The sequence below is a fragment of the Microbacterium jepli genome, assembly GCF_047237905.1.
In the GTDB taxonomy this organism is placed as follows: Bacteria; Actinomycetota; Actinomycetes; order Actinomycetales; family Microbacteriaceae; genus Microbacterium.
Genome location: NZ_JBDFLW010000003.1, coordinates 337688 through 394490 on the forward strand (window position 1 = coordinate 337688; position 56803 = coordinate 394490).

The 56803-nt window shown below is 71.0% G+C and carries 53 protein-coding genes and 1 tRNA gene (2 of these 54 cut by a window edge); 35 read left to right on the forward strand and 19 right to left on the reverse strand.

Annotated elements, in window-relative coordinates; translation table 11 throughout:
* Positions 1-707 carry the 3' portion of an alpha/beta hydrolase gene (locus ABC304_RS02245; RefSeq protein ID WP_412928687.1) on the forward strand. The gene continues 232 nt to the left of window position 1, outside the view, so 707 of the gene's 939 nt are visible here — the last part of the coding sequence; its start codon lies off the left edge, out of view; the stop codon is at positions 705-707.
* Positions 708-725: 18 nt separating this feature from the next.
* Here ABC304_RS02245 and ABC304_RS02250 read toward each other — a convergent pair whose 3' ends face one another.
* From ABC304_RS02250 to ABC304_RS02260, 3 genes are read right to left on the reverse strand one after another with little or no spacing between them, the layout of a single operon-like run.
* Positions 726-1526 carry an amino acid ABC transporter ATP-binding protein gene (locus ABC304_RS02250; protein WP_412928688.1) on the reverse strand — a complete coding sequence of 267 codons (801 nt, stop codon included), beginning with the start codon at positions 1524-1526 and terminating at the stop codon, positions 726-728.
* Positions 1527-1534: 8 nt separating this feature from the next.
* On the reverse strand, positions 1535-2335 hold the full coding sequence (locus tag ABC304_RS02255) for an amino acid ABC transporter permease (protein WP_412928689.1): 801 nt from the start codon (positions 2333-2335) through the stop codon (positions 1535-1537).
* A 33-nt stretch (positions 2336-2368) separates the two neighbouring features.
* Complete coding sequence (locus tag ABC304_RS02260; RefSeq protein ID WP_412928690.1) at positions 2369-3223, reverse strand: ABC transporter substrate-binding protein; 855 nt, start codon at positions 3221-3223, stop codon at positions 2369-2371.
* A 147-nt stretch (positions 3224-3370) separates the two neighbouring features.
* Here ABC304_RS02260 and ABC304_RS02265 point away from each other — a divergent pair, with 147 nt between their 5' ends.
* From ABC304_RS02265 to ABC304_RS02320, 12 genes are all read left to right on the forward strand, one after another.
* On the forward strand, positions 3371-4105 hold the full coding sequence (locus ABC304_RS02265) for a FadR/GntR family transcriptional regulator (RefSeq protein ID WP_412928691.1): 735 nt from the start codon (positions 3371-3373) through the stop codon (positions 4103-4105).
* Complete coding sequence (locus tag ABC304_RS02270; protein WP_412928692.1) at positions 4102-5655, forward strand: gamma-glutamyltransferase family protein; 1554 nt, start codon at positions 4102-4104, stop codon at positions 5653-5655. Before ABC304_RS02265 ends, ABC304_RS02270 begins: the two co-directional genes overlap by 4 nt.
* Entirely contained in the window at positions 5652-6461 is an 810-nt protein-coding gene (locus ABC304_RS02275; RefSeq protein ID WP_412928693.1) for a sulfite exporter TauE/SafE family protein, read from the forward strand. Before ABC304_RS02270 ends, ABC304_RS02275 begins: the two co-directional genes overlap by 4 nt.
* Positions 6462-6602: 141 nt before the next feature.
* The gene (locus tag ABC304_RS02280; RefSeq protein WP_412928694.1) at positions 6603-7328 is read left to right on the forward strand and encodes a TetR/AcrR family transcriptional regulator; all 726 of its coding nucleotides are present in this window, start codon (positions 6603-6605) and stop codon (positions 7326-7328) included.
* Positions 7329-7613: 285 nt separating this feature from the next.
* Entirely contained in the window at positions 7614-8258 is a 645-nt protein-coding gene (locus ABC304_RS02285; protein WP_412928695.1) for a TetR/AcrR family transcriptional regulator, read from the forward strand.
* Complete coding sequence (locus ABC304_RS02290; RefSeq protein ID WP_412928696.1) at positions 8255-9319, forward strand: agmatine deiminase family protein; 1065 nt, start codon at positions 8255-8257, stop codon at positions 9317-9319. The genes ABC304_RS02285 and ABC304_RS02290 overlap by 4 nt, the downstream gene beginning before the upstream one ends.
* A 150-nt stretch (positions 9320-9469) precedes the next feature.
* On the forward strand, positions 9470-9904 hold the full coding sequence (locus ABC304_RS02295) for a DUF3237 family protein (protein WP_412928697.1): 435 nt from the start codon (positions 9470-9472) through the stop codon (positions 9902-9904).
* Positions 9905-9945: 41 nt separating this feature from the next.
* Positions 9946-11505, forward strand: a complete 1560-nt coding sequence (locus tag ABC304_RS02300; protein WP_412928698.1) for an ABC transporter substrate-binding protein — start codon at positions 9946-9948, stop codon at positions 11503-11505.
* A gap of 48 nt (positions 11506-11553) precedes the next feature.
* A complete protein-coding gene (locus tag ABC304_RS02305; protein WP_412928699.1) occupies positions 11554-12978 on the forward strand; it encodes an amidase in 1425 nt (474 codons plus the stop codon).
* Between the two features lies 1 nt (position 12979).
* Entirely contained in the window at positions 12980-14014 is a 1035-nt protein-coding gene (locus ABC304_RS02310; protein ID WP_412928700.1) for an ABC transporter permease, read from the forward strand.
* A complete protein-coding gene (locus tag ABC304_RS02315; RefSeq protein ID WP_412928701.1) occupies positions 14007-15689 on the forward strand; it encodes a dipeptide/oligopeptide/nickel ABC transporter permease/ATP-binding protein in 1683 nt (560 codons plus the stop codon). The genes ABC304_RS02310 and ABC304_RS02315 overlap by 8 nt, the downstream gene beginning before the upstream one ends.
* Positions 15682-16527, forward strand: a complete 846-nt coding sequence (locus tag ABC304_RS02320; RefSeq protein ID WP_412928702.1) for an ABC transporter ATP-binding protein — start codon at positions 15682-15684, stop codon at positions 16525-16527. The genes ABC304_RS02315 and ABC304_RS02320 overlap by 8 nt, the downstream gene beginning before the upstream one ends.
* A 78-nt stretch (positions 16528-16605) precedes the next feature.
* Here ABC304_RS02320 and ABC304_RS02325 read toward each other — a convergent pair whose 3' ends face one another.
* Positions 16606-17376, reverse strand: coding sequence for an SDR family NAD(P)-dependent oxidoreductase (locus ABC304_RS02325; RefSeq protein ID WP_412928703.1), 771 nt, complete (start codon positions 17374-17376; stop codon positions 16606-16608).
* 188 nt (positions 17377-17564) lie between these two features.
* On the opposite strand from ABC304_RS02325, the gene ABC304_RS02330 reads away from it, so the two are divergent.
* On the forward strand, positions 17565-18395 hold the full coding sequence (locus ABC304_RS02330) for an N-acyl homoserine lactonase family protein (RefSeq protein WP_412928704.1): 831 nt from the start codon (positions 17565-17567) through the stop codon (positions 18393-18395).
* Positions 18392-18754, forward strand: coding sequence for a hypothetical protein (locus ABC304_RS02335; protein WP_412928705.1), 363 nt, complete (start codon positions 18392-18394; stop codon positions 18752-18754). Before ABC304_RS02330 ends, ABC304_RS02335 begins: the two co-directional genes overlap by 4 nt.
* 133 nt (positions 18755-18887) lie before the next feature.
* Here ABC304_RS02335 and ABC304_RS02340 read toward each other — a convergent pair.
* Positions 18888-18977, reverse strand: a tRNA-Ser gene (locus ABC304_RS02340).
* A 189-nt stretch (positions 18978-19166) separates the two neighbouring features.
* Here ABC304_RS02340 and ABC304_RS02345 point away from each other — a divergent pair.
* Positions 19167-19493, forward strand: coding sequence for an ArsR/SmtB family transcription factor (locus ABC304_RS02345; protein WP_412928706.1), 327 nt, complete (start codon positions 19167-19169; stop codon positions 19491-19493).
* A 5-nt stretch (positions 19494-19498) separates the two neighbouring features.
* On the opposite strand, the gene ABC304_RS02350 is transcribed toward ABC304_RS02345, so the two are convergent.
* Positions 19499-21496 carry a bifunctional diguanylate cyclase/phosphodiesterase gene (locus ABC304_RS02350; RefSeq protein ID WP_412928707.1) on the reverse strand — a complete coding sequence of 666 codons (1998 nt, stop codon included), beginning with the start codon at positions 21494-21496 and terminating at the stop codon, positions 19499-19501.
* 115 nt (positions 21497-21611) lie between these two features.
* Here ABC304_RS02350 and ABC304_RS02355 point away from each other — a divergent pair, with 115 nt between their 5' ends.
* On the forward strand, positions 21612-22064 hold the full coding sequence (locus ABC304_RS02355) for a MarR family winged helix-turn-helix transcriptional regulator (RefSeq protein WP_412928708.1): 453 nt from the start codon (positions 21612-21614) through the stop codon (positions 22062-22064).
* A 7-nt stretch (positions 22065-22071) separates the two neighbouring features.
* Here the strand turns inward: ABC304_RS02355 and ABC304_RS02360 are convergent, their stop codons facing one another.
* Together ABC304_RS02360 and ABC304_RS02365 are read right to left on the reverse strand one after the other, a co-directional pair.
* The gene (locus ABC304_RS02360; protein ID WP_412928709.1) at positions 22072-22386 is read right to left on the reverse strand and encodes a DUF7882 family protein; all 315 of its coding nucleotides are present in this window, start codon (positions 22384-22386) and stop codon (positions 22072-22074) included.
* Between the two features lie 102 nt (positions 22387-22488).
* Positions 22489-23148 (reverse strand): FMN-dependent NADH-azoreductase, encoded by a 660-nt coding sequence (locus tag ABC304_RS02365; RefSeq protein WP_412928710.1) that lies wholly within the window; start codon positions 23146-23148, stop codon positions 22489-22491.
* A gap of 73 nt (positions 23149-23221) precedes the next feature.
* On the opposite strand from ABC304_RS02365, the gene ABC304_RS02370 reads away from it, so the two are divergent.
* Entirely contained in the window at positions 23222-23554 is a 333-nt protein-coding gene (locus tag ABC304_RS02370) for a winged helix-turn-helix transcriptional regulator (RefSeq protein WP_412928712.1), read from the forward strand.
* A 42-nt stretch (positions 23555-23596) separates the two neighbouring features.
* Here the strand turns inward: ABC304_RS02370 and ABC304_RS02375 are convergent, their stop codons facing one another.
* The 3 genes from ABC304_RS02375 to ABC304_RS02385 all read right to left on the reverse strand — a co-directional run bounded on the left by ABC304_RS02375 (position 23597) and on the right by ABC304_RS02385 (position 26680).
* Complete coding sequence (locus ABC304_RS02375) at positions 23597-24547, reverse strand: manganese catalase family protein (RefSeq protein ID WP_412928713.1); 951 nt, start codon at positions 24545-24547, stop codon at positions 23597-23599.
* Positions 24548-24677: 130 nt separating this feature from the next.
* Positions 24678-26321 carry an FAD-dependent oxidoreductase gene (locus tag ABC304_RS02380; RefSeq protein WP_412928714.1) on the reverse strand — a complete coding sequence of 548 codons (1644 nt, stop codon included), beginning with the start codon at positions 26319-26321 and terminating at the stop codon, positions 24678-24680.
* A gap of 65 nt (positions 26322-26386) precedes the next feature.
* Positions 26387-26680, reverse strand: a complete 294-nt coding sequence (locus ABC304_RS02385; protein WP_412928715.1) for a hypothetical protein — start codon at positions 26678-26680, stop codon at positions 26387-26389.
* Positions 26681-26876: 196 nt separating this feature from the next.
* Here ABC304_RS02385 and ABC304_RS02390 point away from each other — a divergent pair, with 196 nt between their 5' ends.
* The 3 genes from ABC304_RS02390 to ABC304_RS02400 are packed head-to-tail and all read left to right on the forward strand — an operon-like array spanning position 26877 to position 28789.
* Positions 26877-27842, forward strand: a complete 966-nt coding sequence (locus tag ABC304_RS02390; protein WP_412928716.1) for an LLM class F420-dependent oxidoreductase — start codon at positions 26877-26879, stop codon at positions 27840-27842.
* Between the two features lie 12 nt (positions 27843-27854).
* Positions 27855-28421, forward strand: a complete 567-nt coding sequence (locus ABC304_RS02395) for a GIY-YIG nuclease family protein (RefSeq protein WP_412928717.1) — start codon at positions 27855-27857, stop codon at positions 28419-28421.
* A 50-nt stretch (positions 28422-28471) separates the two neighbouring features.
* On the forward strand, positions 28472-28789 hold the full coding sequence (locus ABC304_RS02400; protein WP_412928718.1) for a DUF7882 family protein: 318 nt from the start codon (positions 28472-28474) through the stop codon (positions 28787-28789).
* Positions 28790-28806: 17 nt separating this feature from the next.
* Here ABC304_RS02400 and ABC304_RS02405 read toward each other — a convergent pair whose 3' ends face one another.
* The 3 genes from ABC304_RS02405 to ABC304_RS02415 form a co-directional block, all read right to left on the reverse strand.
* Positions 28807-29151, reverse strand: coding sequence for a DUF7882 family protein (locus ABC304_RS02405; RefSeq protein ID WP_412928719.1), 345 nt, complete (start codon positions 29149-29151; stop codon positions 28807-28809).
* Positions 29152-29489: 338 nt separating this feature from the next.
* Positions 29490-30173, reverse strand: coding sequence for an NADPH-dependent F420 reductase (locus ABC304_RS02410; protein WP_412929048.1), 684 nt, complete (start codon positions 30171-30173; stop codon positions 29490-29492).
* On the reverse strand, positions 30173-31375 hold the full coding sequence (locus tag ABC304_RS02415; protein ID WP_412928720.1) for an ROK family protein: 1203 nt from the start codon (positions 31373-31375) through the stop codon (positions 30173-30175). The genes ABC304_RS02410 and ABC304_RS02415 overlap by 1 nt, the downstream gene beginning before the upstream one ends.
* 81 nt (positions 31376-31456) lie before the next feature.
* Here ABC304_RS02415 and xylA point away from each other — a divergent pair, with 81 nt between their 5' ends.
* From xylA to ABC304_RS02460, 9 genes are all read left to right on the forward strand, one after another.
* Complete coding sequence (gene xylA / locus ABC304_RS02420; protein WP_412928721.1) at positions 31457-32659, forward strand: xylose isomerase; 1203 nt, start codon at positions 31457-31459, stop codon at positions 32657-32659.
* A 118-nt stretch (positions 32660-32777) separates the two neighbouring features.
* Positions 32778-34100, forward strand: coding sequence for a xylulokinase (locus ABC304_RS02425; protein ID WP_412928722.1), 1323 nt, complete (start codon positions 32778-32780; stop codon positions 34098-34100).
* 34 nt (positions 34101-34134) lie between these two features.
* Entirely contained in the window at positions 34135-35010 is an 876-nt protein-coding gene (locus tag ABC304_RS02430) for a transposase (RefSeq protein WP_412928723.1), read from the forward strand.
* Positions 35011-35088: 78 nt separating this feature from the next.
* Positions 35089-36285 carry a cation:proton antiporter gene (locus ABC304_RS02435; RefSeq protein ID WP_412928724.1) on the forward strand — a complete coding sequence of 399 codons (1197 nt, stop codon included), beginning with the start codon at positions 35089-35091 and terminating at the stop codon, positions 36283-36285.
* Between the two features lie 6 nt (positions 36286-36291).
* Complete coding sequence (locus ABC304_RS02440; RefSeq protein ID WP_412928725.1) at positions 36292-36819, forward strand: glutaminase; 528 nt, start codon at positions 36292-36294, stop codon at positions 36817-36819.
* A 116-nt stretch (positions 36820-36935) separates the two neighbouring features.
* Positions 36936-39137: a glycogen debranching protein GlgX gene (gene glgX / locus ABC304_RS02445; protein WP_412928726.1), complete on the forward strand. Its 2202-nt coding sequence runs from the start codon at positions 36936-36938 to the stop codon at positions 39135-39137.
* 4 nt (positions 39138-39141) lie between these two features.
* On the forward strand, positions 39142-41526 hold the full coding sequence (gene treY, locus ABC304_RS02450) for a malto-oligosyltrehalose synthase (RefSeq protein ID WP_412928727.1): 2385 nt from the start codon (positions 39142-39144) through the stop codon (positions 41524-41526).
* On the forward strand, positions 41526-43259 hold the full coding sequence (treZ, locus tag ABC304_RS02455) for a malto-oligosyltrehalose trehalohydrolase (RefSeq protein ID WP_412928728.1): 1734 nt from the start codon (positions 41526-41528) through the stop codon (positions 43257-43259). The genes treY and treZ overlap by 1 nt, the downstream gene beginning before the upstream one ends.
* Before the next feature lie 75 nt (positions 43260-43334).
* Entirely contained in the window at positions 43335-44180 is an 846-nt protein-coding gene (locus tag ABC304_RS02460; RefSeq protein ID WP_412928729.1) for a tryptophan-rich sensory protein, read from the forward strand.
* Positions 44181-44292: 112 nt separating this feature from the next.
* On the opposite strand, the gene ABC304_RS02465 is transcribed toward ABC304_RS02460, so the two are convergent.
* Positions 44293-45036 carry a glutamine amidotransferase-related protein gene (locus ABC304_RS02465; protein WP_412928730.1) on the reverse strand — a complete coding sequence of 248 codons (744 nt, stop codon included), beginning with the start codon at positions 45034-45036 and terminating at the stop codon, positions 44293-44295.
* Between the two features lie 228 nt (positions 45037-45264).
* On the opposite strand from ABC304_RS02465, the gene ABC304_RS02470 reads away from it, so the two are divergent.
* From ABC304_RS02470 to ABC304_RS02485, 4 genes are read left to right on the forward strand one after another with little or no spacing between them, the layout of a single operon-like run.
* Positions 45265-45897 (forward strand): RNA polymerase sigma factor, encoded by a 633-nt coding sequence (locus ABC304_RS02470; protein ID WP_412928731.1) that lies wholly within the window; start codon positions 45265-45267, stop codon positions 45895-45897.
* Entirely contained in the window at positions 45890-46357 is a 468-nt protein-coding gene (locus ABC304_RS02475) for a hypothetical protein (protein WP_412928732.1), read from the forward strand. The genes ABC304_RS02470 and ABC304_RS02475 overlap by 8 nt, the downstream gene beginning before the upstream one ends.
* Positions 46358-46386: 29 nt before the next feature.
* Positions 46387-48018 carry a S8 family peptidase gene (locus ABC304_RS02480; protein ID WP_412928733.1) on the forward strand — a complete coding sequence of 544 codons (1632 nt, stop codon included), beginning with the start codon at positions 46387-46389 and terminating at the stop codon, positions 48016-48018.
* Positions 48019-48067: 49 nt separating this feature from the next.
* Positions 48068-50524 (forward strand): CHAT domain-containing protein, encoded by a 2457-nt coding sequence (locus ABC304_RS02485; RefSeq protein WP_412928734.1) that lies wholly within the window; start codon positions 48068-48070, stop codon positions 50522-50524.
* Positions 50525-50536: 12 nt separating this feature from the next.
* Here ABC304_RS02485 and ABC304_RS02490 read toward each other — a convergent pair whose 3' ends face one another.
* Positions 50537-51103, reverse strand: coding sequence for a LysR substrate-binding domain-containing protein (locus ABC304_RS02490; RefSeq protein ID WP_412929049.1), 567 nt, complete (start codon positions 51101-51103; stop codon positions 50537-50539).
* A gap of 244 nt (positions 51104-51347) precedes the next feature.
* Here ABC304_RS02490 and ABC304_RS02495 point away from each other — a divergent pair, with 244 nt between their 5' ends.
* Positions 51348-51746: a DUF1304 domain-containing protein gene (locus tag ABC304_RS02495; RefSeq protein ID WP_412928735.1), complete on the forward strand. Its 399-nt coding sequence runs from the start codon at positions 51348-51350 to the stop codon at positions 51744-51746.
* Positions 51747-51838: 92 nt separating this feature from the next.
* Here the strand turns inward: ABC304_RS02495 and ABC304_RS02500 are convergent, their stop codons facing one another.
* The 3 genes from ABC304_RS02500 to ABC304_RS02510 all read right to left on the reverse strand — a co-directional run.
* Complete coding sequence (locus ABC304_RS02500; RefSeq protein ID WP_412928736.1) at positions 51839-52246, reverse strand: LbetaH domain-containing protein; 408 nt, start codon at positions 52244-52246, stop codon at positions 51839-51841.
* 125 nt (positions 52247-52371) lie between these two features.
* Complete coding sequence (locus tag ABC304_RS02505) at positions 52372-53145, reverse strand: DNA-formamidopyrimidine glycosylase family protein (protein ID WP_412928737.1); 774 nt, start codon at positions 53143-53145, stop codon at positions 52372-52374.
* A gap of 15 nt (positions 53146-53160) precedes the next feature.
* Positions 53161-56803, reverse strand: partial view of an Lhr family ATP-dependent helicase gene (locus ABC304_RS02510; RefSeq protein WP_412928738.1) — the 3' portion only. The gene runs 1253 nt beyond the window's last position; 3643 of the gene's 4896 nt are visible here — the last part of the coding sequence; its start codon lies off the right edge, out of view; the stop codon is at positions 53161-53163.

Consider the following 56803-nt stretch of genomic DNA (forward strand, 5'->3'; position numbering starts at 1 on the left):
GCTCCGGGTCCGCCGTGCTGTTCTTCCACGGCGGCGGCCTCATCGCGGGATCCGTGGAGATCTACGATCCCTATGTCGCTCAGCACGTGCAGTCGTCGGGCGTGCCGATGCTGTCGGTCGACTACCGCCTCTCGCCCGAGGCCACCGGCGACACACCTGCCCGCGATGCGCTCGCCGCCGTGCGCTGGGTGCGTGAGCACGCGGAGGAGCTCGGCGTCGACCCTCAGCGCCTGGCGCTGATGGGCGACTCCGCGGGCGGCGGCGTCGCCGCGGCGGCGGCCATCCTCGCGCGGGACGCGGGGATCGCGATCGCGCGGCAGATCCTCATCTTCCCGATGCTCGACGACCGCACGGTGGATGAGGATCCATCCCTCGGCCGCCTCGTCATGTGGACGCACGAGGACAACTTCACGGGCTGGCGTGCGCTGCTCGGCGACACCCGGGGAACCGCCGACGTGCCGGCATCCGCGGCGCCCGCCCGCCTCGAGGACTTCACGGGACTCGCCCCGGCCTACATCGAGGTCGGGGCGGTCGACCTCTTCCGCGACGAGGACGTCCAGTATGCCGCGCGGCTCCTCCAGGCCGGTGTACAGACCGAGCTGCACGTGCATCCAGGAGCGCCGCACGCCTATGACTCCATGGCCTTGGACTCGGAATTCGCGACCCGATGGCGCGCCGACCGCACCCGCGTCCTCCGGAGCATCTGAGCGGTTGTACAGGCCGGGTCAGAGGATCTTCGAGAGGAATTGACGCGTGCGGGCGTGCGCGGGGCGCTCGAAGACCTCGGCTGGCGAACCGCTCTCGATGATCTGCCCCGCGTCCATCACGACCACGCGGTCGGCGACCTCGCGGGTGAAGCCCATCTCGTGGCTGACGATGATCATGGTCATGCCGGCATCGGCGAGGTCGCGCATGACGGCGAGCACTTCGCCCACCATCTCCGGGTCGAGCGCACTCGTCGGCTCGTCGAAGAGCATGAGCTCCGGACGCATGGCGAGAGCGCGGGCGATGGCGACGCGCTGCTGCTGCCCGCCGGAGAGGGAGCGGGTGCGCACATCCGCCTTGTCGGCGAGACCGACGCGCGCCAGGAGCTCCTGGGCATAGGCGACCGCATCCGCCTTCTTCTCGCCCTTCACCTTGACGACCGAGTGCCAGATGTTCTCGAGCACCGTCATGTGCGGGAAGAGGTTGAAGTGCTGGAACACGAACCCGATGTTCGCCCGCTGGCGGGCCAGGTCACGGGCCGACCGCTCGACGAGGCGCCCGCGGCCGTTGGGCTTCCGGCCGATCATCTCGCCGTTGATGTAGATCTCGCCGGCGTCGATCTCCTCAAGGCGGTTGAGGGTGCGCAGCAGCGTGGTCTTGCCCGCGCCGGAGGGGCCGACCAGCACCACGACCTCGCCGCGCTCTACATCGAGGTTCACATCGGTGAGGATGCGCTTGGGGCCGAACGACTTCGTGATTCCCGATGCTCGGACGATGTAGCGCTGGTCGCCGGTGGGGATGGGTGCGGTGTACAGGGTCATCATCGTCCTCAGGTCGCGTCGACGGGCTGGGCGGCGGGGGTGAGGGTGAGCCGGCGGCCGCGCACCCCGAACAGTCGTCGCCAGGCCGACTCTGCCCGGGGTAGGCCCGCCCGTGTGTTCAGCACGTTCTCGATGTTGGTCTGGATGATCGTCCAGATCGTGGTGAGCGCCAAGTAGTAGAGCGCGACGACGATGTAGACCTCGAAGGTCTTGAACGTCGCGGAGCTCATCGTGGAGCCGATCTGGAACATCTCCGCCACGCCGATCACCGACAGCACCGACGTCGACTTCATCAGCCCGTTGAACGAGTTGCCCAGCGGCGGGATCATCACACGGATGGCCTGGGGGACGATGATCTCCCGCATCGACCTGCCAGGGGTCATGCCGAGCGAGAGTGCTGCCTCATTCTGGCCACGATCGACGGATTCGAGCCCCGACCGCACGATCTCGGCGATGTAGGCGCTCTCGTTCAGGGTGAGTCCGACGATCGCCGCTTGCACCGCCCCCTTGATGAGGACGCCCACGATGTCCTGGTCCTCGAACCGGAACACGTTCGCCGCCGCGAAGCCCGTGTAGATGATGACGAGCTGTACGAGCAGCGGAGTGCCGCGGATGATCCAGATGTAGAGGGCGGCGAAGGCGCGCAGCGGCGCAATTCGGCTCCGGCCCATCAGGGCGATGAGCAGGCCGACGACGAGCGCCAGCGCCATGGCGACGACCGAGATGATCACCGTGAGCGCCAGCCCGCTCAGGAAGCGCGGCGATGGAGTCAGCAGACTCGCCCAGAAGTACGACCAGTCGAAGTTCATGAGTCTCCCGGAGATGGCGGAGCGGATGCCACGTCAGGACGACGCGTTGGCGATGTTCAGGGCGTCGAAGCCGAACTTGTCGAGGATGCTCTGGTACGTGCCGTCGTCGACGATGGCCTGGAAGGCGGTCTGCAGGGCGTCGTGGAGGGCCGTGTTGTCCTTGAGCGAGGCGGCGCCGATCTTGATCTCACCGACCGGCTTGCCGACCACCTTGATCTGCCCGTCCGACTGACTCTGGAAGAAGCCGACCGACTCAGCAGTGTCCATGTAGAGGTCGGCCTGCCCGGCGATGACCTGCTGAAGGCTCTCGGTGGCCTTATCGGTGAGGGTGATGTTGATGGGCTTCTTCCCCTCGGAGACACAGGTCGCCGATTGCTCATCGAGCAGCGTCGCGCCGGTGGCGCCGGTGATGCCGATGGCGCTCGCACCGCAGAGGGAGTCGTCGTAACCGGTGATGCCGGCCGGGTTGTCCTTCGAAACGGCGATGCCCGAGCCGGAGAGGAGGTAGGGGACGAAGCTGGCGATCTCCTCGCGCTCCGGCTTGATGTAGAGCGAGGAGATGATCGTGTCGCACTGCTTGGCCTGGAGGGCCGGGATGAGTCCGGAGAAGGCGTACTCGTTGTACTTCGGAGTCAGATTCATCTGCTTCGCCATCGCGGCGGCGATGTCGGCCTCCACGCCGATGGGCGTGCCGTCGGCATCGGCGTAGATGTTCGGCGGCGAGTCGAGGTTGGCGCAGATGGTCAGGGTGCCGTCGGCGACGAGGTCGAGTCCGCTGTCGGCGGCTCCCGACGACGACCCGGATCCTGCGCCGCCGGCGCATCCGGCGAGACAGAGGACGGCGGCGACGGCTCCGGCGGCGATGGCGTGACGGTGCGGGAAGGACATGAGCGACTCCTCGGGCGGGGATGGGTAATCGGTTGCACTTTGACAGATTGTTCGACCAACAGTCAATATGATGATTGTGTCGGTTCTGTTACAGCCGACAGTGGGCGATATCGTCCGCTCTCGACGATCGAAAGGGCAGACTGCGTAATGGAGTGGTCCTCGCTGCAACCGACCCCGATCCTCTCGCTCCCCGATCGCGTTTCCCTGAAGCTGGAACGGCTCATCCTGGAAGGCGACGTCAAGCCCGGCGACCGCCTGCCCACGGAGGTGGAGCTGGCGAGCCAGCTCGGAGTGTCCCGAGGATCCGTGCGCCAGGCCTTGCAGGAGCTGGTCATGCGTGGACTGATCGACCGCAAGCCCGGACGCGGCACGATCGTGCTCGATCCGTCGGTGCCGCGCGGTCACGCCGGCACCGGCATGGCGGAGTTGCTCGGCTCAGTCGCACATGGCGCGGCTGAGCTCTCGCGGATCATGGAGCTGCGCGCCGTGCTCGAGCCCCCCATCGCCGCGCTGGCGGCGGTGCGCGTCACCGACCGCGACGTCGAGCAGCTCAGAGACCTCGTCGAGAAGATGGATGCCGAGCTCGACCTGGGACGGTACGCCGAGCTGGATCGCGCCTTCCATCATGCGATCTCCGTCTATTCGCACAACCCGCTCCTCGCCCAGCTCGATGACTTCATCGCCGCCGAGATCGCGCCCAGCCGCAATCGCGGCCTGCAGAGCGAAACGCGCCGGCAGGCTTCGAGCGCGTCGCACCGCCGCATCATGGAGGCGATCGCCGCCCACGACGCGCCGCGGGCATCCGACGAGGCCCGGCAGCACGTCGAGCGGGTGCTCGAACTCCTGCTGGAGACCGGCTCGCTCGGAGAGGACGCGTCGTGAGCGTCCCCGTGCTCGGAGGAGCGGTGTCCACGTCCCATTTCCTCGCGACGGCGGCGGGAGCCGAAGCGCTCCGGCGCGGAGGCAACGCGCTCGACGCGGCGATCGCCGCTGCCGCGACCCTCTGCGTCGTGTATCCCAACAACGTGGCGCTCGGCGGAGACCTCGTCGCGCTCGTGAAGGCGCCCTCAGGTGAGGTCTCCTTCGTGAACGCGACGGGGCGCGCGCCCGCCGACGTCGACGTCGACCGGATGCGCGAGCGGTACGGGGATCGCCTGCCCGACCGCGGCATCGACACGATCACCGTGCCCGGCGGCGTGCGCGGCTGGGAGATGCTGGCCGGCCTCGGGGCGCGCCAGAGCTGGCCCGAGCTGCTCGAGTCCGCGCACCGGCACGCCGAGGACGGGCACCTCCTCGCGCCGTCGGTGGCGGCGGCGCTGGTCGGCGAGCAGGACATTCTGCGGAGCGATCCCGGGTTCCGCGAGGTCTTCTACCCCGACGGCGAGCCGCTGGCGGAGGGCGCCACCCTGCGGCAGCCCGCACTGGCCGGCACGCTCGCCGCCCTCCGCGCCGGCGGCCCTGAAGCCTTCTACGCTGGGCCGGTGGCCGACGCCTGGGTGGCGGGGCTCCGCCGCCTGGGCTCCGCGATCACGACCGCAGACGCCCGCTCCTTCCGCCCGCACCTCGATGAGCCGCTCGAGCGCCGCGTGTTCGGCCGACGCATCATCACCGGGCCGCCGAACACCCAGGGTTTCGCACTGCTGCGCAACCTCCTCGCCGCCGAGCGCGAGCACCTGCGCGCGCCGCTCGGAGCTGATGCCGGCCGATTCGCCGAGATCTTCGCCGAGACCAATCGCGTCCGCGCGTACTGGCTCGCCGATCCCGATGCGGGACTCAGCGGCGCTGAGCTTCTCGACGCAGAGGTGCCCCCGCGTGCCGACGACGAGAAGCCGGCCCACGGCGACACCGTCGGCCTCGTGGCGGTCAGCGACGACGGGTGGGCCGTGTCGCTCGTCCAGTCGGTGTACTGGTCGTTCGGCTCCGGCGTCCTCGAGCCTGTCACCGGCGTGCTGTTCCAGAACCGTGGCACGTCGTTCTCACTCGAGCAGAAGCATCCCGCCCTCCTCGCACCGGGCAGGCGCCCCCCGCACTCCCTCATGCCGGTGCTGGTCTTCGACGACGACCGCCTCGACATCGTGCCCGCGACGATGGGCGGGCAGGCGCAGGCGCAGATCCACGCGCAGCTCTTCCTGCGCCTGCGAGACGGAGCGGCGGTCGCCGAGGCGATCGAGGCTCCGCGGTTCGTGGTCGGCGCCCAGGACGACGGCGACACCCAGAACACCGTGCTCATCGAGTCCGACGTGGCGCCCGATGCGAGGGCGGCCCTCGCGCGCACGACGCTGGATCCGCGCATCGTCCCCCCGTACACCGAGTCGCTGGGGCACTCCAACGTCATCAGGGCGACTTCGGATGGGTGGGATGCCGCGAGCGACCCCCGCTCGGACGGCTCCGCCGAAATCGTCCCACCCGCCACGACGCAGGATATCCCATGACGCAGCGGGCACCGGCATCCGTCGCAGCCACCGTTCGGAGGCCGCCGTGGTGGGGCCTCCTGCTGGTGGGGCTCGTCGCCGGCTACCTCTCGGGGCTGTTCGGCGTCGGGGGAGGCATCATCGTCGTCCCGGCACTCGTGCTCCTCGGCGTCGACCAGCGCATCGCCGCCGGCAGCTCCGTCGCCGCCATCTTGCCGACGTCGATCGTCGGCGCGACCGGGTACGCCCTCACGGGCCACGTCGACTGGGTCGCCGGCGCCTCGCTCGCCGTAGGAATCATCGTCGGCGCCCAGGTCGGCAGCTTCCTGCTGTCGCGCATCCCGCGGGCGGCGCTCTTCTGGATCTTCATCGCCTTCATGGCCGTCGTCGTGGTCAGCCTGTGGCTGGTGGTGCCCGAGCGCGACGACGCGATCACCATCACCGGATGGACGATCGCCGCGCTCGTGCTCGTCGGCATGATCACGGGGGTGCTGTCGGGTCTGCTCGGCGTCGGCGGGGGCATCGTGGTCGTCCCCGCCCTCACGTTCTTCTTCGGCGCGAGCGACCTCATCGCCAAGGGCACGTCGCTGCTCATGATGATCCCAGGCTCGCTGTCGGCCACGATCGGCAACGCCCGCCGGCGCAACTTCGACTGGCGGATCGCGCTCCTCGTCGGAGCCGCGGCCTGCGTCGCCTCACCGCTGGGACTGCTGACGGCCACCGCGATCACGCCGCTGACCTCCAACATCGCCTTCTCCGCGCTCATGGTCGCCGTGGCGGTGCAGCTCATCGTGAAGCACGTGCGCACGCGCCGGCGGGCGGCCTAGCGCCATCGCTCCGGACGTTCGGCTCTGGCGTCGTCGCCATCATGGTGACACCCTCGACATAGTGAAACATCTAGTCGATGTGGTTCACTAGAGGCCGCGGCCGCTCGTTCTATGATGCGTCGGCAGAGGGGGATTTTCCTGATGACCACCGTCACCCATGCGCGCCGCAAGCGAGGATCGATCACGCGGTCGGAGATCGTGTCAGCGGCCCTCGGGCTACTGGATGCGGAGGGGGAGCCGGCCCTCACCTTCGCCCGTCTCGGAGCCGAGCTCAAGTCCTCACCCACGGCGGTCTACCGGCACTTCGCCAGCAGGGACGAGCTGCTGCAGGCGATCGCCGACCATCTCGACGGCATCTCGCTGGCGGGCTACCAGCCGACCGACGACTGGCGGGTCGATCTGGAAGACCTGGCGTGGCGGGCGTGGCATACCGCGGAGGCTCACCCGGCCGCCGCGGCCCTGACCCTCACCATCGTGGCTAACGGCATGAACGAGCTGCGCGCGGTGGAGTGGATCCTGCGGGCCCTCGCCCACGCCGGCCTCAGCGGCCGGCCCGCCGTGATCCAGTACCAGGCGTACGCGAACACGGTGCTCGGAGCGGCGTCGGCCTACGGTGCGCGTCTGGCCAGGGCAGGGTCGCGCGAGGTTGCCGACGGCTGGATCCAGGTGTACACGCCGACCGACCCCTCGCTCTACCCGCACGCGGAGGCCGCGAAGGCCGATCTGGCGCTTGTCAGCTACGACGAGGTGTTCGCCGCGCAGGTGGAGATGTACATGACGGCGCTCGAGTTCACCGTCTCCCGGCACGCGTCGGACGCGGAGCACGATCAGCCGACGGATGCTGCGGCGAAGACGGAGCCGTCCTGACCGACATCGCGTAGGCCGTCGCGACCATCGCAGCACGGCCCGGCGAAGCATCTGCCCGACGCTCGCCTGGGATCAGATCCTCGCGTCGATCGCGATCGCCATCGAGGCGGGTGAGAGGGGATCCCCCGCGAGGCGGAGCCGATCGCACTGGCCGAGGCCGACGGTACACGCCTCGTCGCAGGACACTGCACGGCGTCGTGGGCGCTACTCTTCGACGTTCGGGGCTCGCCTACCAGACATCTCGACTGACTTGAACGATCGTACAAGAAACGCGAGGATGAGGACGTGAATACGCCCCCCAGCAGACGCGGCATGGAGCGCAAGGCGCACATCCTGGATGTGGGCCTTCGCATCATCGGACGCGACGGCCTGACGAACCTCTCCCTGCGCACTCTGGCGGCGGAGGCTGAGGTGCCGCTGGGCGCCCTCGGCTACTACTTCCTCAGCAAGGAGCAGTTCATCGTGGAGGCGTTCGACGCGCATCTGGAGCGCGAGTTGCGTCGCGTCATCGGCACGGCCGCTGCCATCGACGCGGCGCGCTCGCCGCAAGACGTCACCCGCTTGCTTGCGGACTTCCTCATCGATGGTCTGCGCTCTCCTGAGAATGCGCTCGTCGCCGAGTACGAGTTCATCGTCGCCGCGAGCCGGCGGGCTGACCTGGCACAGAGGGCCGGTGCGTGGCAGCGTTCCTTCCAGGCGCTCCTCCGCAACACCCTCGGGCGCTTGGGATCCCCGGAGCCGGACGCCGATGCGCGACTCGTCATGGCCACGATGGCCGGACTCGAGATCGACAACCTCTCGCCCGCGCCGCTCGACCAGGCGCGCCTCGCCGACATTCGTCGTTCAGTCGCCCGCATGGTGACGCTGATGAGCGCTACCTGGACGACGAGTACGGACCCCGACAACGAGACGATGGAGAACCGACGGTGAGCGCAGATTCACAGAGCACGGTGGCTGGATCGCAGTGGCACATGCCTCCCGAGTGGGCGCCGCAGCGGCGGATCTGGATGGCCTGGCCCGGCGGCGGGTATGTCCTCGGCGACGACGAACGGAAGGCGGAGGAGACCCGCCGGGCGTGGTCGGCGGTGGCCAATCTCGTGTCGGAGTACCAGGAGGTCGTCATGGCCGTCGATCCCGACGCCATGAACGCCGCCCGCCGGCACCTCTCCTCCGCGGTCGCCATCGTGCCCGAACCGCTGAACGACGCATGGATGCGCGACATCGGACCGACCTTCGTGACCGGCGACGACGGCCGACTCGGCGCGGTCGCCTGGACCTTCAACGGCTGGGGCGGGCAGGACTGGGCGCAGTGGGACAAGGACGAGAAGATCGGCGTCGCCGTCGCGCGGCGGGCCGGTGCGGAAGTTGTTTCCTCGTCGATCGTCAACGAGGGCGGTGCCATCCAGGTCGACGCGCACGGGACCGTGCTCGCCACGCTCACCGTGCAGCTCGACCCGGGTCGCAACCCCGGCGCCACCACGGACGACATCGAGCAGGAGTTCGAGCGCACGCTCGGCACGAGCAAGACGGTCTGGCTCCCGAGGGGACTCTGGCGCGACGCGCAGCCGTTCGCGACGCGCGGCCACGTCGACATGATGGCCGCGTTCGCCCCCGACGGCACGCTGCTGGTGCACGATCAGCCCGACGCCGGCCACCCGGATCACGTCATCATGCGCGAGAACCGAGCCATCCTCGCTGAGGCGACGGATGCCCGCGACCGCCCCTTCGACATCGTGACGCTGCCGGCGCCTACCATCCTGCGTGACGACGAGGGCTTCGCCGACTTCAATTACATCAACCATCTCGTCATCAACGACGCGGTCATCATGCCGGTCTTCGACGACCCGATGGACGAACGGGCGGCCGCGATCCTCGCCGAGCACTACCCGGGCCGCGAGATCCGCACCGTGGAGGCGCACGCGATCTTCGCCCAGGGTGGGGGAGTGCACTGCATCACGCAGCAGGAGCCTCTCATCGACGCCACCGTCTGACACGGGCGGAACGGGGCGTCGCGGCGGGGTGTTTCCACCGCAGACGTCCCGCGTTTCGAATTAGTGAACAGTATTGACTAGATCGTCCACTATCGGGATACTCAGGGAACGCGCAACGCTGCGCACCCCCTGAGCCCAGAGAGGCCCGCGATGACCACTGCTCCCCTGCTGCGATTCAGCTTCCGTGTCGTCGCCTACGTCGCCCCCGGCATCCCCATCGAGCGTCGCGGTGGCGACACCCTGGAGTTCATCCCCATCACGGGTGGCCCGGTGTCGGGCGAGGTAGAGGGCGAGATCATCCCCGGCGGCGGCGACTGGTGCGTCACGCGCAGCGACGGCGCCTACGAGGTCGAGGCCCGCTACCTCATCCGCACGGCTGCCGGCGACATCATCGACGTCTTCAACGTCGGCGTGGTGCGCCCTGCCCCGGCCGACGTGATCGACGGCCCTGAGTACTTCCAGAGCACGCCGCGGTTCCGCACCGTCGCCCCCGACCTGCAATGGCTCACCCGGTCGGTGTTCGTCGGCCGGGCGCACTCGCACGGCGACGACACCACCGTCGACATCTACGAAGTCCTCGACTGACCGCTCCCACCCGACCTCCGAACCACAGCGAAAGGCCCGAAATGAACAAGCGACTCGGCTTCACCGCCGCCATGATCGTCGCCGCCGTCGCCCTGACCACCGTCGCCTGTGCGCCGACGACGTCCTCGACGACGACCTCCGCCACCGGCACCGTCCGCACGACGATCGACATCCCCGCGACCTTCGATCCGACTCTGTCCTCCTCCTTGCCGGACTTCCTGCTCGCGCGGACGTCGTACGACACGCTCGTGCGCCGTGACGCCGGCGGTCTGGTGCCGGGTCTGGCGACGACCTGGACGGCCACCCCGACGACGGCCACCTTCACCCTCCGCGACGATGCGACCTGCTCGGACGGCACGAAGATCACGCCGACCGTCGTGAAGAACTCGCTCGAGTACTTCGCCCGACCCGACAGCGGCTCGACGCAGGTGGTCTACACCTTCGGCCCCGGCAACGTCCCGACGGTCTCCGCCGACGACGCGGCCGGCACCGTGACGATCGACATCACCACCCCGTGGCCGTACCTGGTCGACGCCATGTCGGTGGCCAGCAGCGGGATCATCTGCCCGGCCGGCCTGGCCGACCCCCAGGGGCTGGCCGCGGGCACGGTGAAGGGCAGCGAGTCCGGCCCGTACGTGCTCAAGGCCGTCCAGCCCGGAGTGTCGTACGAGTACACGCTCCGCAGCGACTACACCGCCTGGCCGAAGTGGACGACGGCGATCTCCGGCAAGCCGGCCGCCGACCTCGTCTACAGCGTCTCGCCCGATTCCACCGCGACGGCGAACCTCATCCTCGGCGGCCAGCTCGACATCGGCAAGATCCAGGCGACGACCATGGACCGCTTCTCGGGTCAGACCGGCTACAACACGGTCGTCAACCACTTCTCCGACAGCTATCTCATCTTCAACGAGCGTCCCGGAAGCATCTTCACCGACGAGGCGACGCGCAAGGGCGTCGCTCAGGCGATCGACCGCGCCATGTTCGGCAACGTGACCTCGGCCGACACCGGCGTCGTGCTGACCTCGCTGGCCGCCCCCGAGACAGCGTGCGTGGCCGACGGGAACATCTCGATCCCCGACCAGGACGTCGAGGCCGCGAAGACCGCACTCGCCGGGAAGACCATCCGGCTCGTCGCCCCCACGATCGTCGGCCCCGCCGGCGCCGGCAACGAGTACATCGCCGAGGCCCTGCGCGCCGCCGGCGCGACGGTGGAGCTGTCGAACACCGATGTCGGCTCATGGATCACCACCGTGGTCACCAAGCCGGGCGACTGGGACGTGACCGTCTTCGCCGACCTGAACTTCCTCGGCACGCTGGCCAGCCCGTTGCTGAACCTCACGGGACCGACCATCGACACCGGCGGCACGAACTACGGCGCCGTCGAGAACAGCGATGCGGACGACGCCTTCGCGAAGGCGAACGCCGAAGACGATGACGCGACGCGCTGCGCCGGCCTAAACGACGCCGTGCAGGCTCTGGTCAGCCGTACCGACACCCTGCCGCTGCTGAACGACGCGTTCATCTACGCCACCCGTCCGGGCTTCACCGTGCAGATGCTCGGCGGCGCGCTCGACGACCCCATCTTCCGAATCGCCGAATAACGACACCACGTGGGCGGCGCCTCCGCGCCGCCCACGAAAGGACCCACCATGATCTCCCCCTCCATCTCCGCCACCGAGCTGGCACGCCTGATCCGCGCGGGCGAGCTCTCCGCCGTCGAGGTCGCTCAGCACTACCTGGATCGCCATGATCAGGCCAATCCGGCCGTGAACGCCATCGTCTGGATCGACCGGGACGACGTGCTGCGCCGCGCCGGCGAGTCGGACGAGCGCGTCCGCCGCGGCGACACGTCCCGCCCCTTCGAGGGCGTCCCCATGCCGATCAAAGACCTCGTGGGCGTCAAGGGGCAGCCGCTGAGCTTCTCGTCCATGGCGGTCGAGGAGAAGCCCGCGGAGGCCAACGAGGTCACGGTGGACTTGATCGAGGAGGCCGGCTTCGTGCTCTTCGGCCGGTCGAACAGCCCCGAGTTCGGGGCCTCCACGACCACGGAGAACGAGCGCCACGGCATCACCCGCAACCCGTGGAACCTCGATTACACCTCGGGCGGCTCATCGGGCGGTGCGTCCGCAGCCGTGGCCGCCGACATCGTCCCCATCGCCAACGCGTCGGACGGCGGCGGATCGATCCGCGTTCCCGCCGCGGCGACCGGACTCGTCGGCCTCAAGCCCAGCCGAGGCCGCATCCCGAACGACATCCGGGCGTGGGAGCACTCCACCACCGAGGGCGCCATCACCCGCACCATCGAGGACATGGCCGGGGTCATGGACTCGCTCTCACGGATCGATCCGCTCGGCTGGTACTCCGCACCGCTGCCGAACCGCCCCTACCTCGAGGAGATCCGCGCGGCGGGACCGCGCCTCCGCGTCGGACTGGTGCTGGAGCCGCCCACCGGACTCGAGGTCGACCTCGAGAACCGCGAGGCGGCGATGGTCGCCGCCCGTGCGCTCGAGGCGCTCGGCCACCACGTCGAGCCGGTGACGCCCTTCCTCTTCACCCGCGAGGCGCTGCAGGGCTTCACCAACCTCGTCATCAGCGCGTCGACCTGGGCGTCGCCGATCGAGGACCCCGACAAACTGGAGCCGTACATCCGCTACCGCTATGACAGCGCGGAGCAGTTCCACGCGGGCCAGTACGCCGAACTGGCCGCCGACCTGCAGTGGCAGACGCGGCAGGTCGCGGCCCAGTGGGGACGCGACTTCGACGTGCTCCTCACCCCCACCACCGCGGTGCCCACCCCCCGCGTGGGTCACGTGATCGGTGAGGCCAACACCGACCCGACCGGTCCGCGCCTGACGGAGGCCCGCACCGTCTCGTTCACCGCCTTCTGCAACATCTCCGGGCTGCCCGCGATCTCGCTGCCGGTGCACACCGGGTCGAACGGGATGCCACTGGGTGCTCAGATCGTCGGCGGCCCCTACGACGAGGCGACGCTGCTGCGGCTCGGCGCGGAGCTCGAGCCCGTCTTCGGGTGGCAGCACCGCCAGGCGCCGATGGTCCTCGCCGGGGTGCGGTGACATGTCGGGGGTCGATCTGTCGGTCATCGCCGACGCCGCCGGTGCGGCGCAGCCCGCGCCGCCCCGGCGCGGGCGCTTGTCCCGCAGCAGCTGGGGCAGCTTCGCGATCCGCCGCCTCGGCGGACTGCTGCTGTCGTTCTCGCTCCTCGTCGTGCTGACGTTCCTGATCGTCCCCCTCATCCCGGGCGACCCCGCCGTCGCCATCCTCGGGCCCAACGCCTCGCCGGGCGCCGTCGCGGCCCTCCGCGAGCGACTGAACCTCGACCAGCCCCTCCCGCTGCAGTTCCTGGACTATGTGAAGGGCCTCTTCACCTTCGACCTGGGCAGCAGCTTCCGGTACAACACCCCCGTGACCGCGACGATCGCGTCGAAGCTGCCGTACACGGCCACCACCGCGTTCGGCGCGATCATCGTCGTCATCCTCGTGGCGATCCCGCTGGGCATGACCATCGGCGTGCTCACCCGCGGCGGACGCCGCCCGTGGCTCGCCGTCGGCTTCGGCGCGGTCGCCGGCTTCTTCGCCTCGTTCCCCGCGTACGTCGCCGGCACGCTGCTCGTCGTCGTCTTCGCCATCTGGCTGAAGGTGCTGCCGGCCGGTGGCGCAGCATCCCAGACCGCGTACATCCTGCCGATCGCCGCCCTCGCACTGGGTCCGACGTTCGCCGTCGCGCGCGTGGTGGTGCAGGAGACCTACTCCGTGCTGCACCAGGACTACATACGCACCGCGCGCGGACGCCGGCTGAGCGCGGCGCGCCTCTACGCAGGGCACGCGCTGCCGAACCTCATGACCAGCACCCTCACCCTGACGGGTCTGATCCTGGCCAGCCTGCTCGGCGGGGCGATCGTGATCGAGACGGTGTTCAGCCTCCCCGGCCTCGGCCTCGAAGTCGTGCAGGCGATCATCTTCCGCGACTTCCCCGTGATCCAGGGCATCGTGCTCACCGTCGGCGCGATGGCGATCCTCATCAACCTGCTCATCGACATCGTCCTCGGCCTCATCGACCCCCGCACGCTCGGAGGCTCCTCCCATGTCTGAACGTCGAGCCCGGCGCGCACCCGCCGCCCTGATCGCGGGACTGGCCATGCTGCTCGTGCTGGTCGTGATCGCGATCGTCGCACCGCTGGTGTGGGGGGATGCTGCGACCACCGTCACCGCGGACACCCGCGCCGTCCCGTCATCCGCTCACCTGCTCGGCACCGACGAGCTCGGCCGCGACGTGCTCGCCCGCACCCTGGTGGCCACGCGGCTCACCCTCGTCATGGCGGGAGCGGCCACGGCCGGCTCCGTCGTGCTCGGCGTACTGATCGGCGGACTCATCTGGGTGGGCGGCCGTCGCCTGCGCGAGTGGGTGCTGCGCATCATCGACTCGACCGTGGCGTTCCCCTCGCTCATCCTCGCCCTGGTGATCGCCGCGGTGCTCGGAGCGGGCACCGTCCCCGCCATCATCGCGATCGCGATCGCGGGGGTGCCGAGCTTCGCCCGCATCACCTCGAATATGACGGGGTCCGTGGCATCCCGCGACTACGTCGGGACCGCCCGTCTGCTCGGCGTCCCGCGCCTCAGCCTCTTCTTCCGGCACCTGCTGCCGAACATCTCCGGGCCGCTGCTCGTGCTGATCGCCTCGAGCTTCGCGCTGACGTTGCTCGACATCTCCAGTCTCTCGTTCGTGGGCCTGGGCGTGCAGAGCCCCGACTTCGACTGGGGTCGCCTGCTCAACGAGGGCCTGCCCGCGGTGTACACGCAGCCGCTCCAGGTCGTCGGGCCGTCCGTGATGCTCATCTTCGCGGGCGTCGCGGCGATGCTCACCGGCGACGGACTCGCCGTCTATCTCGACCCGCGCGGCGGCCGCGCACGCGGCGTGCGGCAGGCCCGCCGCCGCCCCCGCGGCGAGTCGACGGCGCCGGAGGCGCTCGTCGAGGTGCGCGACCTCACGGTGCGCGCGCCCAGCGGCACGGTGCTCGTCGACTCCGTCTCGTTCGAGATCGGCCGCGGCGAGATCCTCGGTCTCGTCGGCGAGTCGGGCTCCGGCAAGTCGATGACAGCAATGGCGCTGGCCCGGCTGCAGGCCGACGGCGTCGACTCCGATGCGAGCGTCATGCGCCTGGGAGACCACGACCTGCTGTCGGGCCGTCAGCGCGCACGCCTGGCGCGCGAGATCGGACTCGTCTACCAGGACCCGGGATCGACATTCAATCCCGCGATCCGCATGGGCGCGCAGCTCACGGAACTCGCCCGGGTGCACCTCGGCATGTCCCGACGTCAGGCGCGCGACACCCTCATCACCGGTCTCGGCGACATGCGCATCCGCGAACCGCAGGCGGTGATGCGCCAGCATCCGTTCCAGCTCTCCGGCGGGATGCTGCAGCGGGCCACCATCGCGTCGTCGCTCGTGTCCGACCCGTTGCTGCTCATCGCCGACGAGCCGACCACGGCGCTCGATGTGACGGTGCAGGCGGAGGTGCTCCGCGCGCTGCGGCGCCTCAACGTCGAACACGGCACGGCTGTGCTGTTCATCTCGCATGATATCGGCGTGGTCGAGGCGCTGTGCGACCGCGTCCTGGTGATGAGGTCGGGCGAGATCGTCGAGCGCCTGACCGCGGAGCAGCTGCGCCGGCGCGAGGTGCAGCATCCGTACACGCGTCTCCTGCTCGATGCGACGCCCACCCTCAAGACCACCCCTCTGCCACTCGAGGAGCACGATCGTGTCTGATTCCGCAGTGCTGACCATCTCGAACCTGGACGTCGACCTCGGGCACGGTCTCAGCACGGCCCGCGTGCTGGCCGGCATGAACCTGGCGGTCCGGCGCGGCGGTGCCGTGGGCATCGTCGGCGAGTCCGGATCGGGCAAATCGACGCTCGCGAAGACCATCGTCGGCATCCATCGTGCGGCCGGCGGATCGATCGTCTTCGACGGCACCGAGCTGACGGGAGCGTCGCGGCGGACCCTCGGATCGCTGCGCCGACGCCTGCAGTACATCCCGCAGGACCCGTTCTCGTCGCTGGATCCGCGGCGGACGATCGGCCAGACCCTCGCCGAGGCCATCGACCCCGTCCACGCGCGGCTGCGCCGCCACCGTGCCGCAGTCGTGGAAGCGCTCACCTCCGTGGGTCTGGGGGAGGATGCGGTGGACCGCTTCCCGCACGAGTTCTCCGGCGGGCAGCGTCAGCGCATCGCCATCGCCCGTGCTCTCGTGGTGAAGCCCGACGTCATCATCGCGGACGAGATCACTTCCGCGCTCGACGTGTCGACCCAGGCCGAGATCCTCCGCCTGCTCGCGCGCCTGCGCGCCGAGCTCGGGCTGACGATGCTCTTCATCTCGCACAACCTCGCCGTCGTCGAGGAGCTCTGCGACGAGGTCGTGGTGCTTTTGCACGGGAAGGTCGTCGAAGCCGGCCCGACCGGGGACGTCTTCGCCGCGCCGCGCGATCCCTACACGCGCACGCTTCTCGAGTCGGTGCCCGGGGGCGCCGCCTTCGACGTGACGGCACCACTTGTGACCGCCACACTCAAGACCGTGCCCGCCCGCGGCGGCCGCGGGCGGCACTGACGCACCGCGGCCGGGCGCAGAGCGAGGGCACCGCATCCATTGATACGGTGCCCTCGACTTCGCGCACTGCGCTCGGAGTCAGGCTCGCTCCTCGTTGATCGAGTTGGCGCCATCCACGACGAGGAGCTGGCCGGTGATGTAGGAGGCGCCCTCGCTAGCGAGGAAGGCGACGGCCGCGGCCACCTCCCCGGGCGTTCCGGAGCGTCCGACGGGGGTCGCGGCCCCCAGCGCGATCTCGTGCTCGCTCGAGGACGAGGTGGCGATCCACCCCGGCGCGACCGCATTGGCGGTGATGCCCGCCGCAGCAGTATCGACGGCGGTCGCACGGGTGAGCCCCAGCATCCCGGCCTTCGCGGCGTGATACGCGACGTCGCCCGTGTAGGCCTGCACCGGGCCCGACAGCGAGGCGACGTTGACGATGCGGCCGTAGCCGCCCGCGCGCATGCCCGGCACGACCGCGCGCGTCATCCGCAGCGCCGTGGTGAGGTTGCGGTCGATGGCCGACTGCCACTGCTCGATGGAGATGTCGTCGATGGAGGCGGGGTCTTCGGGGGTGGATGTGGAGGTCATGCCGGCGTTGTTGACGAGCACGTCGGGCACGCCGAACGCCTCGTGCGCCGTCGCGAGCACGGCATCGACCCCGTCCTGGAGGGTGAGGTCAGCCGCCACGCCGCGCGCGTCGATGCCCTTTCGGCGGAGCTCGTCGACCCGCTGCTGGATGCGGTCGGTCGTCGAGGTGATGACCACTTTCATCCCGGCCCGCCCGAGGAGGAGTGCGGAAGCGAGGCCGATGCCCTCAGCGTTGCCCGCTCCGGTCACGATTGCGATCCCCGCTGTTCGTCTTGACATGGTGTGAACCCCGATCCAAAGAAATTGAACGTTCGTACAACATGCTCCCAAAAGTTGTACATTCGTTCAATGCTGGATGTGTCAGCACGCCACCACAGTGCTTGACGAAGTGTCGATACGTGTCTTGACAACCGTCGACGCGCGAACTCGTGCGCTCTCGCAGACGCGCCCGTATCGGAGGAGCCCACATGAGGACAGAAGCGACTGATCACGCAGGAGACGACGAACCCGTGCGGGGGATCATCTGCCTGACACTGGCATGGGATCAGATTCCCGAGTCGGTCTCCCTGGAGGGCGGCAGCGATCGGATACTGCGTGAACCGGTCTGCGCCATCCTGGTCGATACTTCCATCGGCTGGGTGCTGCTCGACACGGGGACCGACGCGCGACGGTTCCGCGGCGACAACCCCGACCGGGATCTCTACGCTCCCGCAGGTTTGCCCGAGTTCGTCACCGACGGCGATCCGTTGCTCGACGCCCTCGCGGCCCACGGGCTGAAACCCTCCGACATCGCTGTCGCCGCGATCTCCCACCTGCACTTCGACCATTCCGGAGGGCTGCGCCACCTTGTGAACGCGGCGGTCGAGGTCTGTATACAGCGCGACGAACTGGAGTTCGCCATGAAAGTTGCGCGGCGGGAAGACGCCTATCTCCGGGACGATTACAGCGACGAGGCCATTCGCTGGCGTGTTCTCGACGGCGACGCGACCATCGCTCCCGGCGTCGACGCCGTCTTCACACCCGGCCACACTCCCGGCCACATGTCCTACCGCGTTCGGGAGAAAGACCGCACCTGGCTTTTCGCCATGGACGCCATCGACCTTCAGGCCGGCATCGATCTAGATCGGATCGTCGGCACCTGGGCCCGCGAGCAGGATGCGCCCCTCGTGCGCAGGTCGCACGACCGGCTCACCTCTCTCGCGCAGTCTGAAGGCGCCCACCTCGTCGCCGGGCATTGCCCGGTGTCGTGGCCACCTCGGGGCCTGGCACCCTTCTCGAGCACGGACGCCGCGGGATGACCTACATCACCGTTTCGCCCAAGAACTCTGCCGCGGAATCCCTGACAGCGGAGGCAAGCGACACGCTCTGCAATCTCTTGCGAGCGGCGACGGAAGAGATCTTGCAGATTCCGAGCGATGACATCATCGTGGAGATGAACCGTTGCACTGTCTTCACGTTCGACCAGTCAGCCGTGGATGCCGGTGTAGCTCCGGACGTCGTTCTCACGTTCGCAACCAGTGACAGGCACCTGCAGCCGAAATTCTCGACCCTTCGCGACCGAGTACTACATGACTGGGACGGCCGCTTCGAAGCGGTGAGGCTGGAAGTGTGGTTCACCTTGATAGATGTCTGGGGATCCAGTGCTGCCGGCGCTTAGGCGCCGGAAGTCTTGAGACATCACTCGTGAGTCCCGCTCCGGACATGTGGGCAAACTGTCGGCGAACGACGGATCGGGTGAATGAAAAGCCCCGCGATCCCTGTCGAGACAGGGGATCGCGGGGCATTTGACATGGCGGTGACGGTGGGATTTGAACCCACGGTAGGGGTGAACCTACACAACATTTCGAGTGTTGCACCTTCGGCCGCTCGGACACGTCACCGCCGACGAGCTTACGCCAGAGCAGACATGCCCGCCAATCGAGGCGGGGCGGCGATCTCTTGAGCGGGGGGCAAGAACTCCGGTTCTTACCCGGGCGATCGGCGCGGAAGCACACGGCCGCCGCCATAGCCTGAGCGCAGAGGGCCCCCGGCGACGACGCCGGGCCCGGAGCGACCCCAGGAGGACGGCCATGCACGATCTCGACCGACTCGCCGCCATCTTCGCCGCGCTGGCGAGCCCCACGCGGCTGCGCATCGTCACGCTGCTGGCCCGTGCCCGCGATCAGGGCCGAGCCGCAGCATCCGCTCCCGGTGTACTCGAGATCGCCGACGATGCCGAGATCTCGCGGTTCTCGGCCTCGTTCCACCTGGAGCAGCTGCGCGACGCCGGCATCGTCCGAAAGGTGCGGGTGGGCACCCGCTGGGCGCACTCGCTCACGGAGGAGGCGATGGACGCCGTCGACGAGTGGCTCTTCGACGTCGCCGACGATCGCGCGCTGAGTGCTATCCCGGGCTGAGAGCCTCAGGCCGAGACGCGGTTCTTGCCCGACACCTTCGCGCGGTACATCGCCTCGTCCGCGTGGCGGAGCAGCTCCGCGGCCTCGATCGGGCGATCGGTCACGGCGATGCCGACGGATGCCGTCACCGTCACGACAGATCCGTCGATGGTCGCCGGCTCGGCGATGGCCTCGATGATCCGGCCCGCCACGTGCTCCGCCGCCTCGCGGTCCATGTGCTGGCAGACGATGACGAACTCGTCGCCGCCCAGCCGGGCGACGGTGTCCTGCGCGCGCACCACCGACACGATGCGCTCTCCGATGAGCGAGATGAGCGCGTCGCCGACGTCGTGCCCGAAGGTGTCGTTGACCGACTTGAAGCCGTCGAGGTCGACGAAGAGCACGGTCAGGATCCACGACGGGGCATCGTCGCGCAGCGCGAGCTCCAGGCGGTCGAGCATCCCGCGCCGATTCGACAGCCCGGTGAGCGGGTCGTACATGGCGAGGTGGGCCAGCTCCGACTCGACGCGTCGGAGGAGTGCGCTCTCGAGGTCGCGCGCGAGGTCGATCGCCTCCGCGGCGAGCTCGCCCCACGCCGGCGCGGTGCCCGCGACGCTGTCGGTCCACGCGGAGAAGGACATGCGGGGGGAGAGGGGGGTGAGGCGGTTCGCGTTGGTCTGGTCGCCGAGCCACTCGATGTCGAGAAGCACCTCGTTGCGGAAGAACGCGATGTAATCGCCGGCGCCACCCACCGGCACCATCAGCACACCGGTGACGGAGGGGGCCACCTCGGCGAAGTACGGCCGGTCGAGACCGAGGGCATCGCTGGCGATGAACGAGTACTCCCTCGATTCGTCGAGTCGGGTGCGCAGCGCCTCCAGCTCGGCGGTGGGCGGAGTGTCGCCGAGGACGCGCGTGCGTCCGTTGATGCGCACGGCGACGCCGTCGCACGAGATGAGGTCGCGGACGGTCACTTCGCCGCGCACGAGGGTGCCGGCGATGTCGTCGCTGGCGGCGATCTGCACGAGGAGCTCGGCGCGCGTGCGCCGCAGCTGCACCTGGCGGTTCAGCCGCCGCACCTGCTCGAGCGCACGCACCTGCAGGGCGATCTGATTCGCGAGCACCTCGATGCCACGGCGCTGGATGAACGGCAGCTGGCGGCGCGTCCGATGTGCGCACGTGATCATCCCCGTGAGCACCCCGTCGGTCACCATCGAGAACGACACCGTCGACTCCTGGCCCATGTTGCGCATGAACTCGAGGTGGTGGGGTGAGACGGAGCGAAGCTCCGCGGGGCTGAGGTCGAGCGCGGACGGCGCGTACTCGCCGCCGACCGTGATGATCGGCGACGACTCACCCGAAGTGCCGACGATGGCGCGGGAGAGCTTCGTGATGTAGAGCTGCCGAGCCTGCGCCGGGATGTCGGATGCCGGGAAGTGGAGACCCTCGAAGGGCTCCATGTCTTCCGCGCGCTCCTCCGCGACCACTTCCCCATGGTCGTCGGGATGGAAGCGGTAGACCATCACGCGGTCGAAGCCCGTCAGCGCGCGCAGCTCGCGCGCGGTCTCCTTGAGAAGACGATCGACGTCGTCGATGGCGGCCAGGCGATGGCTGATCGCATACAGCCCGGACGCCAGTTGCTGGAGGGGCAGCTGCAGCCGCGGCTCCAGCTCGAGGAGGATCAGGCCGCTTGCCGGCTGCACGATCGCGTCGAACAGCCCTTCGTCGGTTTCGAAGGTGATCGGGTTGGCCGCGCGCGCATCTTCGAGCATCGCCTGAAGGGTCTGCTCGAGCTCCGCATCGACGGCGACGGACAGCGGCTGGCCGAGAAGCGGGCCCGGAATCCCGAGGAGCTCGGCGCAGTTCTCACTGACGGCGACGATGCGATGGGATGCCGGCTCCACCGCGATGAGCGCGCCATGGGCCTGGATCGAGCCGGGCGTGCGGATCGGTTCGCGCGCGCAATCCTCGAGACGTCGGATCTCGGAGTCGCTGAGGGTCAGATGCACCCGCTGATCGGTCAATCGGCTCCCTCGTCCGTCCTGTGTCGATTCTTCCACATGGCCCGCTCTGGTCGAGGAGACGGCATGACTAGAGTTGTCGCGCGGGTGCGCCGGCCCGGGACTGGGGACGATCACGATGACCTCACAGCTGACCACTGTCGACGATCGGGTGGCGCGGGGGATCGAGCGTCTCCGACTCGCGGAGGCGCGGCTCGCCCGGCGCCGTCAGACCCAATGCGGCCCGAGCGAGAACGCGCGGATGGCGATGCGGTACGTCTACGAGCGCTCCGACGCGGGTGAGGACGTGACTCCCACGGCGATCGCCGAGCACCTCGAGATCTCGACGGCGGCCGTGAGCGGCATCCTCGATCGTCTTCATGCCGGCGGGATGATCGCCTTCGCGTCCAACCCGCGCGACGGTCGCAGCAAGCTCGTCGTGCCCTTCGACCGCACGTCCGATGTCGACGACCTCGACCCGCTGACCGCAGCCGTGCGCGCCTTCGCCGCCGACATGTCGCCCGAGATGGTGGACGGCGTCGCGCGCTTCCTCGAGCAGGTCATCGAGGCCGTCGACGACGAGTGCCGCTGAGCGACTGCTAGGCGCCACGGGGGTTGGGTCGCGCGGGCTCGTCGAGAACGGTGAGGCCGTTCACGCTCCCCGCTTCCTTCATGAGCGCGTCGATCCACGCCCCGTTCAGTGAGGGGGTGCGGCCGCCGTAGAAGTGGAAGACGAGCGGCACCGCCGGCGCCACCCAGAGGGCGCGCGTGCCGAGACCGTCCGTCGGCGGGGTGTTGAACAGAAACGACTCGCGGCGGCGCAGCTTGTTCATGAACACGACGCGCAGGTGCGCAAGCAGCCGGTCGTCGAAATCGAACGACTGGTTGCTGCTCCCGTAAATCAATCGCCCCACGGCCACAACTTACCGCACTGCTCCGGTTAACCATTCATGCCTAACCGGCTTAGCTAAAGCCGTGCGGGCTGCCGGGGCCCGTGCCCGGGCAGCCCGTTGCGGTCAGGCGGCCGAGCCCGTTCCCCGCAGCTCGGCGAGCTCGCGACCCGAGCGGCGCGCTCCCTGCTCGGCCTCCTGCTTGAGCTCGGCGGCGACCTCGGCGAAGGAGTCGAGGGCGGGATTCACGCCGACGAGGGTGAACGGTCGCTGCACGACGCGGAGGTCGAGGCCCCAGACGTCCTCGAGCACCCGGCGGAGCCAGCCGGTGGAGTGGTCCCACCCCTCCTTGGGGCTGCCGGGGGCGTAGTTGCCGCCGAGCACCGTGACCAGCGTCGCGGGCTTGCCGCGGAGGGCGGTGCCCTGCGGGTCGATTCGCGGGTCGGTGTAGGCCACGTCGAACCACGTCTTGAAGTGCTGGGAGACGCCGTAGTTGTACAGCGGGACGGCGAACAGCAGCGCCTCGGCGCCGATCAGCTCGTCGGCGAAGGAGGTCGCCAGCGCCGCAGCGGCGCGCTGATCGTCGGTGCGGTCGGCTTCGGGAGTGAAGCCGCCGGTCACCGCGTTCTGCCAGGCCGTCGACGGCACGGGATCGGCGGCGAGGTCGCGACGGACGACGCCGGCATCGGGATGGGCGGCCGTCCACTGCTCCTCGACGAGGTCGGCGAGGGAACGGCTGGCGGACGTCGCAGGCAGGATGCTGGCATCCAGGCGGAACAGGGACATGAGGCTCCAATCTTCGATAGTCGCTATGAAAAGCAAAGCGGCTAGAGAGACAGTAGCACCGTATGATCGAAGCATGGTCGACGAGGGCGGTGCCGGGCACGCGTGCGATGCCGCCGTCGTGCTCGCGTTCTCCCTGCTCGGCAAGCGCTGGAACGGCATGATCATCGACGCCCTCGGACCCGGGCCGCTGTCGTTCGTCGCGCTCCGGCGCGCAGTCGTCGGCATCAGCGATGCGATGCTCTCCGACCGGGTCGCCGAGCTCGCGGAGGCTGGGGTGGTCTCGCGGACCGTCGACTCCGGGCCTCCGGTGGCCGTCGCCTACGCCCTCACGCAGAGCGGGCGCGACCTCGTGCCGCTGCTCCAGCAGCTGGGCACGTGGGCTTCGGCCAACCTCACGAAGGCGTGAAGACGACGGATGCCGCGGCCCGGGGCCGCGGCATCCGCTCTGTCAGCTCATACGACCGAAGGTGGCGTCGATGTCGGCCATCTCCATCTCGGCGGTCGCCTGGATGAGGGCCATGAGCTCCTCGTCGGCGCCCGGCGAGAACTCCTCGCGGCGCTCGGGGGCGATCTCCAGCGGGGCGCCCTCGGGGGCCTGCTCGCTCGCGTCGAGCTCGGTGCCGTCGCCGGAGGGCGACATGCCCTGGAAGATGCGACCGGCCTCGGACTGGTCGTCGAGGTCGAACGAGTACTGCTTGCTCTGCAGGCCGAGGTCGACGAGGCGCTTCACCTCGGGGAACTGCTCCGCATTGGTCTTCGGGATGGGCAGCGTGCCCCGCCAGTTGACGCCCAGCGTCTCGAGCGCCTTGGCGTAGGCGTTCTCGTGCGCCTGGTCGCGGACGATCAGATAGGCGATGGTCGAGCGTGCGGTCTTGTTGTCGGTCATCTCGTACAGACGGCACTTCTGCAGTCGCCCGGTGGATTCCAGCATGAGGTTGTAGAGCAGGTCGAGCACGAGGTTGCCGGAGTTGTAGACGTAGCTGCCGCTCCACGGGTTGCCGGCGGCGTCGACCGGCAGCGCACCCTGCGCGCCCACGAGGTAGTGATGGATGTTGCTGTGGTCGAGCGCGATATTCAGCGGCGTCGCGCCGCCGGCGCCGGGCTGGTCGATCGGATCGGTGGGCTTGCCCTGGTAAGCGGGCGAGCCGTCGAGCAGGCGGGCGATCGTCGTGCCGATGAGCTCGACGTGGCCGATCTCCTCTGTGCCGATGCCCTGGATGAGGTCCTTGTAGGGCTTACCCTGCGGACCGCGGAAGTTGATGCTCTGGAACAGGTACTGCATCATCGTGCGCATCTCGCCGAACTGTCCGCCGAGGCCCTCCTGCAGCGCGTTGGCGGCGGCGGGATCGGGCTCGTCCTGTTCGATCGGATTGATGAGGCGCTGAAGGTGGAAGTACATGGTGTCTCCTCGAGGTCGGGAATCCCACCATGCGGACGTGAGGCGCGTCTCGCCGCGGCCCTGGCACGGGCGCGGTCATGCGGCTAGGGTCGCGCGCGCCCGGCGAGGGCCGGCGGCCGCGCCGGTCGCCTCAGACGGCGAGGGCCAGGGCGCGGTGCACCGAGGCGACAGCGCTGGAGCCCTCGCCGACGGCGGCGGCCACGCGCTTCATCGAGCCGCGCCGCACGTCTCCCGCGGCGAACACCCGCGGCAGCGAGGTCTCGAACGGCAGCGGCTCGCGCCCGAGGCGCTGCCACTGCTCGAGTGACTGCGCCGCGATGTCGGTGCCGGTGCGCAGGAACCCGTCGGCGTCGCGGTCGAGGTCGGAGAGCCATCCCGTGGCGGGCACGGCGCCGATGAAGCAGAAGAGTCCGCGCGCGTCGACGTCTCCGACCGAGTCGATGCGCACGCCCTCGAGCGCGTTGCTGCCCTCCAGCGCCGTCACCTGCGAGCCGGTGTGCACCTCGATGCGGGGATCCTCGACGAGTCGGTCGACGAGGTACGACGACATCCGTGCAGAGAGGTCGTCGCCGCGGGCGACGAGTCGCACCGGACAGCCGTTCGCCGCCAGGTAGAGCGCCGCTTGGCCGGCCGAGTTCGCCCCGCCGACCACGACGACGGGCGACTCCACGACCTGCCGCAGCTCGAGCTGCGTGGCGGCGTAGAAGATGCCGGCGCCCTCGAAGTGCGACCACCGGTCGAGCGGCAGCGTGCGGTAGGCGGCCCCCGAGGTCACGATCGCCGAGCGCGCGTGGATGACGCGGCCGTCGGTCAGCGTCACGTCGAGGCCGCTGTCGGTGGGCTCCAGCCGCACCGCCTCGCACGGTGCGTAGACGCGCACGCCGAACTTGAGCGCCTGCAGCGACGCCTGGCCGATGAGGTCGCCGCCGCTGACGCCGAAGGGGAAGCCGAGGAAGTTCTCGATGCGCGAGGTCGCGGCGGCCTGGCCGCCCGGCGCGACCGCGTCGAGCAGCACGGTGCTGAGTCCCTCGGACGCGCCGTAGATGGCGGCCGCGAGCCCCGCGGGGCCGCCGCCCACGACCACGAGGTCGACCACCTCGTCGGCGTGCGCCTGATAGCTCAGGCCGAGGCGCTCGGCCACGAGCCCGGGCGTCGCATGAGGCATCGCCTCGCCCTGCACGAAGGCGATGGGCAGGTCGGACGGATCGAACTCGTGCGTCTTCGAGTACTGGGCGGCGCCCTCGGCGTCGAGCTCGACGGCGGTGTGCACGAGGTCGAGCCGCTCCGCGAAGCGCCGCAGCGAGAGGAAGTCGCCGGAGTTCGCGGCGCCGACGAACTTGAGCGTCAGGGCGGCCGGGCCGGTGCGCAGCGCCTCGCGCCGAGCCCACAGCGCGTGCAGGACGAGGTCGCAGAGCTCGTCGTCCTCGGCCATCAACCGCCGCAGCTGCGGCCGCGACACGCGCCGGATGCGTCCGGCCCGCGTCACGCGGGCCGACAGGAACGCCCCCTGCCCGTTGAGCAGCCCGAGCTCGCCTACGAACGTGCGGGGGCCCATCGTGGCCAGCACGGCTTCCTCGATCCACCACAGCGAGTCGCGGACGACCTCGACCTCGGCGTCCTCGACGAGGATCAGGTCGTAGTCGGCATCGCCGGAGCGGAAGACGTAGTCACCGGACGCCACGTCTTCGGGCGCACCGAAGGCGAGGAGGCGTTCCCATTGGGCATCAGTGAGGGCGGGGTTCTGGAGGGGATCGAGGTGCGCAGCATCCTTCACCCTCCAGAGGGTAGTGACGTGCGACGCCGAGCGGGCGGATCGGACGCCCCGTTCTCTGAGGGCGATCAGGACCGGTGACGCGCCGGGGGAGCGAAGGAGGGGATCGGGATGGGCCGGGTCGACCGTGCGCGGCGACGCGTGCGGTCGCGAAGGTCTTCCAGGGCCGTCTCGGCGTCGATGTACTCGGTGGACAGCGCGACCGATCCGGTCCAGACCAGACGGACGGATGCTTCGTCCTGCCGTTCGATGCGGGCGATGACGGCACGCGGGTCGGCGGGCGGGTAGCGCGTGTCCACGATGAACCACTCCCCGTCCGAGATGCGGCGTAGGGAGAACGGCTCAGAAGCGTCGTCGCTCATTCAAGCCTCCCTCAGGGCCGGTGAGCCCGTCTCCACCGTGCGCCGCACCGGCCGGATCACGAACACCCTTGACAGTGCGGGAGCGGTGTGGGCGGCGCCGTGCCACAGGGAGCGTCGAGCGTCAAGCGGCTGGCTCGGAGGACCGCGCGTCGCAGGATGGGCCCAGCGGCACCCCGCCGCGTCGGGAGGACACACCATGACACGCTTCGGCTACACCTTGATGACCGAGCAGAGCGGACCGAAGGACCTCGTGCGGTACGCGATCGCGGCCGAGAAGGTCGGGTTCGACTTCGAGGTCTCCAGCGACCACTACACACCGTGGCTCACGAGCCAGGGTCACGCCTCGTACGCCTGGGCGATGCTCGGCGCCGTCGCGCAGGCGACCGACTCGGTCGAGCTCATGACGTACGTCACGTGCCCCACGCTGCGCTACCACCCGGCCGTCGTCGCCCAGAAGGCCGCGACGCTGCAGCTGCTGTCGGACGGTCGGTTCACACTGGGACTCGGCTCGGGCGAGAACCTGAACGAGCACGTGGTGGGAGAGGGCTGGCCGTCGGTGGACGCCCGGCAGAACATGCTGGAGGAGGCGATCGAGATCATCCGCGCGCTGCACACCGGCGACCTCGTCACCTACGACGGCGAGTACTTCCGCGTCGACTCCGCCCGCATCTGGGATCTCCCCGAGGGCGGCGTCCCCATCGCCGTGGCGATCTCCGGCGAGAAGTCGATCGCCCGGTTCGGGCCGCTCAGCGACCACGCGATCGCCGTCGAGCCCGACGCCGACCTCGTCTCCGGCTGGAACGAGCACCACGGCGCCGACTCGCGCAAGATCGGGCAGATCCCGATCAGCTGGGACCCCGACGAGGACACCGCGATCGCCCGTGCCCACGACCAGTTCCGGTGGTTCGGCGGCGGATGGGCCGTGAACGCCGATCTCCCCACCCCGGCCGGCTTCGCCGCCGCCAGCCAGTTCGTGCGTCCCGAGGACGTCGCCGAGGCGATCCCCTGCGGCCCCGACCTCGACAAGATCGCGGAGGCCGTCAAGGCCTACGTCGACGCCGGCTTCACCGACGTGGCCGTCGTGCAGGTGGGCGACGAGGGTCAGGACCGCTTCCTGGAGGAGGCCGCGGGTCCCCTGCTCGAGAGGCTCCGCGCGCTGTGACGAGGTCGTCCCGTGGTCGGTGACGCGGCGGAGCTCTGCCTCGCCGTCGGCGCCGACTGCGGGGGCGCGGTGGATCCGGATGCTCCGCTCGCCCTGTGCGAGCGGCATCTGGCCGCCGCGGCCGACTGGTCGAGGCGTGCGGAGGGGGTCACCGACCTGCTGCCGTCGCCCTGCGGCGTCTGCGCGTCGCGGCTCGGGGTGCGGTGGCCGTCGGGCTGGCTCTGCGCCGTGTGCGAGTGGCGCTACGGCGACGTCCCCGACGGCGATCTCCCGCGCCCGCGCGTCGACGTCGTGTACTACCTCCGCTATGCCGACCGCGTGAAGATCGGCACGACGGCCGACCCGCGCCAGCGGTTCGCGGCGATCATGCACGACGAGGTGCTGGCATTCGAGCGGGGAGACCGCCGAAGCGAGCGCGCGCGCCACGAGCAGTTCGCCGCCGACAGGTTCGCGCGGACGGAGTGGTTCGTGCTGTCGGACGCGATCCGGGAGCACATCGCGACACTCGGCGCCGGCGTCGTCGATCCCTGGGACCTCCTGCTGCGCTGGCGGAGCGAGGCGCTCGCCGCGCAGGGGTGAGTGCGGGCACCCGCGGGTGAGCCGGACTCCGGTGGATTAGGCTCGCCCTCATGGGTCGCTTCATCTACGACACGATGTCGAATTCCGTCGACATCGATGACCGTACGCTCGCACACCTGCGGATCGTCATCATGAACAAGCTGCGGCGATCCGAGTCGTTCATGTTCGACGTAGAGCCCGGAGACGGCACCGGACGCCGCAGCTTCTGGGTGCACCCGGCCGTGCCGATGCAGTTCCACTTCTTCGGCAGCCGCCCGCCGCGCATCAACCGCCTGTGGATCGAAGACCTCATGCAGGTGGCGAGCGGACCCAGCGGACTCTCGGTCACCGCCGAGCCCGATGAGGACCGCCCCGCGCCGGAGGAGTAGCCTCCCCGGCGCCGCGCTCAGTTCTGGGCGAGTTCGCCGTCCGCCGCGGGCGCTCCCGCGCTGTCGAAGTGCTCCGCGACCAGCATGATCCCGCCTGAGGAGTTCGCTGAGTTCGAGAGCTCCTCGATCCACTCGCGGCTCAGCAGCGTCGGTTCCGGGTCGTCGAAGACGAACCGCAGCGGAATCGACTCGTGCAGCCAGATCGAGCTGCGTCCGCGCGGCTGATCGTCGGGGTGGCGCCACGACACGGTGAAGCTCTCGCCGCGGCGCAGCTTGGTGGCGATGACGACCTTGAGGTGCGCCAGCGCTCGGTCTTCGATATGGATCGGCGTCGCCGATCCGCCGTAGTAGATGGTGCCCACGCAACGACTGTATAGCGCGTCGCCTGCGGCGTCACCCTTCGCCCGCCCGTGTCAAGGGGCTGACCGCGCGACGCGCGGGCGGCAGAGTGGTCAGCCGAGACCCAAGGAGGGAGCGCTGTGGTGAGCTCGCAGGATCCACACGCCGAACAAGCCCCGACGGATGCCGCGGCCACGGCGTCCGCGGTCGCCGCGGAAGTCCCCGGCATCGACATCGTCGCCGGCGAGCTTCTGCCACGCCCCCAACGGACGCGGAGTCCCCAGCGGACGCGAAGCGGCCGGCCCGCCGAGGGCGGACCGGCCGACTCCTGATCCGGTTGCGCCGCGCTGCGCGGCGCGGGTCAGCGCTCGGCGCGCGCCAGGTTCGCTCGCAACTCGTCCGCATTCTGACGGACGACGTACGCGGGGCGGTCGCGCTCCACACGCCAGCTGTCGGCCAGGGGGCCGACGTTGACGGTGTCGAAGCCGAACTCGTCGTAGATGCGGGTCACGAGCTCCACGGCGTTGTCGAAGTCGCTCGACGTGGCGAGCGCGCGACGGTCGTCGCTGCCGGCCGTGGCGCCGTCGGTGAGGATGTCGGCGGCCATGATGTGGTTGAACGCCTTGGCGACGCGCGACTGCGGGAGGTGCTCCTGCAGCATCTGCGAGGTCGTGGTGCGGTTCTCGTCGAGCTCGGCGATGCGTCCGTCGCGCTCCCAGTAGTAGTTGTTGGTATCGAGCACGATCTTGCCCGCGAGGGGCTCGACGGGGATGTCCTCGATCGCCTTGAGCGGCACGGTCACCACGACGATGTCGGCGGCGGCCGCAGCATCCTGCGCCGTACCGGCCCGCACGCCGTCGCCGATGTCGGCCACCAGATCCGCGAGCGTCTCCGGCCCGCGCGAGTTGCTGATGACGACGTCGTACCCGTGCTGGACGAAGCCCCGCGCGAGTGCCGAGCCGATGTTTCCTGCTCCGATGATTCCGATTGTGGTCATGCGGCGTGCAAGCGCCCGCCGGGCGAGGGAATTCCCCCGCCTCTCGATCACATAGCGATCTCCCGGGTTGCAGAGGCGGCGGGCACGCGGTTGAGCGGGTCGGCGATCAGCTCGGCGAACGCCGCCTCCGCGGCTCCGATGAGCAGGCGGTCCTCTGCGAGGAGCGCCGTGCGGATGTCGAGCGTCTCGGCGTTCGCGGCCATCGCCTGAGCGCGCACGTCGGCCTCGAGTGCCGGCCCGTCCAGCTGGGCGATCGTCGCGAGGAACCCGCCGAGGATCACCACGCCGGGGTTGAGCACGTTGACGGCATTGGCCAGCGCCGTGGCGAGGATGCGACGCTGACGGCCGACCTCGTCGAGCACCCACGCCTCGGACGATGCCGCGAGGGCGTCGGCGAGGGTCGGCTCGTCGGCGTTGGAGAGGCCGACCGCCTCGAGCAGCCGCGCCCGGCTCACCTCGTCCTCGAGCACGCCGTGGTCGGCCCGGCGATCGGAATCGGCGGCGATGCCCGGGCGGTTCTGGCCGAACTCGCCCGCGTAGCCACCCGCACCGCCGACGGCGGTCCCGCCGACGATCAGCCCGCCGCCGATGCCGCTCGCGCCGCCGTTCAGGTAGACGATGTCCCACGCTCCGCGGCCGGCCCCGTACAGGTGCTCGGCGATCGCGCCGAGGTTGGCGTCGTTCCCCACGGTGACTGGAAGGCCGGTGACCTCTTCGACGAGCGTGCGGAGCGGGGCATCCGTCCACTCGAGGTGCGGGGCGCTGCGGACGATGCCGTCGGCGCTGCGCACGAGTCCGGGCACGGCGATGCCGATGCCAGCGATGCGCGCACCCGCGAGCGCGGCCGTCTTCCAGACCGCCACCCGCTCGGCGACGAGCTCCGCGGTCTCCGCCGGCGTGAGGAGGTGATCGAGCTCGATGCGCTCGCGGACGGGGATGCCGCGATCCAGGCCGACCGCGGCGAGCGTCAGGGCGTCCACCTCCGGGTGCGCCGCGATCGCGACGACGTCGGGGTCGCCGGCGACGAGGGGTGACGGGCGGCCGACGCGGCGGGACGGGTCGGGGGCGTGCTCACGCACGAGCGCGAGACGGGTGAGCTCTCCGACCAGGTCGGCGATGGTCGAGCGGTTCAATCCGGTGGTCTCGGTGAGGGCGGCCCGGGAGAGGGGGCCCGCCTGATGCACGAGCCGGAGGATGCGCGCGAGGTTGCCCTGGCGCACGCTCGGGATGCCCGGGGACGCGTCGCTCATGGGTTCACTGTAGGAGATGGACGCGGCATCCTGCGTGGTATAGGTTGTGAGAGGCAACAATTATGTCGCGAAGGAGCCACTATGCCTTACACCGGTCCCACCCCCACCCGCGAAGACAGGTTCTCATTCGGCCTGTGGACGGTCGGCTACAACGGCGCCGACCCGTTCGGTGGCCCGACCCGCCCCGCATTGGACGTCGTCCACGCGGTCGAGAAGCTCTCCGAGCTTGGCGCCTACGGCCTCACGTTCCACGACGATGATCTGTTCGCCTTCGAGTCGACCGACGCGGAGCGCCAGACGCAGATCGACCGCCTCAAGGGCGCCCTCGAGTCCACCGGCCTCATCGTGCCGATGGTCACCACCAACCTCTTCTCCGCGCCGGTCTTCAAGGACGGCGGCTTCACCTCCAACGACCGTCAGGTGCGTCGCTTCGCGCTGCGCAAGGTCTTCCGCCAGCTCGACCTCGGCGCGGAGCTGGGCGCGAAGACCTTCGTGATGTGGGGCGGCCGCGAGGGCGCCGAGTACGACTCGGCCAAGGACATCCGTCAGGCCCTGGAGCGCTACCGCGAGGCCGTCAACCTGCTCGGCGACTACGTCACCGACAAGGGCTACGACATGCGCTTCGCGATCGAGCCGAAGCCGAACGAGCCCCGCGGCGACATCCTGCTGCCCACGCTCGGACACGCGATCGCCTTCATCGATTCGCTCGAGCGTCCCGAGCTCGTCGGCCTCAACCCCGAGGTCGGCCACGAGCAGATGGCGGGTCTCAACTACGCCGCCGGCATCGCGCAGGCGCTGTACCACGGCAAGCTCTACCACCTCGACCTCAACGGCCAGCGCGGCATCAAATACGACCAGGACCTCGTCTTCGGTCACGGCGACCTGCACAACGCGTTCGCGCTGGTCGACCTGCTCGAGAACGGCGCCCCCGGCGGCGGACCGACGTACGACGGCCCGCGTCACTTCGACTACAAGCCCTCGCGCACCGAGGACGAGCAGGGCGTGTGGGACTCCGCCGCGGCCAACATGAGCATGTACCTGCTGCTGAAGGAGCGCGCCGCCGCGTTCCGCGCCGACCCCGAGGTGCAGGAGGCGCTCGCCGCCGCCCGCGTCGACGAGCTGTCGCAGCCCACCCTGAACGAGGGCGAGACCTACGACGACTTCCTCGCCGACCGCTCCGCGTACGAGGACTTCGACCCGTCGACGTACTTCGGCGCCAAGGGCTTCGGCTTCGTCCGTCTGCAGCAGCTGGCCACCGAGCACCTCATGGGCGCCCGGGGCTGATCTGTTCGCCGACGTCCGCGAGACTGCAGCGGAGCGGCGAGACTGAGGGGATTCCCCTGGGTCTCGCCCTCCGGGTGCAGTCTCGCGGGTCGGTGTGGCACCGAAGAAGGAGTGCGCCATGGCGCTGGTGATGGGTGTCGACACGTCGACGCAGTCGTGCAAGGTCGTGATCGCCGAGACGGCTCCCGGGACGGAGGCCGCGATCGGCGCGGTCGTCCGTCAGGGGCGGGCGCGGCATCCGGAGGGCACGGCGGTCGATCCGGCCGCCTGGTGGACGGCGCTCCAGGAGGCGATCGCCGAGGCCGGCGGTCTCGCCGACGTCGCGGCGTGGTCGATCGGCGGGCAGCAGCACGGCATGGTCGTGCTCGACGCCGAGGGGCGCGTGATCCGCGACGCCCTGCTGTGGAACGACACCCGCTCGGCCGGAGCCGCCGCGACGCTGCGTGAGGAGTTCGGCGCCGACGAGCTCGCCGAGCGCACGGGGCTCGTGCCCGTGGCATCCTTCACCATCACGAAGCTGCGCTGGCTGCGCGATGCGGAGCCCGAGAACGCGGCTCGGGTCGCCGCCGTCGCGCTGCCGCACGACTGGCTGACCTGGCGCCTGCGCGGATTCGGTCCGGAGGGCGAGTCGGAGCGCGGACCCGTGCTCGAGGAGCTCGTCACCGATCGATCGGATGCCTCGGGCACCGGTTACTGGGACCCCCGCTCCGGCGGCTACGACCGCGACCTGCTCGTCGCCGCGCTGGGGCACGACGCAATCCTTCCGCGTGTGCTCGGCCCGGAGGAGTGGGTGGAGGATGCCGCGGGCCGGCGCGTCGGACCGGGTGCCGGCGACAACGCGGGTGCGGCGCTGGGTCTTCAGGCCGGGCCCGGCGATGTGGTGGTCTCCATCGGCACGAGCGGCACCGTCTTCGCCGTGAGCGAGGAGCGGACCATCGACCCGACCGGCACGGTGGCCGGGTTCGCCGACGCGAGCGGGCGCTTCCTGCCGCTGGTCGCGACACTGAACGCGGCGCGGGTGCTCGACGCCATCGGACGGCTGCTCTCGGTCGACCACGCCGAGCTCAGCCGTCTGGCGCTGGCCGCCGCGCCGGGAGCTGCGGGGCTCGAGCTCGTCCCGTACTTCGAGGGCGAGCGCACGCCGAACCTGCCCGACGCGACGGCATCGCTGACCGGCATGACCCTGGCCTCGACCACGCGCGAGAATCTCGCGCGGGCAGCCGTCGAGGGGATGCTGAGCGGACTGTCCGCCGGACTCGAGGCCCTCCGCGGACTCGGCGTGCCGCTCGAGCGGGCGCTGCTCGTCGGCGGTGGTGCCCAGTCGGAGGCCGTGCGCACGATCGCCCCGCAGGTGCTGGGCCTCCCCGTCGAGGTGCCCGAGCCGGGCGAGTACGTCGCCCTCGGCGCCGCACGCCAGGCCGCCCGGGTGCTGGCGGCCTGACGACGCGGCGCAGACGACGCGGCACAATGGGGCCATGGCGCAGGCCGAGGATGACGCGACCGGCGACGACGCCGCGCTCGACGAGATCGCCGCGGAGCTCTACGCCGTGACGCCCGACGGCTTCACGGCGGCGCGCAACGCGCGGGCGTCGTCGGCTCCGCGGGCGCTTGCCGCGCGGGTGAAGGCGCTCCGCAAGCCGTCCGTCGCGGCGTGGGCCGTCGACCTCCTCGCTCGGCAGGGGCAGCTGGCCGAGGCGGTGGAGCTGTCCGCGGCGCTGCGCGAGGCGCAGGACGATCTGGATGCTGCGGAGCTTGCCGCCCTCGGACGCCAGCGCCGTGCGCTGGTCGGCGCACTGGCCGCCGAGGCGGTGCGGCTGGCCGACGAGCAGGGCGTCAGCGTCAGCTCCGCCGCCCGCGAGGAGGTCGAGAAGACCATCAACGCCGCGGTGGTGGATGCCGCGGCCGCAGCCGCCGTGCTGACCGGCCGGCTCGTGCGCACCCTGGAGCCCGGCGGCACCGACGAGGCCACCCTGGCCGAGGCCGTCGGCGGGTCGCTGCCCGGGGTGACCGCATCGACCGCGACCCGGCCGTCGCGTGACGACCTGGCCGAACGGCGTGCCCGGAAGGCCGCGGAGAAGGCCGCCCGCGAGGCGGATCGAGCCGCCACCGAGGCCGAGCGCGAGCTCGCGCGTATCGAAGGGCGGCGCGGGAAGATACGCGAGCGCCGCGACCACCTGCGTGAACGCATCGACGACCTGCGCGCCGAGCTCGAGCGATTCGAGGCCGAGGAGGCGCTGGTTCAGGAAGACCTGACCGCGGCCGAGGCCGAGCACGAGACCGCGCGGACGGCGGCCACGGCCGCCCGCACGGCGTCCGATGCGGCGCAGAAGGCGATCGACGCGCCGCACTGACGCCGACCAGCGCACTGGAACGGGCATCCCGCCCGAGAACGACCACCTGTCGCCGCGCCGAATCGATACCCTGAGCGCGTGGCCGACCTCAGCACCCTCCTGGTGATCCCGCTGGTCGCCGTGCTCGCGCCGCTGCTCTCACGCGGGATCAGCCGCTGGCTTCCCGTGCCCATCGTCGTGTTCGAGCTCGTGCTGGGCATCGCCATGGGCCCGAGCATGCTCAACTGGGCGCAGCCCTCGCCGTTCGCGAGCACTCTGGCCGAGCTCGGCCTCGCGATGCTGTTCTTCGTCGCCGGCACCGAGATCCAGTTCGCCGCTCTCACCGGACGCACCGGCGCACGGGCGGGCCTGGGCTGGCTCGTCAGCCTCGTCGCGGGCGTCGCCCTCGGCTGGCTGATCGCGCCCGGCGACTCGGCCATCGTCCTCGGGGTCGCGCTGTCGTCCACCGCGCTCGGCACGCTGCTGCCGATCCTGCGCGACGCGGGCGAGCTGCGCACCCCGTTCGGGTTCAGCGTCAGCGCCGTCGGCGCCGTGGGGGAGTTCGGCCCGCTCGTCGCGATCTCGGTCTTCCTCGGCAGCCGCGATCCCGGACTCGCCACCGTCATCCTGGCCGTCTTCGCCGTGATCGCGGCGCTCGCGGTCTGGTGGGCGCTCAAGGCGCCGCAGGGCCGGCTGCACGCCGTCGTCACCTCGACGCTGCACACCTCCGGCCAGTTCGCGATGCGCGTCGTGCTGCTGATCCTCGCGGTGCTCGTCGCGCTCAGCCTGTTCCTGGGCATCGACATGCTCCTGGGTGCGTTCACCGCGGGCATCGTGTGGCGGCTCGTGATGCGAGAGGCGCCCGAGGCCGACCGGGAGGCCGTCGATAGCAAGGTCGAGGCGGTCGCCTTCGGCTTCCTCGTGCCGATGTTCTTCGTCTACACCGGCGTCACGTTCGACCTCACCGCCCTCACCTCCGCGCCGCTCCTGCTAGTGGGCGTGGTGATCGCAATGGTCGCCCTGTTCGTCGTGCGCGGGCTTCCGTCGATGCTCGCCTCCCCCGTCGGCGCGAGCGGTCGGGAACGCCTGCCGATCGCGCTGATGGGCGCGACCGGGCTGCCCATCATCGTGGCCGTCACGAGCATCGCCGTGGAGAAGAGCCTGATCACCTCGGCGTTCGCCTCCGTTCTCGTCGGCGCCGGGATGCTGTCGGTGCTGGTCTTCCCGCTCGTCGCCATGAGCCTGCGCGGCGAGCGCGCGAGCGTCCGCGCCGCCATCGTCGAGGACGTGATCTGAGGATCCATGGATGCTGCCACCCCGCCCCTGTCCGACGGTCCCGCCCGCGAGCTCGACCGTCTGCTCGCCGACGCACGCGCGCGCCTCCGCGACGCGCCGCAGGAGGGTCTCGGCGAGCTGCAGACCGGTCGGCGCACCCTCGGGATCCCCCGCGCGCCCCGCGTCGTGCCTCGCGGCCGCGCCTGGCACCTGGGTGTGCTGCTGCTGAGCGAGGACGCCCTGCGGGCGACGGGCGACATCGTGCGGGCGCGCGCCGAGGTGCGGCGCGGCTTCCCGGCCGAGTCGCAGCGCCGCCGCGCCGAGATCGCGGCAGCCGCCCGTCGCGGCGGCTTCGACGAGGGGGAGACGGTGCACCTCGGTTGGCACGAGGTCGACCTCGTCGCCGTGGGCCGGGGTGAGGCATCCGCCCCTCTCGACGTCCGCGACGGGGTCGTGGTCGTGCGCTGGAGTCCGTCGGGGGGTTACGTGCCGCTCGCGGGCTATCTCGCCGACCGCGTCGAGCTGAGCGTGCATCCGCTGGAGGGTGCCACGTAGGGGCGTTGTCAAGTCCCTCAGGCACGATTCGTGTTTTATACCACGCTCGCCGCATGGTCGATACGAGCACGCGCAGCCACCAGGCTAGGGTGACGGGACTCTTCGAGGGAGACACAGTGCAATCGTGGCCAGGATCGAGCTATCCGCTCGGCGCAACGTATGACGGCAATGGAACCAATTTCGCGATCTTCAGCGAGGGCGCCGAGAAGGTGGAGCTCTGCCTCTTCACCGAGGACGGCGAGGAGACCTGCGTCCCCCTGATCGACGTGGACGCCTACGTCTGGCACGCGTACCTCCCTTCGATCGGACCGGGCCAGCGGTACGGCTACCGCGTGCACGGGGAGTACGACCCCGAGACCGGGAAGCGCTTCAACCCGAACAAGCTCCTGCTCGACCCCTACGCCAAGGCGGTCGACGGTCAAATCGAGTGGAACCAGTCGGTCTTCTCGTACAACTTCGGCGACCCCGACTCGCGCAACGACGAGGACTCGGCCGCGTCGATGATGAAGGGCGTGGTGATCAACCCGTTCTTCGACTGGTCGGGCGATCGCCAGCCCAAGACGCCGTACTCCGAGACGGTCATCTACGAAGCGCATGTGAAGGGCCTCACCGAGCTGAACCAGGCCGTGCCCGAGGAGCTGCGGGGCACATACGGCGGCATCGCGCACCCCGCCACCATCGACCACCTGCGCAAGCTCGGCATCACCGCCATCGAGCTGATGCCCGTGCACCAGTTCGTCAACGACTCCACGCTCGAGGAGAAGGGGCTCCACAACTACTGGGGCTACAACACCATCGCGTTCCTCGCTCCGCAGAACACCTACGCCTCCGCCGAGCGCGGACAGCAGGTGCAGGAGTTCAAGGGCATGGTGAAGGCGCTGCACGCCGCCGGCATCGAGGTCATCCTCGACGTGGTCTACAACCACACCGCAGAGGGCAACCACATGGGCCCGACGCTCTCGATGCGCGGCATCGACAACATCGCCTACTACCGCCTGGAAGACGGCGACCAGCGGTACTACACCGACTACACCGGCACGGGCAACAGCCTGAACGTCGGCAACCCGCATGCGCTGCAGCTCATCATGGACTCGCTGCGCTACTGGGTGCTCGAGATGCACGTCGACGGCTTCCGGTTCGACCTGGCCTCGACGCTCGCCCGCGAGTTCTACGACGTCGACCGCCTCGCGACGTTCTTCGAGCTCGTGCAGCAGGACCCGGTGGTCTCGCAGGTCAAGCTGATCGCCGAGCCCTGGGACATCGGCCCCGGCGGCTACCAGGTCGGCAACTTCCCCCCGCAGTGGACCGAGTGGAACGGCAAGTACCGCGACACCGTCCGCGACTTCTGGCGCGGCGAGCCGCAGGCGCTCGGCGAGTTCGCGTCGCGTCTGACCGGGTCGGCCGACCTGTACGAGCACTCCGGACGCCGGCCCGTGGCATCCATCAACTTCGTCACCGCCCACGACGGCTTCACCCTGCGCGACCTCGTGTCGTACAACGAGAAGCACAACGAGGCCAACGGCGAGGACAACAACGACGGGGAGTCGCACAACCGCTCGAGCAACCACGGAGTCGAGGGTCCGACCGACGATCCCGAGGTCCTGACGCTCCGGGCCCGCCAGCAGCGCAACTTCATCGCCACGATGCTGCTCTCGCAGGGCGTGCCGATGCTGCTGCACGGCGACGAGCTCGGCCGCACGCAGGGCGGCAACAACAACGGCTACGCGCAGGACAACGAGATCACGTGGATGAACTGGGAGGGCATCGACCAGCCGCTCCTCGAGTTCACCGCCGCCCTCGTCCGACTGCGCCGCGACCACCCGACCTTCCGCCGCGGACGCTTCTTCAACGGCCGCCCGGTGCGCCGCGAGGAGGGGGCTCCGATCCCCGACATCGTGTGGCTGCGCCCCGACGGCTCCGAGATGACGCCCGAGGACTGGGACTCCGGCTTCGGCCGCGCCATCGGCGTGTTCCTGAACGGCGACGGCATCCGCGAGCGCGATTTCCGGGGCGAGCCGCTGAGCGACAAGCACTTCGTCATCCTGTTCAACGCGGGCGACGAGCCGGTGGACTTCGCCCTTCCGGCCGACGAGTTCAGCCCGAAGTGGGACATCGTCGTGGACACCGCGGGTCAGCGCGCCGACTCCGACCCGCTCCGTCCCGGTGACGACGTGGTCGTGGAGGCCAAGTCGATGCTGGTGCTGCGCGAGCACGATCTGCCCGAGCCCGAGGTGGACCACTCCGTCGCGGCGTCGCTGGTGGCCCTGGCCGACGCGGAGATCACCCCGCAGCTGCCCAAGCCCGAGCTCGGGAGCTGACGGCATGCCGCGGCATCCTTCCTCGACCTACCGCCTCCAGATCCGGGAGTCCTTCGATCTGGATGCCGCGGCCGCCGTCACCGGCTACCTCCGCGATCTCGGCGTGGACTGGGCCTACCTGTCCCCGCTGCTGACCGCGGCGGGCGGGTCCGACCACGGCTACGACGTCGTCGACCCGACCCACATCGACCCCGCGCGCGGCGGGTCGGAGGGCCTCGACCGGTTCGCCGCCGCCGCCCGCGCGGCCGAGCTCGGCATCCTGATCGACATCGTTCCGAACCACGTCGGCGTCGCCACCCCCTCGGAGAACCCGTGGTGGTGGGACGTGCTCATGCTCGGCCGCGACTCGCCCCGTGCCGAGATGTTCGACGTCGACTGGGATGTCGCCGACGGCCGCATCCGTCTGCCGTTCCTCGGCGCGAGCCTGGACGAGGCGATCGCCGACATCCGCATCGACCCCGAGCTCACCCGGCGCGCGCCGTTCGGCACGCTGCGCTACTTCGACCACGAGCTGCCCCTGGCGCCCGGGTCGATCGCGCCCGGCGAGGACCCGTCGACGCCCGAGGGTGTCCGCGCCGTGCTGGCTCGGCAGAACTACGAGCTGCGCTTCTGGCGCGACGAGGCGGCCGAGCTCAACTACCGCCGCTTCTTCGCCGTCACGAGCCTGGCCGGCGTGCGCGTCGAGCTCCCCGAGGTGTTCGACGCCACGCACGCCGAGATCCTCCGCTGGATCGACGAGGGCCTCGCCGACGGCCTCCGCGTCGACCACCCGGACGGCCTCCTCGATCCGGGCGCCTACCTCGCCCGCCTCGCCGACAAGACCGGCGGCGCCTACGTGCTGGGCGAGAAGATCCTCGAGCACGGCGAGGACCTCCCCGCCTGGTGGCGGACGGCCGGCACGACCGGGTACGACGCGCTCGCCGAGATCGACCGCGTGCTCATCGACCCGGCCGGCGAGGCCGGTCTCGATGCCCTCGACGCCCGCCTCCGCGCGGACACCGGTCTCGCCGAGCCGCTCGCGTGGCACGACCTGATCCACGACACGAAGCGGAAGATCGCCGACACCATCCAGGTGGCGGAGATCCGCCGGCTCGAGCGCGGCCTCCGCGGCGTCGACGGGGCCCCCGGCGACGAGGCGAAGACCATCGACGCGCTCGCCGAGCTGCTCACGTGCTTCCCGGTGTACCGCTCCTACCTGCCTGCCGGACGCGAGCACCTGGATGCCGCGGCCGCCGAGGCCGCGGAGCGCCGGCCGGATCTCGCCGACACGATCACCGCCCTCGTGCCGCTGCTCGCCGACCCGGCGCTGGAGGCGTCGCGTCGCTTCCAGCAGACCACCGGACCGGTTATGGCCAAGGGCGTGGAGGACACCGCGTTCTACCGCGCGACCCGGCTGGGCTCGCTCACCGAGGTGGGCGCCGACCCCGGCGTGTTCTCGCTCACGGTCGCCGACTTCCACCGCGCAAACCAGGTGCGTCTCGCCGCCTGGCCGCACGCGATGACCACGCTCTCCACGCACGACACCAAGCGCGGCGAGGACGTGCGGGCCCGCCTCGACGTGCTCGCCGAGATCCCCGACCGCTGGGCCGAGGTCGTGGAGCAGGCCCGCGCACGGGCGACCACCGGGCACGGTCCCTTCGACAACCTGCTGCTGCAGGCCGTCGTCGGGTCCTGGCCGGCCTCGCGCGAGCGTCTGCACGCCTACGCCGAGAAGGCGTCGCGCGAAGCCGCGGAAACCACCGACTGGTGGGATCCCGACGAGGATTTCGAGAGCGGCATGCACCGCATGGTCGACGCCGTCTTCGACGACGCCGAGCTGCACACGCTGGTCTCCGGCTTCGTCGACGAGATCTCGGCACCGGGGTGGTCGAACTCGCTGTCCGCCAAGCTGCTGCAGATCACCGGTGCCGGCGTGCCCGACGTGTACCAGGGCTCCGAGCTCTGGGAGATGTCGCTCGTCGACCCCGACAACCGACGCGCGGTCGACTTCGACCAGCGGGCGCGCATGCTCGCCGACGTCGACGCGGCACGCGCCTCCGGCGACCTGCCGCCCGTCGACGCGTCCGCGGCGGCGAAGCTGCTCGTCACCTCGCGCGCCCTGCGCCTGCGGCGCGACCACCCCGAGCTGTTCACGCGGTACACGCCGATGACGGCTGTGGGCGCAGCATCCGATCACGTCGTCTCGTTCGACCGCGGGGGAGCGGTGACGGTCGCCACGCGTCTGCCCGTCGGCCTCGCGGTTCGCGGCGGCTGGGACGACACCCTCCTGCTGACGCACGGCACGCCCGTGGTCGACGCGCTGACCGGTCGCCGCTACGAGGGCGAGAGGCTCGCCCTGTCCGATCTGCTGTCGGTGTACCCGGTGGCACTGCTGATCCCGGAGGACTGATGATCGAGGTGTGGGCCCCCAAGGCCGAGCGTGTCCGACTGCGACGACCCGACCGCGAGGACGTCGAACTGACTGCTGCGGCGGGCGGCTGGTGGAGCGCGGACGTCGCTCTCGCCGATGGCGACCGCTACGGCTTCGTGCTGGGCGAGAGCGATGACACGCGTCCCGATCCGCGCTCGCCCCGTCAGCCCGACGGCGTGCACGGCACGTCGGCGTGGTTCGACGCCGCAGCGCACGAGTGGGCGGATGCCGCGTGGCCCGGCCGTGCGCTCGAGGGCGGCATCGTCTACGAGCTGCACATCGGCACCTTCACGCCCGACGGCACGCTCGACTCCGCGATCGACCGCCTCGATCATCTGGTCGACCTCGGCGTGACGCACGTCGAGGTGCTCCCGGTCAACGACTTCAACGGGGTCTGGAACTGGGGCTACGACGGCGTGCTCTGGTACGCCGTGCACGAGGCCTACGGCGGACCGGCGGCCTACCAGCGCTTCGTGGACGCTGCGCACGCCCGCGGCCTCGCCGTCATCCAGGACGTCGTGTACAACCACCTCGGTCCCAGCGGCAACTACCTGCCCGAGTACGGTCCCTACCTGCGGGAGGGCAGCCGCAACACGTGGGGCGACTCGGTGAACCTCGACGAGGACGCCGTCCGGTCCTACATCGTCGAGAACGCGCTCATGTGGATGCGCGACCACCACGTCGACGGGCTGCGCCTCGACGCCGTGCACGCGCTGCACGACGATCGGACGCCGCACATCCTGCAGGAGCTGGCCGAGGCATCCGATGCCCTGTCGGTCGAGCTCGGCCGGCCGCTGAGCCTCATCGCGGAGTCTGACCTGAACGACCCCACCCTGATCCGCTCGCGCGAGCGCGGCGGCTACGGGCTGGGCGCCCAGTGGAGCGACGACTGGCACCACTCCGTGCACGTCGCCCTCACCGGCGAGACGGTGGGCTACTACGAGGACTTCGCCGCCCTCGACGCGCTGCCGAAGGTGTGGACGAAGGGCTTCTTCCACGACGGCACGTTCTCGTCGTTCCGCGGCCGCGATCATGGCGCGCCCATCCCCGCCGACGTCTCGCCGGCGCAGCTGGTGACCTTCGCTCAGGACCACGACCAGATCGGCAACCGCGCCGCCGGCGATCGCCTGAGCCAGACGCTGTCGCCCGGGCGCCTCGCGGTCGCCGCCGTCCTCACCCTCACCGCCCCCGGCACGCCGATGCTGTTCATGGGCGAGGAGTGGGGCGCATCGACGCCGTGGCAGTTCTTCACGTCGCATCCCGAGCCCGAGCTCGGCGAGGCCACGGCGAAGGGCCGCATCGAGGAGTTCGTGAAGATGGGCTGGGACGAGTCGCTCGTGCCCGACCCGCAGGACCCGGAGACCTTCACCCGCTCGAAGCTCGACTGGGAGGAGGCCGGCCAGGACTGGCACGCCGACCTGCTCGCGCTCTACCGTGGGCTCGCCGCCTTCCGCCATGAGCGCCCCGAGCTCGCGGACCACTCCTGGGAGTCGCTCGCGGCCGAGAGCGGGGGAGACGACCCCGAGCACCGCGCGTTCGCGCTGCGCCGCGGCGAGCTGTCGATCCTGGTGAACCTCACCGAGGGCGAGGTGTCGTGGGACGTCGCGCCTGGCCGCAAGGTGCTGCTGCGCACGGTCGACGGCGCGCGCATCGAGGACGGCGAGGCCGTGCTGCCGCCGGAGTCCGCGGTCATCGTCGGCCCGGCGAGCTGAGATGGCCGGTCGATCGCGGATGCGGACACCGCCCGAGGCGGGGGCACACGCGCACCCAGTGCCTAGAGTGAGCACATGAGCGCATCCCGATCGGCCGCCGCCCAGGCCTACGTCACGTCGGCGCCCGTCCCCTCGGACCTCGTGCGCCAGATCGTCGTGATCTCGACCTTCGTGTTCATGATCATCGGCGCGATGGTCGGGACGGGCCGCTTCGGCGGCACCGCCGTGCAGGATCTGCAGAACGGAGCGCTGGACGCGGACGCGTCCTATCTCGCGCCCGCGAGCAGCGCCTTCTCGATCTGGTCGGTCATCTACGTCGGTCTCGCCGGCTACACGGTGTGGCAGGCGCTGCCCGGTCAGCGGGCCCGGCGCCGGCAGCGCGACATGGGCTGGTTCATCGCCGGCACCATGGTGCTGAACGGAGTGTGGCTGGTGGTGGCGCAGTTCGCGACGCTGCCGCTGACGGTCCTCGCGATCGTCGCCCTGCTCGTGCTGCTCGGGTTCACGTTCCGACGCTCCGTCGTCACCCGCGTGCCGCGGGACGGCGTGGCGGACGCCCTCTTCATCGACGGCGTGACGGGACTCCACCTCGGCTGGGTGACCCTCGCGACCGTGGCCAACACCGCGGCCTGGCTCACGGCCACCGGACCCGCGGAGTGGGAGTCCGCCGCGACGGCGCTCGGCATCGCGGTGCTCGTCGTCGTCGCCGTCATCGGCGTGGCGGTCGACCGCTTCAGCGGCTGGCGCATCTCGCCGGCGCTGGCCCTGGCATGGGGTCTCAGCTGGCTGGCGGTCGGCCGCCTGACGGGCGAGCCCCGCAACGACGCCATCGGCATCACCGCGATCGTGGTGGCGGCGGTCGTCCTCCTGCCCGCACTGGCCGTCGCCGGCCTGCGGGTGCTGCGTCCCGAAGCGGACTGACGCGGCGGTCGGTTCCGACCTGTTCAGAGGTCGGTTGTTAGCGGTCGGCCATCCGGCGCGATCGCCCGGCGTGATCCGTTCGGGCGGTCGTTTCAGGCGGCCGGCCCGACCGTCAGGCGGCCGGACCGAACTTCTCGGCGAAGCCCCGGAGCAGGCGCGAGGGCTCGGTGACGGATGCTGCGAGCACACGTGCCGCGAGCACGTCGTAGTCCTCGGCGGCAAAATAGCCGTCGTCCCGGTAGACGGCCATGCGCTCGGTGAACGCCTTCGTCGTCGGCTCGGGGTGGAACTGGGTGGCGTAGAGCGTGTCGCCGACACGGTAGGCCTGCACCGGGCACGCCTCGTTCGTCGCCAGCAGCACCGCGTCGGTGGGCACGGTGGCCGTGCCCTCCTTGTGAGCGGTGAGCGCGGAGAACCGCGTGGCCAGGCCGCCGAGCAGCGGATCGCGGCCGCCGTCCTCGGTGAGCTCGACGATCACGGGGCCGGTGTCCTCGGGGTATGCCTTCGACACAGTTCCGCCCAGCATCCGCGTCGCCACGCCGATGCCGTAGCAGGTGAACAGCGCGCTCGTCCGCGACGCCGCGGCCTCTTCGGCGATGCGCTCGAGGTCGGCCTCCAGGAGGCGCTGCACGTCGGTCTTGCTCGACTCCGGGTCGGCGACGTTGAACGGGCTGCCGCCGATGAGGAAGCCGCTGAACCGCTCGAACACGTCGTCGGTCAGCCGCTCGCGCGTGAGGTCGATGTGCGCGAGCTCATGCTCGCCGAGCCGGGTCGCGGTGCGAAATGAGGCGTACTCCGCTTCGGCGGCGCCTCGCTGGGGGCGCACGCAGACGTACAGGAGCGGCGCGGAGGTCATGGGGGAATCCTACCGGCGGGCATCAGCCGGGTCGGGTCGGCCCCGCCCCAGCGTTGGTGTCCCGCTTTCTGCACAACTCGCCGAGGACTTATGCAGAAAGTGGGACACCAAGACGCGTGCGGGGCGACGGCGGCCGATCCTCGAGCGCGTGGCGGACATGGATGTCGCGGCGCGATGTATCAGGCCGCCCCTATCGCGCTCCCTCACCATATGGACACAATGGGCGTCATGACGGCTGCGGACCGTTCGCACCCCCTCGACGACCCTTCGCCGACCGACGATTCCCCGCCGCTGCCGCGGTGGGAGCGCGCGGCAGCGCTGTTCGTGCGCTGGCGCGACGGCGAGACGCGGTGCATGGACGACCTCGTCCGGCTGATGACCCCGGTGCTGTGGCACGTGGTGCGGGCCTACGGGCTCGACCGGGCGCTCGCGGAGGACGTCGTCCAGACGACGTGGATGACGCTCGTCCGCGGGCACGCGTCGATCGACGACCCCCGCGCCGTCTCCGGCTGGCTCACGACGTGCGCGCGTCGTGAGGCCTGGCGGGTCGGCAAGCTGCAGCGTCGAGCCGACCCGGTCGAGACGATCGACCTCGAGCCGCACCTGCCCACCGCCGAGTCGGCCGAAGGCACCGCCGCGCGCGACGACGAGACGGGCCGCCTCTGGCGCGCCGTCGACGAGCTGGACGCGCGCTGCCGCCGTCTGCTGCGGATCGTCGCGTTCGAGGAGCGGCCCGACTACGCGCGCATCGCCGCCGACCTGGCGATGCCGATCGGATCGATCGGCCCGACGCGTCAGCGGTGTCTCGGCAAGCTCCGCGGACTGCTGGAACGCCGGGGATGGGGGAGCAGCGATGGATGACCACACGTCCGAGGATGCGGCCCTGTTCGCCCGCCTGCGAGCGGTGTGGGAGGACGTCGACCCGGTTCCCGTCGACCTGATCGACCGCATGGTCGCCGCCGTCGCGGTGGCCGACCTCTCCCGCGAGTACGCCCTGCTGACCCTCGTCACCGGCGACACCCTGTCGGCGGTGCGCGGCGAGAGCGACACGGCGACCTTCCAGTTCAGCGACGGGACGACGAACGTGCTCGTGCACGTCACCGCCACCGAGCACGGCGGCCGCCGCGTCGACGGCTGGGTGGACGCGCCGGCGCTCGCAATCCTGCTCGTGCAGGGCGACCGGGAGTGGCAGGCGGACGGCGGTGAGAGCGGGCGCTTCTCCTTCGCGGACCTGCCGACGGGGGTCTCGCGCATCCGTTTCGCCATCCGCCACCAGGACGGGTCGCTCGCCGAGTTCCAGACACCGCAGTTCGAGGTGTGACCGATGACGGGGCGTGAGGGGTTCAGGGGATGAGCGACGAGTCGGCGCGAGGTGCGGCATCGGCGGGACGGTACGACTGGAGGTCGCGGTACGACGCGGCCCGCGCGCGCGGCACGGCGCTGGACCCGCGGAGCGAGCCGATCCGCGGCATCCGTCCCTATCCCACGTCGTACGACTCCGAGCGTCTCCTGGTGACGACGGCGGACGACGTGTCGGAGCTGCGGGCGGTGCTCGCCCTGCTGGAGCAGGCGGCCGCAGACTTCGGCTGGGCCGTTCAGCTGGAGAACCTCGACGGGACGGCGGTCGAGATCCCCGTCGCCGTCGAGCGCACGCGGAGGGCACGCGACACGTTTGCGCTGCCAACCATTCATCGCGTCCGCATCCTTCCCGCCCCCCCGAGCGAGGCGCTCACCGGACCGGTACCGCCCATCGACGCGTGGCGCCTGCTGCAGCGGGCGCGCGTGCGCAACGGCGGGCGGGCACCCGAGGGTGTCGGGCTCGACCACGTGCTGGACATCGACCCGTTCGCCCGCACGAACCCCTTCGCCCGCACCAACCCGTTCGCCCGGACGAACCCCTTCGCGCGGACGAACGCGCCGGGGGCGGAGAGCTACGCCGACGCAGGGAGCGGAGGGCGCCAGGTGGCGTCCTACATCGGACCGGCCCCGCGGCGCACGAGCACCCCCTCGGAAGGCGGCCGGCGGCCCGTGGTCGTGATCCTCGACACCGGGTGCGGCGAGCACCCGTGGCTGACGCGGGACATCGTGACCTGCGACGCGGTCGTCGACGGCAGGGCGGTGGGGATCATCGACGCCTCGACCGATCCCGAGCTGCACGGCGACGTCGCAGGGCCCTTCGACGGCGAGCTGGACGAGGCGTCAGGCCACGGCACCTTCATCGCCGGCATCGTCCGGCAGGTGTGCCCCGACGCCGACCTCCTCGCGGTGCGGGTCGCCGACAGTCAGGGGACGGTCCTCGAGGGCGACTTCATGTACGCCATCCGGTCGCTCGTGAAGGGGATGTCGCTGCCCGCCGAGCTCGGAGGCCGGCAGATCGATGTGCTGAATCTCTCACTGAGCTACTACCACGAGACGCCGGAGGACGATCTGTTCGACCGCACCCTCAGCCGGCTGCTCGTGGCCGCGCGTCGACGCGGGTGCGCCGTCGTCTGCTCCGCCGGCAACGACGCGACCGACCGGCCCGCCTTCCCGGCCGCGCTGTGGGCGTGGCCCGGTGCCGACTACGTGGTCGAGGATCCCGCCGACGCGGCACCGCACGTGGCCGTGGGCGCGGTGAACCCCAACGGGACGATGGCGCTGTTCAGCAACCTCGGTCCCTGGGTCGGCACGTTCGCCCCGGGGGCGGCCGTGGTCAGCACGATGCCCCCGTTCAACGGGGGTGTGCAGCCCGGCAGCCGCGACGACCGCCACGGCGTGCGACGCGAGACCATCGATCCCGACGACTACTCGGGCGGCTTCGCCCAGTGGAGCGGCACGTCGTTCGCCGCGCCGTACGTCGCCGGGATGCTGGCGCAGGCCCTGGTCGCGCCGCTCGCACAGGGGCGGGCGGCCGTCGCGGACGGCGATCGCTGTGCGACGCTGCGCGCGGCGCTGGACGAGGTGCGGACGGTGCTGGCGGCACGCGGTCCGCGCCCGGTCTGACCGGACGATCACCCTCGCCGCGCCCGCCGTGGCGCGCCATCATGGAGCCATGACGACGACGGCGGGCGAGCTGCACCAGGCCGCCGTCGTCGCCGCGAACCGCGGCGAGTACGGTGCGGCTCGCCGCCTGCTCGACCGCGCCGAGCGCCGGACGACCGATCCCGACCTCACCGCGCGCATCTTCGGGACGCGCGCGTTCGTGGTGGCGCGGTCGGGGGACGTCGCGCGGGGCGAGGAGATCTGCCTGCAGGCTTTGGCCGTCGAGGGCATCGGCGCCGAGACGTTCGCCGTGCTCGCGGGCCAGATGGGCTCTCTCGCCGAGCACGCGGGGCACCTCGGCGACGCCGAGCGATGGCTCACGCGCGGGATCGACGCGCTCGAGGGCGAGTCGAAGGAGCTCGCGAACCTCGTGGTCAACCGCAGCCTGGTGCGGATGCAGCGCCGTCAGCTGGAGGCGGCGTCACGCGACGCACAGCACGCGACGCGCCTCCTCGGCGCGGTCGGCGACGCCGCGGACGAGGCGCAGGCCGTGCACAATGAGGGCTACATCGCCCTTCTGCGCGGTGAGCTCGTGGGAGCAATGCACCTGATGGCCCGTGCGCGCCCGGCGCTCGAGGAGATGTCGCCGGTCGCGGCCGGGATCAGCGACGTCGACCGCGCGGAGGTGCTGCGCGATGCCGGCCTCGTCACCGAGGCGGAGCGGCTGCTGGCCCGCGCGGCCGAGCTGTTCGGCGCCCACCGGATGCCGCACGATCGCGCGCAGGCCGAGTTGAACCTGGCCCGCTCCCTCCTCACGCACGATGCCGCCGCGGCGGGGGAGCGCGCAGCCGCGGCCCGCCGCCGCTTCCGCCGGCAGGGCAACGAGACCTGGGCCCTGCGCGCGGAGTCGATCGAGATGCGCGCGGCGTTCCTGTCGACGCGCGCGGACGGGCGCCGACGGCGGAGTGTGCTGCAGGCGGAGGCGGTGGACGCCGTGGCTTCGGCCCTAGACGCCGCCGGGTACCGCAACGATGCGGCCGGGCTGCGGCTGTCGGCGGCGCTGTGGCGCGCCCGCTCCGGGCTGCCCGACGCCACACCGGCCCGCAGCGCGCCCACCGCCTCCCTCGACGTGCGCCTGCTGGCCCACGAGGTGCGGGCCGCCCGCGCCGCGTCGCGCGGGCGCCGCAGCGAGGCACTCCGTCACGCCGCGTCGGGTTTGGAGGCGCTCGCCGCGTGGCGGCGCGACTTCGGCAGCCTCGACCTGCAGACCTCGACGGCGATGCACGGCACCGGGCTGATGTGGTCGGGGCTGGCCGGTGCTGTGGAGTCCGGACGCCCCGACGTCGTCTTCGCCTGGTCCGAGCGCGCACGGCACTACAGCCTGCAGGTCGTGCCGCTGCGGCCGCCGCCCGACCCGACGGTGGCCGACGAGCTGGCGGAGCTGCGGATGCTGCGCGCCGACGCCGGGGACGCGCGCCTCGGCGCCCGCATCGCGGAGCTGGAGGCGGCCGCCCGGCAGCGGCAGTGGGCCGGCACCGCCTCGTCGGCGGTCGAGGAACGCGTGACGCTCGACCAGATGAGCGGCGCGCTCGACGACGACACCGCGTACATCGGCTACGTGCTGACGGAGCACCGCCTCGTCGCGCTGGTCGCGACGCGCGGCGGGACCAGGATCGTCCCCCTCCCCGGGTGGGCGTCTGCCCCGGCCCTTCTCGCCGGGCTCCGCGCCGACGTCGACATGGCCGCCTCCATCCGCACCGGACCGATGGCGGCCGTCGTGCGCACAGCCCTGGACGACCGGCTCGAGCGGCTCTCCGCCGTCCTCCTCCGCGACCCGCTCCGCGTGGCCGGCGATCGCCGTCTGGTGCTCACCGTGCCGGGCGCACTGTCGGGGATGCCCTGGAGCCTGCTCCCCGGCATGCGGGGCCGCACCTTCACGCTGGCCGGATCGGCATCGCGGTGGCTCCGGCGTCGCGCGCCCGTCGAACCGCCGCGCGAGGTCGGGCTGGTCGTCGGACCGCGCGTGGCCCGCGGACAGGAGGAGGTGGATGCCGCGGCATCCACCTGGCCGGCCGCCCGCACCCTCTCCGGGCCCGGGGCGACCGTCGACGCCGTCGCGGATCTCGCCTCGACGGTTGATCTGCTCCACATCGCCGCGCACGGCCGGCACGCCGTCGACAACCCGCTCTTCTCCGGACTCGACCTCGCCGACGGCGCCCTCTTCGGATACGACATCGACCGGATGCCGCAGGTGCCTGCCACGGTGGTGCTGTCGGCCTGCGAGGTGGGCCGCTCGTCGGTGCGCTGGGGTGAGGAAGCAGTCGGCATGACGCGGATCTGGCTCCACGCCGGCACCCGCACGGTCATCGCCGCGCCGGTCGTCGTCGCCGACGACGTCGCATGCGAGGTGCTCGGGGCGATGCACGCGGGGCTCGGAGCCGGCCTCCCTCCCGCGGCGGCGCTGGCCGCGGCATCCGCCGACACCGGACTCGTCGCCCCGTTCCAGAGTCACGGCGCAGGGTTCTGACGGTCGCGATCCTCAGCGGGACGAGTTCGCGGTGCGACCCCGGACGATACCGATGAACGTCTCGACCTCGGAGGTCGTGCGCTCCGCCGGCCAGGCGAGCGCCACGGACGAGACCGGGCCGTCGCGGAGCGGGCGGTGCGCGACGTCCTTGCGGGCGTGGAGCCGCGCGATCGACATCGGCACGACGAGGATGCCCACGCCGGCCGCGACGGTGGCGACCGCCGCCTCGGTGTCGAGCGGGGGTCCCGCCGCGGCGGGGAGGGTGCCGGGGATGTCGACGGCGAGCACGTCGTCCACGGGCACGTGCCGCACTTCGCCGACCAGGTCGTCGACACCGAGATCATCCGCGGCCGTCAGCGCGGAGTCGACCGGCACGACGACCACCGGGATCTCCTCGTACAGGGCGATGCGGTGCACGTCGTCGGCCGCGAGCGGCAGACGCACGATCGCGGCGTCGACCTCATCGCCGCGGAGCGCGTCGAGCTGCGCGTCCACGGTCAGCGGCACGAGCTCCAGCGGCACGTGTGGCACGCGTTCACGCCATAGTGCGATCCACTTCCCGGGCGTGGCACCGGGGATGAACCCGAGCCGGAAGACGGATGCTGGGGCCTCCTGCTCCCGACCGGCGCCCCTGTCGGAAGCCGCCTTGGCCGCGCGCCCGGCGGGCCGGGCCCGCGCAGACCGTGTGGACGAGCTCCCGGCCGGACCGCGGCGGACGACGGGCTTACGGCCGCCCTTGGCGCCGCCACCCCGGCTGCCGCCGCCTTTCGCCCCGCCGCCTTTCGCCACGGTGTCAGCGTAGCCGGGGCGCTAGTGTTCGCTCATGATCGCCATCATCGCCACGGTGTTCGCCGCGCTCGCCGGCGTCCTGCACGTCGCCATCTTCGCGATGGAGAGCGTGCTCTGGACGAAGCCCGCCGTATGGAGGCGTTTCGGCCTCGCCGACCAGGCCGACGCGGACACGACGAGGCCGATGGCCTATAACCAGGGCTTCTACAACCTGTTCCTGGCGATCGGCACGTTCATCGGCATCGTCCTGCTGTGGGCCGGTCCCGCCGACGGTGCGGCGGCGATCGCCGGACGCACGCTCCTGCTCTTCTCGCTCGGGTCGATGGTGGCCGCCGCGCTCGTGCTGACGACGTCCGGCGCGAAGTACCTGCGCCCTGCGCTCACGCAGGGGACCCTGCCGCTCATCGGCTTCGTGCTGCTGCTGTTCGTCTGAACCATCGCCCGCCCGGGCGCCTCGGCCCGGAAACGACGAACACGACCGCCCGAGGGGCGATCGTGTTCCTGGAAGCCGCCGCAGCGGCGAGCTCACGCGGCCAGGCGCAGGCCCTTGCGGTCGGTGGCGACGCGCTCGTTGTCGGCGATGGTCTCGTCGTCGCCGATGAGCGAGCCCACGGCGATCCGTGCACCCATGCCGATCTGCGTACGCACGCCGATCTTCGCGCCGGCGCCGATCGCCGCGCCCGAGCAGATGTGCGCGTGCGGTGCGATGTCGGCGTTCTGGCCGATGACGGCATCCGACTCCACCCAGACGCCGCGACCGACATGTGCGCCTGCAGCGATGAGCACGCCGGGTTCGACGTATGCGCCTGATTCGACGATCGCGCTCGGGTGCACCTTGGCGCCGTGCGCGATAAGTCCACGACCGTTGACGTGCTTGCGGTAGCGAAGCATCTCGCCGCGGTCGTTCTCGATGTCGATGTAGTTCTTGCCCACGATCCCCTCCGTCAGGTGTCCTTGCACCCGCATTGGAGAAAACCAAGCGGTGTGGCGGAACATTCCCGTGCATCGACTATTCGACGCCGTGGGCGCAGAGGATTGCGCGGGGTTGACGGATCGCCTCAGGTCTGGCACACGGGGCACCAGAAGACGTTCCGCTCGCTCGTCGGACCGGCGCCCAGCGACCCCGTGCGCACGATCGTCCCGCATCGGCGGCAGGCCTTGCCGTCGCGTCCGTAGACCCACGTGCTCCGCCCCGGGCGGGCATCGCCGGTGAAGGTCCGACCGCGTCGGCCGACGTTGGCGCGGATCATGCGCGCTCCGAGATCCATGACCGCCGCGGCATCCGTCTCCGTCGCCGGCGTCGTGGGAAGGATGCCGCGGACGAAGAGGATCTCGTTCACGAACTCGTTGCCGAACCCCGCGACGTTGCGCTGGTCGAGCAGTGCGACGTGGACGGCTCTCGTATCGGCGCCCAGCCGCCGGGCGGCCTCGACCGGGTCCCAGTCCTCCGCGAGCGGGTCGGGTCCGAGGTGGCCGACGATGCGGTCCTCCTCGCTCGTGGGAAGCACCTCGACCATCGCGAGATCGAAGCCGACGGTGTCGACGTCGGAGGTGCCGACGATGGCGCGGGCCTTGAACGACGGCGCCCGCCAGCTGCTGCCGCGGCGGTAGACGTGCCAGGCCCCCTCCATCTTCAGGTGGGAGTGCAGGGTGTAGCCGCCGATGCGCTCGAGGAGGTGCTTGCCTCGCGGCACGACCTCGTGGATCGTCTCGCCGCGGAGGTCGGCGGTGGCGCTGCCCGGAACGCGGATGTCGAAGCGCTCGACGATCTTGCCCGCGAGCGCCTCGTTCAGGCGCTGGGCGGTGCGGAAGACGGTGTCGCCCTCGGGCATGCTCGCTCCTCCCGCTCAGGCCCGCGCGGGGGCGGCAGCAGCCGCCGCGGCCGTCTGGCGGCGGAGAGTGAGCCCGCGGGGCGACTCGACGAAGCCCGCGTCGCGCAGCGCCCGGCCCGACGGGGTGCCGTAGACGAATGCGCCGTTCACCTGCTCGATGGTCAGCGTGTCGAGTCGGCGCGCGCGGGCCGTGCCGGCGAGGTCGCGGGCGGCGGCGGCGAGGCGCTGCTCGTCGTCGGTGAAGACGAGAGCGGACTTGCCGCCGCGCTCGAGGTAGAGCGTCAGCTCGCCGTCGACGAGCACGACCAGCCCGCCGGCCTTGCGTCCGGGGCGGTGGGTCACGCCTTCCAGCGCGGGCCAGGAAAGCGCCGCCCCGTAGGGGTTGGCAGGGTCGGTGGCGGCCATCGTCACGGCGCGCAGCGGCGCCGGGTCGGGGAGGGCGGCGAACTCCCGGAGCCGGTCGACCGTGGTGGACGCGGCGAACTGCGCCGCGCCGAGCTTCTCGATGACGTAGCCCCGGCGGCAGTGACCGGCCTGCTCGAAGCCGGCGAGCACGCGATAAGCCTGGGCGAAGCCCCCGGGCAGCCCCTCCGACTGCACCGAGCCGCGCGTGACGACGCCGTAGCGGTCGAGCAGCAGGCTCGCCGACGCGGTGGCGCGCACGGTCGGATCGGACTCCACCTCGGGCAGCACCGACCACCGTCCGCCGACGGCCGGCGGGCGAGGCGGGGTCGTGCCGCTGGGACGGGAGACCGTGGTGCCGCGGTACAGCCGTGCACGAGGAGCCTTCCGGGCCACGCGGTGCGTCTGGGCCCCGCCGCCCAGCAGCGTCCGGATCGGCGCGAAGGTGTCGTTGGTCACGCGGCCCGCCCACGTGAGGTTCCACAGCGCCTCCACGACCGACTGCTCGTTCGCGGCGTCGGTCAGCTGGCGCAGCTGCGCGGCGAAGTACGCGCCGCCGCCGGCCAGCGCCTGCAGCACGCGCTCCTCGAGGGAGTCGGCGTCGATCTCGTCATCGGGCACGACGAGGGTGAGGGATGCCGCGTCCGCCGGATGCAGGGCGATCCACCCGTCGCGGCCGGGCAGGGAGCCGTGGCCCGACCAGACGACCTCGCCGGTGGCGGTGAGCTCGTCGAGCATCGTCGGCGAGTAGTCGGCGACGCGGGACGGGAGGATCAGCGACTCCCAGGCGCTCGCCGGGATGGGCACGCCCGCGAGCTGCTCGATGACCGCGGCCACCCCGTCGACGCCTTCGAGGCGACGGGTGACGTGCTGCCAGACGGGGAGGAAGCGCGCGAAGGCCTCCGGCGGCACGGGCTCGACACTGCCGCGGATCGCGGCGAGCGAGCGCATGCGCAGGCGCCGCAGCACCTCGGCGTCGCACCACTCCTGATCGTCGGCGGTGCGCGTCGCCGACCCGGTGTGCGGCTCGGGCAGGAAGTAGCCGCTGGTGACGCGGCCCTTGCCTTCGAGGCGCTGCAGGGCCTGGCGGGCGACCGCGATGCCCATGCCGAAGCGCGACGCCACGGCGTCGGCGGTGAACGGCCCGTGCGTGCGCGCGTGCCGGGCGACGAGATCCGACAGCGGGTCGGGGAGCGGCTCGAGGAACGCGTTCGGGATGCCGACGGGCAGCGCGACGCCGAGCGCGTCGCGGAGGCGGCCGGCGTCTTCGATGGCGGCGACACGGTCGACGCCGGCGATGGTGACGCGGATGGCGCGCCGCGCCTCGACGAGGGCGTCGAGGTGGGCGGCCGCGGTCGCGACTTCCGCCGTTCCGGGGTCGGGTCGCCGGGCGGGCTCCTCGGTCGAGCCGTCGTCCGCGGGGTCGAGGGCGCGCGCGTCGTCGGTCGAGACGGTCCCGTCGGCGTCGGCGTCGGCGTCGGCGTCGGCCGTGGGCCGCGGGGCGGCCGGATCGCTCGCCGCCGCGCCGTCGGGCTCCAGGCGCTGCGCCACCTCGGCCGCGTCGAGCGGCCCGAGCACGCGGAGGAGGTCGGCGACGCCCTCGAGGCCGCGGGCGCGGCGGTCGGGTTCGAGGCGCTGCACCTCGCGCTCGTACTGCGCGATGATGTCGGGGTCGAGCAGCTCGCGCATCTCGACCTTGCCGAGCAGCTCGCTCAGCAGCGCCGGGTCGACCGAGAGCGCCGCGGCCCTGCGCTCGGCGAGCGGCGAATCGCCCTCGTACATGAAGGCGCCGACGTAGCCGAAGAGCAGGTCGCGCGCGAAGGGCGACGGCTGGGTGGTCGTGGTCTCGATGAGCCGGATGCGACGTTCGCCGATGCCGCGGGCGATGCGCAGGAGGGCGGGCAGGTCGTAGACGTCCTGCAGCACCTCGCGGAGCGTCTCGAGGATGATCGGGAACGTGGGATGGCGCTTGGCCACCTCCAGCAGCGCCGCCGACCGCTGGCGCTGCTGCCACAGCGGGCTGCGGCGGTTCGGGTTCATGCGCGGCATGAGCAGCGCGCGGGCGGCGCACTCGCGGAAGCGCGACGCGAACAGGGCGGAGCCGCCGACCTCGTCGGTGACGATCTGCTCGAGCTCGTCGGGATCGAAGACGAACAGCTCTGCGCCCGGCGGCTCGGCCGTGGCATCCGGCACCCTCGCGATGATGCCGTCGTCGCTGGCGACCGCCGAGCCCTCGACTCCGAGGCGCTCGCGGATCCGCGCGTTCACCGCCAGCGCCCACGGCGAATGCACCTGCATGCCGAAGGGGGAATGCAGGATGATGCGCCAGTCGCCGACCTCGTCGCGACCCACCTCGACGGTGAGGTTCTTGTCGGTGGGGAGGGTGCCGGTCGCCTCCTTCTGCTCATCGAGGTAGGCCATGAGATTGCCCACGGCGTTCTCGTCGAGCCCCGACTCGTGCAGCCGCGCGACGGCCTTATCGCGCGGGGCCGACAGGAGGTCGCGGGAGAACTTGCCGAGCGCCTCCCCGAGCTCGGCGGGTCGGCCCAGACCGTCGCCGTGCCAGAACGGCAGCTTGCCGGGCTGACCGTAGGCGGGGAGCACGTTGACACGGTCGTGCGTGATCTCGACGATGCGCCAGCTCGTGGTGCCCAGCGTGAAGACGTCGTTCACGCGCGACTCGTAGACCATCTCCTCGTCGAGCTCGCCGACGCGCGCGTTCTGTGACTCCCCGGCGATGAAGACGCCGAACAGCCCGCGGTCGGGGATGGTGCCGCCGCTGGTGACGGCGATGCGCTGCGCGCCGGGGCGGCCCGTGAGCGTGCCCTGGTCGCGGTCCCAGACCAGACGCGGGCGCAGCTCGGCGAACTCGTCGGACGGGTAGCGGCCCGCCAGCAGGTCGAGCGTCGCCTCGTAGGCCGAGCGGGGAAGGCTCCGGAACGGCGCGGAGCGCTTGACGGTCTCGTACCAGCCCTCGACGTCGATCGAGCCCAGGGCGGATGCCGCGACGGTCTGCTGGGCGAGGATGTCGAGCGGATTCTGCGGCACCGAGATGGCCTCGATCTGCCCGGCCAGCATGCGCTCGGTGACGATCGCGGTGTGCAGCACGTCGCCGCGGTGCTTCGGGAAGAGCGCCGCCCGGCTGACCTCGCCGACCTGGTGACCGGCGCGACCGACCCGCTGCAGGCCGGAGGCCGCGCTCGGGGGTGACTCGACCTGGATCACGAGGTCGACGGCGCCCATGTCGATGCCGAGC

What these genes read in the sequence shown, in the direction of transcription:
- ABC304_RS02250 (WP_412928688.1), bottom strand. Translation starts at nt 1,526, where the DNA reads ATGACCCTGTACACCGCACCCATCCCCACCGGCGACCAGCGCTACATC.
- ABC304_RS02255 (WP_412928689.1), bottom strand. Translation starts at nt 2,335, where the DNA reads ATGAACTTCGACTGGTCGTACTTCTGGGCGAGTCTGCTGACTCCATCG.
- ABC304_RS02260 (WP_412928690.1), bottom strand. Translation starts at nt 3,223, where the DNA reads ATGTCCTTCCCGCACCGTCACGCCATCGCCGCCGGAGCCGTCGCCGCC.
- ABC304_RS02265 (WP_412928691.1), top strand. Translation starts at nt 3,371, where the DNA reads ATGGAGTGGTCCTCGCTGCAACCGACCCCGATCCTCTCGCTCCCCGAT.
- ABC304_RS02275 (WP_412928693.1), top strand. Translation starts at nt 5,652, where the DNA reads ATGACGCAGCGGGCACCGGCATCCGTCGCAGCCACCGTTCGGAGGCCG.
- ABC304_RS02280 (WP_412928694.1), top strand. Translation starts at nt 6,603, where the DNA reads ATGACCACCGTCACCCATGCGCGCCGCAAGCGAGGATCGATCACGCGG.
- ABC304_RS02295 (WP_412928697.1), top strand. Translation starts at nt 9,470, where the DNA reads ATGACCACTGCTCCCCTGCTGCGATTCAGCTTCCGTGTCGTCGCCTAC.
- ABC304_RS02300 (WP_412928698.1), top strand. Translation starts at nt 9,946, where the DNA reads ATGAACAAGCGACTCGGCTTCACCGCCGCCATGATCGTCGCCGCCGTC.
- ABC304_RS02305 (WP_412928699.1), top strand. Translation starts at nt 11,554, where the DNA reads ATGATCTCCCCCTCCATCTCCGCCACCGAGCTGGCACGCCTGATCCGC.
- ABC304_RS02310 (WP_412928700.1), top strand. Translation starts at nt 12,980, where the DNA reads ATGTCGGGGGTCGATCTGTCGGTCATCGCCGACGCCGCCGGTGCGGCG.
- ABC304_RS02315 (WP_412928701.1), top strand. Translation starts at nt 14,007, where the DNA reads ATGTCTGAACGTCGAGCCCGGCGCGCACCCGCCGCCCTGATCGCGGGA.
- ABC304_RS02325 (WP_412928703.1), bottom strand. Translation starts at nt 17,376, where the DNA reads ATGTCAAGACGAACAGCGGGGATCGCAATCGTGACCGGAGCGGGCAAC.
- ABC304_RS02330 (WP_412928704.1), top strand. Translation starts at nt 17,565, where the DNA reads ATGAGGACAGAAGCGACTGATCACGCAGGAGACGACGAACCCGTGCGG.
- ABC304_RS02335 (WP_412928705.1), top strand. Translation starts at nt 18,392, where the DNA reads ATGACCTACATCACCGTTTCGCCCAAGAACTCTGCCGCGGAATCCCTG.
- ABC304_RS02345 (WP_412928706.1), top strand. Translation starts at nt 19,167, where the DNA reads ATGCACGATCTCGACCGACTCGCCGCCATCTTCGCCGCGCTGGCGAGC.
- ABC304_RS02355 (WP_412928708.1), top strand. Translation starts at nt 21,612, where the DNA reads ATGACCTCACAGCTGACCACTGTCGACGATCGGGTGGCGCGGGGGATC.
- ABC304_RS02365 (WP_412928710.1), bottom strand. Translation starts at nt 23,148, where the DNA reads ATGTCCCTGTTCCGCCTGGATGCCAGCATCCTGCCTGCGACGTCCGCC.
- ABC304_RS02370 (WP_412928712.1), top strand. Translation starts at nt 23,222, where the DNA reads ATGGTCGACGAGGGCGGTGCCGGGCACGCGTGCGATGCCGCCGTCGTG.
- ABC304_RS02375 (WP_412928713.1), bottom strand. Translation starts at nt 24,547, where the DNA reads ATGTACTTCCACCTTCAGCGCCTCATCAATCCGATCGAACAGGACGAG.
- ABC304_RS02385 (WP_412928715.1), bottom strand. Translation starts at nt 26,680, where the DNA reads ATGAGCGACGACGCTTCTGAGCCGTTCTCCCTACGCCGCATCTCGGAC.
- ABC304_RS02390 (WP_412928716.1), top strand. Translation starts at nt 26,877, where the DNA reads ATGACACGCTTCGGCTACACCTTGATGACCGAGCAGAGCGGACCGAAG.
- ABC304_RS02400 (WP_412928718.1), top strand. Translation starts at nt 28,472, where the DNA reads ATGGGTCGCTTCATCTACGACACGATGTCGAATTCCGTCGACATCGAT.
- ABC304_RS02415 (WP_412928720.1), bottom strand. Translation starts at nt 31,375, where the DNA reads ATGAGCGACGCGTCCCCGGGCATCCCGAGCGTGCGCCAGGGCAACCTC.
- xylA (WP_412928721.1), top strand. Translation starts at nt 31,457, where the DNA reads ATGCCTTACACCGGTCCCACCCCCACCCGCGAAGACAGGTTCTCATTC.
- ABC304_RS02425 (WP_412928722.1), top strand. Translation starts at nt 32,778, where the DNA reads ATGGCGCTGGTGATGGGTGTCGACACGTCGACGCAGTCGTGCAAGGTC.
- ABC304_RS02430 (WP_412928723.1), top strand. Translation starts at nt 34,135, where the DNA reads ATGGCGCAGGCCGAGGATGACGCGACCGGCGACGACGCCGCGCTCGAC.
- ABC304_RS02440 (WP_412928725.1), top strand. Translation starts at nt 36,292, where the DNA reads ATGGATGCTGCCACCCCGCCCCTGTCCGACGGTCCCGCCCGCGAGCTC.
- treY (WP_412928727.1), top strand. Translation starts at nt 39,142, where the DNA reads ATGCCGCGGCATCCTTCCTCGACCTACCGCCTCCAGATCCGGGAGTCC.
- treZ (WP_412928728.1), top strand. Translation starts at nt 41,526, where the DNA reads ATGATCGAGGTGTGGGCCCCCAAGGCCGAGCGTGTCCGACTGCGACGA.
- ABC304_RS02460 (WP_412928729.1), top strand. Translation starts at nt 43,335, where the DNA reads ATGAGCGCATCCCGATCGGCCGCCGCCCAGGCCTACGTCACGTCGGCG.
- ABC304_RS02465 (WP_412928730.1), bottom strand. Translation starts at nt 45,036, where the DNA reads ATGACCTCCGCGCCGCTCCTGTACGTCTGCGTGCGCCCCCAGCGAGGC.
- ABC304_RS02470 (WP_412928731.1), top strand. Translation starts at nt 45,265, where the DNA reads ATGACGGCTGCGGACCGTTCGCACCCCCTCGACGACCCTTCGCCGACC.
- ABC304_RS02475 (WP_412928732.1), top strand. Translation starts at nt 45,890, where the DNA reads ATGGATGACCACACGTCCGAGGATGCGGCCCTGTTCGCCCGCCTGCGA.
- ABC304_RS02480 (WP_412928733.1), top strand. Translation starts at nt 46,387, where the DNA reads ATGAGCGACGAGTCGGCGCGAGGTGCGGCATCGGCGGGACGGTACGAC.
- ABC304_RS02485 (WP_412928734.1), top strand. Translation starts at nt 48,068, where the DNA reads ATGACGACGACGGCGGGCGAGCTGCACCAGGCCGCCGTCGTCGCCGCG.
- ABC304_RS02495 (WP_412928735.1), top strand. Translation starts at nt 51,348, where the DNA reads ATGATCGCCATCATCGCCACGGTGTTCGCCGCGCTCGCCGGCGTCCTG.
- ABC304_RS02505 (WP_412928737.1), bottom strand. Translation starts at nt 53,145, where the DNA reads ATGCCCGAGGGCGACACCGTCTTCCGCACCGCCCAGCGCCTGAACGAG.